The organism is Flavobacterium algoritolerans, from assembly GCF_030010385.1.
Classification (GTDB): domain Bacteria; phylum Bacteroidota; class Bacteroidia; order Flavobacteriales; family Flavobacteriaceae; genus Flavobacterium; species Flavobacterium algoritolerans.
The window spans coordinates 1038085-1095755 of record NZ_JASCRZ010000001.1; the positions used below are offsets into that span (position 1 = coordinate 1038085).

41 protein-coding genes (2 of these 41 only partly in view) are annotated in these 57671 nt (G+C 35.7%); 20 read left to right on the forward strand and 21 right to left on the reverse strand.

The genetic code is table 11. The annotated features are described in order from the left end of the window. Positions 1 to 1885: the 3' portion of a helix-turn-helix domain-containing protein gene (locus tag QLS65_RS04540; RefSeq protein ID WP_282715497.1), read on the forward strand. 383 nt of this gene lie to the left of the window's left edge; the window shows 1885 of its 2268 coding nt (coding positions 384–2268); its start codon lies off the left edge, out of view; its stop codon occupies positions 1883 to 1885. A 56-nt stretch (positions 1886 to 1941) separates the two neighbouring features. Here the strand turns inward: QLS65_RS04540 and QLS65_RS04545 are convergent, their stop codons facing one another. Further along, a complete protein-coding gene (locus QLS65_RS04545; RefSeq protein ID WP_282715499.1) occupies positions 1942 to 2889 on the reverse strand; it encodes an HU domain-containing protein in 948 nt (315 codons plus the stop codon). Positions 2890 to 3088: 199 nt separating this feature from the next. On the opposite strand from QLS65_RS04545, the gene dprA reads away from it, so the two are divergent. Further along, positions 3089 to 4189: a DNA-processing protein DprA gene (gene dprA, locus QLS65_RS04550; RefSeq protein ID WP_282715501.1), complete on the forward strand. Its 1101-nt coding sequence runs from the start codon at positions 3089 to 3091 to the stop codon at positions 4187 to 4189. 425 nt (positions 4190 to 4614) lie between these two features. Here the strand turns inward: dprA and QLS65_RS04555 are convergent, their stop codons facing one another. From QLS65_RS04555 to trpS, 3 genes are all read right to left on the reverse strand, one after another. After that, entirely contained in the window at positions 4615 to 5199 is a 585-nt protein-coding gene (locus tag QLS65_RS04555) for a hypothetical protein (protein WP_282715503.1), read from the reverse strand. A 7-nt stretch (positions 5200 to 5206) separates the two neighbouring features. Further along, positions 5207 to 6784, reverse strand: a complete 1578-nt coding sequence (locus QLS65_RS04560) for a hypothetical protein (protein WP_282715505.1) — start codon at positions 6782 to 6784, stop codon at positions 5207 to 5209. A 429-nt stretch (positions 6785 to 7213) separates the two neighbouring features. Then, entirely contained in the window at positions 7214 to 8188 is a 975-nt protein-coding gene (gene trpS, locus QLS65_RS04565; RefSeq protein WP_282715507.1) for a tryptophan--tRNA ligase, read from the reverse strand. Between the two features lie 137 nt (positions 8189 to 8325). On the opposite strand from trpS, the gene QLS65_RS04570 reads away from it, so the two are divergent. Next, positions 8326 to 9087 (forward strand): lysophospholipid acyltransferase family protein, encoded by a 762-nt coding sequence (locus QLS65_RS04570; protein WP_282713229.1) that lies wholly within the window; start codon positions 8326 to 8328, stop codon positions 9085 to 9087. Here the strand turns inward: QLS65_RS04570 and QLS65_RS04575 are convergent. The 7 genes from QLS65_RS04575 to QLS65_RS04605 form a co-directional block, all read right to left on the reverse strand. Further along, positions 9071 to 10516 (reverse strand): hypothetical protein, encoded by a 1446-nt coding sequence (locus QLS65_RS04575; protein WP_282715509.1) that lies wholly within the window; start codon positions 10514 to 10516, stop codon positions 9071 to 9073. The genes QLS65_RS04570 and QLS65_RS04575 overlap by 17 nt on opposite strands. Beyond that, the gene (locus tag QLS65_RS04580) at positions 10513 to 11055 is read right to left on the reverse strand and encodes an RNA polymerase sigma factor (RefSeq protein ID WP_099716227.1); all 543 of its coding nucleotides are present in this window, start codon (positions 11053 to 11055) and stop codon (positions 10513 to 10515) included. The genes QLS65_RS04575 and QLS65_RS04580 overlap by 4 nt, the downstream gene beginning before the upstream one ends. 14 nt (positions 11056 to 11069) lie before the next feature. Further along, positions 11070 to 11480: a lipoprotein gene (locus QLS65_RS04585; RefSeq protein ID WP_282715511.1), complete on the reverse strand. Its 411-nt coding sequence runs from the start codon at positions 11478 to 11480 to the stop codon at positions 11070 to 11072. A 135-nt stretch (positions 11481 to 11615) separates the two neighbouring features. Beyond that, positions 11616 to 12623, reverse strand: a complete 1008-nt coding sequence (recA, locus tag QLS65_RS04590; RefSeq protein ID WP_099716226.1) for a recombinase RecA — start codon at positions 12621 to 12623, stop codon at positions 11616 to 11618. Between the two features lie 199 nt (positions 12624 to 12822). Further along, positions 12823 to 13332 carry an acyl-CoA thioesterase gene (locus QLS65_RS04595; protein ID WP_099713930.1) on the reverse strand — a complete coding sequence of 170 codons (510 nt, stop codon included), beginning with the start codon at positions 13330 to 13332 and terminating at the stop codon, positions 12823 to 12825. Between the two features lie 47 nt (positions 13333 to 13379). Beyond that, positions 13380 to 13763, reverse strand: a complete 384-nt coding sequence (locus QLS65_RS04600) for a DoxX family membrane protein (RefSeq protein ID WP_099713929.1) — start codon at positions 13761 to 13763, stop codon at positions 13380 to 13382. A 4-nt stretch (positions 13764 to 13767) separates the two neighbouring features. Next, the gene (locus tag QLS65_RS04605; protein ID WP_282715513.1) at positions 13768 to 14916 is read right to left on the reverse strand and encodes a DNA polymerase III subunit; all 1149 of its coding nucleotides are present in this window, start codon (positions 14914 to 14916) and stop codon (positions 13768 to 13770) included. A 466-nt stretch (positions 14917 to 15382) separates the two neighbouring features. Between QLS65_RS04605 and QLS65_RS04610 the strand changes: the two genes are divergently transcribed. From QLS65_RS04610 to QLS65_RS04655, 10 genes are all read left to right on the forward strand, one after another. Then, complete coding sequence (locus tag QLS65_RS04610; protein ID WP_282713233.1) at positions 15383 to 15826, forward strand: hypothetical protein; 444 nt, start codon at positions 15383 to 15385, stop codon at positions 15824 to 15826. A 194-nt stretch (positions 15827 to 16020) separates the two neighbouring features. Next, positions 16021 to 17310 (forward strand): hypothetical protein, encoded by a 1290-nt coding sequence (locus QLS65_RS04615; RefSeq protein WP_282713234.1) that lies wholly within the window; start codon positions 16021 to 16023, stop codon positions 17308 to 17310. 105 nt (positions 17311 to 17415) lie between these two features. Continuing rightward, the gene (locus QLS65_RS04620; protein ID WP_282715530.1) at positions 17416 to 18867 is read left to right on the forward strand and encodes a T9SS type B sorting domain-containing protein; all 1452 of its coding nucleotides are present in this window, start codon (positions 17416 to 17418) and stop codon (positions 18865 to 18867) included. Position 18868: 1 nt separating this feature from the next. Next, positions 18869 to 21634, forward strand: a complete 2766-nt coding sequence (locus QLS65_RS04625; RefSeq protein WP_282715532.1) for a PorP/SprF family type IX secretion system membrane protein — start codon at positions 18869 to 18871, stop codon at positions 21632 to 21634. A 155-nt stretch (positions 21635 to 21789) separates the two neighbouring features. Further along, complete coding sequence (locus tag QLS65_RS04630; protein ID WP_282715534.1) at positions 21790 to 35808, forward strand: T9SS type B sorting domain-containing protein; 14019 nt, start codon at positions 21790 to 21792, stop codon at positions 35806 to 35808. A 46-nt stretch (positions 35809 to 35854) separates the two neighbouring features. Next, entirely contained in the window at positions 35855 to 36826 is a 972-nt protein-coding gene (locus QLS65_RS04635) for a PorP/SprF family type IX secretion system membrane protein (RefSeq protein WP_282715536.1), read from the forward strand. A 170-nt stretch (positions 36827 to 36996) separates the two neighbouring features. After that, a complete protein-coding gene (locus tag QLS65_RS04640; protein ID WP_282715538.1) occupies positions 36997 to 38184 on the forward strand; it encodes a phosphoglycerate kinase in 1188 nt (395 codons plus the stop codon). Positions 38185 to 38473: 289 nt separating this feature from the next. Beyond that, entirely contained in the window at positions 38474 to 40534 is a 2061-nt protein-coding gene (locus QLS65_RS04645; RefSeq protein ID WP_282715540.1) for a LysM peptidoglycan-binding domain-containing protein, read from the forward strand. A gap of 48 nt (positions 40535 to 40582) precedes the next feature. Next, entirely contained in the window at positions 40583 to 41560 is a 978-nt protein-coding gene (locus tag QLS65_RS04650; RefSeq protein WP_282715541.1) for a DUF4837 family protein, read from the forward strand. A gap of 49 nt (positions 41561 to 41609) precedes the next feature. Next, a complete protein-coding gene (locus QLS65_RS04655) occupies positions 41610 to 42053 on the forward strand; it encodes a GNAT family N-acetyltransferase (protein WP_121343162.1) in 444 nt (147 codons plus the stop codon). Here QLS65_RS04655 and QLS65_RS04660 read toward each other — a convergent pair whose 3' ends face one another. From QLS65_RS04660 to rnpA, 3 genes are all read right to left on the reverse strand, one after another. Then, a complete protein-coding gene (locus QLS65_RS04660; protein WP_282715543.1) occupies positions 42054 to 42860 on the reverse strand; it encodes an OmpA family protein in 807 nt (268 codons plus the stop codon). Continuing rightward, positions 42860 to 44494 (reverse strand): S41 family peptidase, encoded by a 1635-nt coding sequence (locus QLS65_RS04665; protein ID WP_282715545.1) that lies wholly within the window; start codon positions 44492 to 44494, stop codon positions 42860 to 42862. Before QLS65_RS04665 ends, QLS65_RS04660 begins: the two co-directional genes overlap by 1 nt. Before the next feature lie 108 nt (positions 44495 to 44602). After that, complete coding sequence (gene rnpA, locus QLS65_RS04670) at positions 44603 to 45025, reverse strand: ribonuclease P protein component (RefSeq protein ID WP_282715547.1); 423 nt, start codon at positions 45023 to 45025, stop codon at positions 44603 to 44605. A 125-nt stretch (positions 45026 to 45150) separates the two neighbouring features. On the opposite strand from rnpA, the gene QLS65_RS04675 reads away from it, so the two are divergent. The 3 genes from QLS65_RS04675 (at position 45151) to QLS65_RS04685 (ending at position 47629) form a co-directional block, all read left to right on the forward strand. Next, a complete protein-coding gene (locus QLS65_RS04675) occupies positions 45151 to 45885 on the forward strand; it encodes a lysophospholipid acyltransferase family protein (RefSeq protein ID WP_282713245.1) in 735 nt (244 codons plus the stop codon). 10 nt (positions 45886 to 45895) lie between these two features. Next, the gene (locus QLS65_RS04680; protein WP_099713914.1) at positions 45896 to 46885 is read left to right on the forward strand and encodes an acyl-ACP desaturase; all 990 of its coding nucleotides are present in this window, start codon (positions 45896 to 45898) and stop codon (positions 46883 to 46885) included. 90 nt (positions 46886 to 46975) lie between these two features. Beyond that, positions 46976 to 47629, forward strand: a complete 654-nt coding sequence (locus QLS65_RS04685) for an HD domain-containing protein (RefSeq protein WP_282715550.1) — start codon at positions 46976 to 46978, stop codon at positions 47627 to 47629. A 138-nt stretch (positions 47630 to 47767) separates the two neighbouring features. Here the strand turns inward: QLS65_RS04685 and QLS65_RS04690 are convergent, their stop codons facing one another. From QLS65_RS04690 to QLS65_RS04720, 7 genes are all read right to left on the reverse strand, one after another. Then, positions 47768 to 48166 (reverse strand): hypothetical protein, encoded by a 399-nt coding sequence (locus QLS65_RS04690; protein ID WP_099713912.1) that lies wholly within the window; start codon positions 48164 to 48166, stop codon positions 47768 to 47770. A 147-nt stretch (positions 48167 to 48313) separates the two neighbouring features. Beyond that, a complete protein-coding gene (locus QLS65_RS04695; protein WP_282715552.1) occupies positions 48314 to 49096 on the reverse strand; it encodes an enoyl-CoA hydratase/isomerase family protein in 783 nt (260 codons plus the stop codon). Between the two features lie 10 nt (positions 49097 to 49106). Then, positions 49107 to 50579, reverse strand: coding sequence for an ATP-binding protein (locus QLS65_RS04700; RefSeq protein WP_428831868.1), 1473 nt, complete (start codon positions 50577 to 50579; stop codon positions 49107 to 49109). Between the two features lies 1 nt (position 50580). Beyond that, positions 50581 to 51135 carry a CopD family protein gene (locus tag QLS65_RS04705; RefSeq protein ID WP_282715554.1) on the reverse strand — a complete coding sequence of 185 codons (555 nt, stop codon included), beginning with the start codon at positions 51133 to 51135 and terminating at the stop codon, positions 50581 to 50583. Further along, on the reverse strand, positions 51122 to 52477 hold the full coding sequence (locus QLS65_RS04710; protein ID WP_282715556.1) for an MATE family efflux transporter: 1356 nt from the start codon (positions 52475 to 52477) through the stop codon (positions 51122 to 51124). Before QLS65_RS04710 ends, QLS65_RS04705 begins: the two co-directional genes overlap by 14 nt. Then, a complete protein-coding gene (hemH, locus tag QLS65_RS04715) occupies positions 52478 to 53533 on the reverse strand; it encodes a ferrochelatase (protein ID WP_282715558.1) in 1056 nt (351 codons plus the stop codon). A gap of 99 nt (positions 53534 to 53632) precedes the next feature. Next, complete coding sequence (locus QLS65_RS04720; protein ID WP_099713906.1) at positions 53633 to 54508, reverse strand: helix-turn-helix domain-containing protein; 876 nt, start codon at positions 54506 to 54508, stop codon at positions 53633 to 53635. A gap of 228 nt (positions 54509 to 54736) precedes the next feature. On the opposite strand from QLS65_RS04720, the gene hemA reads away from it, so the two are divergent. The 4 genes in view from hemA to hemE are tightly spaced (at most 22 nt apart) and all read left to right on the forward strand, a layout consistent with a single transcriptional unit that may run on beyond the window. Next, positions 54737 to 55993: a glutamyl-tRNA reductase gene (gene hemA / locus QLS65_RS04725; protein ID WP_282713252.1), complete on the forward strand. Its 1257-nt coding sequence runs from the start codon at positions 54737 to 54739 to the stop codon at positions 55991 to 55993. Beyond that, a complete protein-coding gene (gene hemC, locus QLS65_RS04730) occupies positions 55990 to 56910 on the forward strand; it encodes a hydroxymethylbilane synthase (RefSeq protein ID WP_282713343.1) in 921 nt (306 codons plus the stop codon). The genes hemA and hemC overlap by 4 nt, the downstream gene beginning before the upstream one ends. Then, a complete protein-coding gene (locus tag QLS65_RS04735) occupies positions 56910 to 57593 on the forward strand; it encodes a uroporphyrinogen-III synthase (protein WP_282713253.1) in 684 nt (227 codons plus the stop codon). The genes hemC and QLS65_RS04735 overlap by 1 nt, the downstream gene beginning before the upstream one ends. A 22-nt stretch (positions 57594 to 57615) precedes the next feature. Then, positions 57616 to 57671: the start of a uroporphyrinogen decarboxylase gene (gene hemE / locus QLS65_RS04740; RefSeq protein ID WP_282715561.1), read on the forward strand. The gene runs 970 nt beyond the window's last position; only the first 56 of its 1026 coding nucleotides appear in the window; its start codon is at positions 57616 to 57618; the stop codon falls past the right edge of the window.

Below are 57671 nucleotides of genomic sequence, written 5' to 3' on the forward strand. Positions count from 1 at the left end.
TTTACTGGACGCTATGGATTATATGATGCAAACGGTACGTAAAAAAAACAGTGCTTTTGGTGGCGTTCAGGTCTTGTATATTGGCGATTTATTGCAATTGCCGCCGGTAATTCGGGACGAAGAATGGCGTACGCTGAAAACCTATTACAAAGGAAAATTCTTTTTCCATTCGCATGTCGTGCAGCAACATCCGCCTTTATACATTGAATTGTCCAAGATTTTTCGTCAAACTGATGATACGTTTATTTCGGTTTTGAATAATCTGCGCAACAACCAGATTTCCCAGCAAGACATTCAAACGTTAAACCAATACGTAAAACCTGATTTTGATTTAAAAGCAAACAAAGGATACATCACGTTAACCACGCACAACAACAAAGCCGATTCTATGAATGCGCAGGCTTTGGAAGATCTGGAAGGAAAGTTAGTGGTTTATAAACCTGAAATAACAGGAGATTTTCCAGATAAGATATTTCCCGTGGAACAACAATTGCAGTTGAAAGTAGGCGCGCAAATCATGTTTGTAAAAAACGATTTGTCGTTTGATAAGCACTATTTCAATGGAAAAATGGGTGTTATCAAATCGCTTTCTAGTCAGGAAATTCTGGTTCATTTTCCGGAAGAAAACAAAACCATAGAAGTCGAAAAATACGAGTGGCAAAACATCCGCTACAAAGTAGACGAAACCACCAAAGAAATTGAAGAAGAGGTTTTAGGGACTTTTGTGCATTATCCCATCAAATTGGCGTGGGCAATTACGGTTCATAAAAGCCAGGGATTGACATTTGATAAAGCTGCGCTTGATGTTTCGCAAGTTTTTCTTCCTGGGCAGGCTTATGTCGCATTATCGCGTTTACGCTCCTTAGAAGGGCTTATTTTACTTTCTCCGCTGCGCATGAACGGTATTTCAAACGATCAGGATGTGATGGATTATTCGTTAAACAAAGCTTCGGATTCGTTTTTAGAGAATGCGTTGCATTTTGAAACCAAAAATTTCATCCATAACTATCTGATAAACACGTTCGATTGGAGTGATTTGGCTCAGGAATGGCGCAATCATAAATTCAGTTACAACGAAAAATCAGAAATATCAGAGAAATCCAAACATGCCGTTTGGGCCAAAAAGCAAACGGAAGTCATCGAACAGCTTTTGGATCCATCCAAAAAATTCATCTCGCAATTGAATAAACTTTTTGGTCAGGAAACAGTCGATATGAATCATGTTTCGGAACGCATTCAAGCCGCTTTCAGTTATTTCCTAAAACCAATGGACGATTTGGTTTTTGAAATCCTTTGGAAAATAGAAGAAGTAAAACGCATCAAAAAAGTAAAAGCGTTTTACGATGAATTAATTGTTTTGGAAGAATTGCAAACCAAGGCCGTTCTGCGGTTAATGAAGGCTAAATTATTGATTGAAACCGTTGTTGCAGGAGAAACCATTTCGAAAGAGAAATTGACCTCCTCAGAAATAAAAAAATACATCAGCCGAAAAACGGAAGCCATACAAAATCAATTCAAGGAAGTAAATATCACACTGATTGAAGACGAAAAAGACGTGGAACGTTATACTTCGAAAAAATCAAAAACAGCAGCGCCTAAAAAATCAACGGTCCAGGAAACCTATGAATTATGGGTAGAAAAGAAATCAATTGAAGATATTGCGACAATCAGGGTGTTGACGAAACAAACGATTTACTCGCATTTTGTGAAGTTGATACAAACCAAAGCAGTATCCATTTCAGAAGTTTTACCGGAGGATAAAATGCAGGATTTGGCAGCTGCTTTTGCAGGATATAAAGAAGAATCACTGAATACCATGATGGAAAAACACGGTCATAAATTCTCTTGGGAAGAAGCGAGGATGTACAAAGCGAGTTTGAATTGAAGCAATAAAGCGCTAAAAATAAAAAACCCTATTCGGTAAGAATAGGGTTTTTGTTTTTATAGTGATTGAATCAATATCCAAGCCTCTGGGTTGTGCTTTTCATTAATTTCTTTTTTTGCTTTTTCTGCTTCAGCAAATGTGGCGTAACTGCCATATAAAACTGGAAAATAACCATTTTTATTAGGAGGGATTCGTTTGGCATCATATCCTAAACGATTTAAAATTCGCAACGTTTTGTCTGCATTTTTTTCTTCTCTGTAGACTCCAGCCATAATGTGATACGGCATTTTTATTTCGGCAGTCGATTTTACGGAGAGTGTAACAGCAGGAACCGGACTTTCGATGAAGAAAGTGGCTTGCTGAATTTTATTTTGAACTTGTTTTTGAACGGCAGTTTCAACAAGAATCGTTTCTGAGGCGATTTGGTTTTGATACATTGGATAACCAACGCTTCCTGCAAGTCCTAATCCTAACACAAAAATAGCAGCGTATTTTAAATATGGATTTGCTGTTCTGGTTTGTTCAGGAACCATTGTGATGGTTGCTTTTTCTTCAATTGCCTCTACTTCTTTTTCAAAGATTGCTCTTTTTACAAGTGGTGAAACAAAAGGAGCCAATCCAAAAGAACTGGTTAAATAATTCGTTTGATCATAAGGTGTGAAAACGATATTATGATCCGCGTTCAAACGAAGGTCACCTACATTTTTTATAGAAAAAAGTTGGTTTTCTTCTAATGCTTTTTTCCAATTAAAAACCTCATATTGAATTGCGCTTACCGCATATTCATATGATGTTTTCTCTGCTAAAGCGATATGATTGGCTAATAAACCATCATTGTTTTTTAGATTAGCATTGAAAGCAATCATTTTTTTGGGTGGAGAAAATGAATTTGTACTTTCGTTTAGTTTAGCCGATTGAATTTCGGTCAAAAAAGCTCCGAAACCAGGAACGGTAACACATTGATAACGGTATAAAAGCTGCGCGATGTATAGTTCGATTTTCATACTTACAAAGTTATACAACCAAAATAGTTATCAAAATTTTATTCACAATTTTTATTAACAATCCGCATAAAAATTTATACATTTCACTCTCAAATAATTAGCATGAAATAGCCATGTTTAATCGTTATACAAACATAAATAAAGATTTCTTTAAACTGGCGTATTCCATATTCCAATAAAAAACAAGTACTATCTACATATGAAAGAGCAGGATTTATTTTATTTATTGGCATTGCAAAGAATTGAAGGCGTGGGCGACATAATGGCCAAAAAACTGCTTACCCATTTTGGAACTGCAGAAGCGGTTTTTAATACAAAGGCTTCGCAACTTGCTGCTATTGATGGAGTAGGCTCTGTTTTGCTGAAAAATTTAAAGGATAAATCGGTTTTCGAAAAAGCAGCTCAAGAACTGGAGTTTATAAAAGCGAATGAAATCAATGCTGTTTATTTTCAAGACTACGACTATCCGGAACGCTTGAAACATTGTATTGACGGACCACTTTTATTATTCACCTCTGGAAATATCAATTTAAAAAACAGAAAAATAATCAGTATAGTAGGAACGCGCCAAATTACCTCGTACGGAACGGAATTTTGCAGAAAATTGATTGAAGATTTGGCTCCGCTCGATCCTATAATTGTCAGTGGTTTTGCCTATGGCGTCGATATTGTGGCGCATCAACTGGCAATGGAACATAATTTACAGACGATAGGAGTTGTAGCGCATGGTTTGAACCAAATTTACCCAAAAACCCATAAAAAATATGTGTCGAAAGTAGAACAAAACGGTGGTTTCATGACTGAGTTTTGGAGTTCTTCGAATCCCGATAAAGAAAATTTCGTTCGAAGAAACAGAATCGTTGCGGGAATGTCTGAAGCGACCATCGTAATTGAATCAGCCGATAGAGGTGGTTCATTGATAACGGCAAATATGGCAAATGATTACAATCGTGATGTTTTTGCGGTTCCGGGACGTGTTACGGATAAGTACAGCCAAGGTTGTAACAACTTGATAAAAACCCAAAAAGCAAATGTCTTGACGAGCGCTGCGGATTTGATTTATATCCTGAATTGGGATATCCAGAAAGAAACAAAATCGGTACAAAAACAATTGTTTGTAAGCTTAGATGATGAAGAACAAAAAGTATACGATTACCTTTTAAAAACCGGAAAAGAACTAATGGATATTATTGCGTTGCGCTGTGATTTTCCTATTTATAAAATCTCAGGAATACTGTTGAATATGGAATTGAAAGGTGTGATTAGGCCTTTGCCGGGGAAATTATTTGAGGCGATTTGATTTAATTCTACCAGGGTAGGAAACCCTGATAGAATTGTAATTATTTTTTACACCTCAAATCCTAATTTTTCTCTCACTCTCGATAGAAAGTTAGCTAGGATAATTTTATTTTTCCATCTGAAAAATAGGACCTACTTTATAGAAAAAACGATAGAATAAATATATGTTTTCATGATTAATAGTTTTATTCAATCTCAAAACCTGATTCGACATGAATATATTCTGTTTTTCTATGATTATTTTTAACTGAAAGAACTACATAATCATTAAAATATTCACAAAGCTTGTAATCATTTAATTTTTGTTTTTATTATAAAACTTCGAAGAGCGTATAAATTTTTTAAGGGAGGATGAGTGTTTTTTTTAAATGTTTCATTTTTTTCTATTGAATCTTTGGCTATATATAGTTTTGGTTTATTAAATCTTTATAAACAACCACTGCAGTTATAATCACCAATTTTTTCGACAAGAATCCATTTTCTTTTATCTCTTTTCATAACTACAACTATTTGCGGTTTAGAGCTATTTGCTATAACATCAATGCTATATAAAAACAGTATGTACTTTTTATTGTGATAATAAATAGGTTCTGATATAACTATTACTTTTTCTATCTTTGGATACCTTATTAAAAAATTATAATTAAAGAGTTCTATTCGATTTTCATTGATGAATTTAAATCCTGGTAAATCTTCTTCTTTCCAATACTTTTGGATAGTATCCTTAGAATAACTATGAAATAATTTATTCCAATATTTTTGTTCAAATAGAGTGCTAGTATAATCTATTTCGTTTGGATAAACAACATGCTTTTTGCCTTTTCCTCTATTAAAAATTCTTAATGTCTGTATATTATTTTCTTTGTTTCTTAAAATATAGTATTCCTTGTTAGAAATATTTTCTGATTTCAAAAATATATTTATTGGTTCATAATCGACAAGATATGGACTAGTAGCACAAGAAGAGATAAAAAATGGAAAGAGTATAATTAAGATATGTAAATTTCTCATATTTAATTTATTTACAAGGTGTTCCAATAGGAGAATTTATTCCATATTGTGATCCAATTTTTTCAGTATTAATTCTTGCAAAAATTCTTTCTCGATCTTGATAATTTTTATGATTAGAATCATTAGGGTAGTTTTTATTAAATATGTTGGTTCCTATAAGTCCACCCCAAGCCATATCAAGATATACTTGACGTGGAAAATCAGTAAGTACACCAGTATGAAACTGTTCAATGGTTGATGCTATTGCGTAAACATATTTTTCAGCAATTAACTCATGGTGAGCTTCTGGCAAGATATTAGGATTTTTTGTGATTTGCTGTTGAACATACGCATCATATATGGTTGGAAAATCATATATTCCTAAAGTTCCATACGTTTTATTTTCTTCCAATAAACTGATCAAATAAGCATGAATTATTTCATGAGACATTGTAGTCGCGACAGATAAATCTGTCGGACGAGTTGGATTGCCAAATCCATTAATATAATTCCCATTAAAAACCATATTAATATCCGTAATGGAACCATTTACTTTTGTTGTCTGTGCTAAATCATTTGGATTAGTAACTTGCCCCGTTGACATACTAATATTAAAAATTGATCCCGACGGGGTAAATCGAATTAGCATTGTTGCAATATCACCTCCTGATAAATTTTTTAATTTATCGAGAACCCCTTTCGTACATGTATCCAGCTCACTATCATCAATTTGATCCTCTATGGCTTCAGCCAAAAGCTGATTGGTTGCAGGTACTCCTTCCCAACTGCCCGTTTCAGATTCATAAGTAAAAATAAATCCTTCACCATAAGCTTTTTGTTGGTCTTGAGGCCAATCAAAAATCAAGTAAGGACGTGATTCAGGAACTGACTTTACTACAACTTCAGGTAGGCTGATTAGAATGATTTTCCAAATGTTACCTATAAACTGAAATCTAACGTGTTCGCCTTCTGGCGAGAAGTAATCGTATGTGTCGTTCGTATTGGGCGAATTCGGAAAACTGGGCCCGCCTCCTGTCCCGCCTGAGCTAGAACCACCACCGCTACCGCCACCACAATCATTTGTTGTTTTATACGCCATTTCTTCACAAGGAGAGCAGGTAGTATACACGTATTGACTGGTTTGTGTACCATTAGAATAGTATGTTACCCAATACCAATCAGTACAACCATTGGTTTTTCCCATTTTATTTTTGGTGCTTTTTAGGCTTAAAGTCCCATTTTCTGTAAGAATTCCGCTTTCAAATTGATCTGTAAGTAGTTTGTTTTGATATGGACTGTAAAACGATACAAGGCCAGAATACTGATTTTTATCTTTATTATGATCTAAAATGGAAAGAATCATTTTATTATAATCTTTATCATTAAAAGAGGTTTTATCGCTAAAAGTAACAATTCTTGATCGAATAATTTTATTTTCAATCAGGAAGAAAAGGGTCTTGATTTTGTTTGAAGTTTCTACTCCATTTAAAGATTTTACGTCAACAATTAGTACTTTTTGAGTAGATTTTAAATCATAAATTTTTAGAGTATTCATGTCAATTGCAGCGGATAATTCTTCAATTTTATTTAACTGTTTTTTAGGCATTTAATTTGAGTTCTTCCAAATAACGAGCTGTTTCATCTTTATAAATAGCATTTATTTGATCTTCTTCTCTAACTACATCTTCCTCTACTTGGCAATTGCTCAACGTTATTGCTAGAACAAAAAGAAGTAGAAATTTGCTAATGTAGCTTTTTGGTTTTTGGTTTGTTTCATAGTTTGATTCGTAAAGTTAAGACTATTTATCCCAATAGCTGTTTACAAACATAGGAAGTGTTTATTGTAATGGAAATACCCACTTTTAATGATATTTTAAAAAAAAATCCTTTCCAGTCTCTAAGCCAAAAAAGGATTGCTATAAACGCGAAATAATTTTAACATATAAGTCATGTAAGCTTTTGTAAAACAATATCACATTAAACTTATAGTAACTTTAAAAAACTTGCATGACTTATATGTTTTAAAAATGGATTGTTACACTTCAAATCCTAGTTTTTCTCTCACTCTTGCCAGAACTCCATTCGCAACAGCCGAAGCTTTTTGAGCACCAATCTTTAATAGTGCATCTACTTCAGGAAGGTTATTGATGTAGTAATTGTATTTTTCTCTTTCGGTTTTGAAAGTTTCTGTAATCAATTCAAACAACGCTTGTTTGGCGTGACCGTAACCGTAATTTCCGCCAAGGTAATTGGCTTTCATCGCTGCGATTTGTTCTTCATTTGCTAGTAAGGAATAAATAGCAAAAGCATTGCATGTATCTGGATTTTTAGGATCTTCCAGCGGTGTGCTGTCGGTTTCAATGCTCATGACTTGTTTGCGTAATGCTTTGTCGTCTAAAAAGATATTGATAATATTATTGGCTGATTTACTCATCTTTCCGCCATTGGTTCCTGGAATAAGCATGCTGTCTTCATGAATTTTGGCTTCGGGAATTACGAACGTTTCTCCCATTTGATGGTTGAAACGAGAGGCTACATCACGTGTGATTTCAAGGTGTTGCAATTGGTCTTTTCCTACGGGAACAAACTCTGCATCGTATAATAAAATATCGGCAGCCATCAGCATTGGATACGAAAATAAACCAGCGTTTACATCTTCGAGTCTGTCGGCTTTGTCTTTGAAAGAATGTGCTAATGTCAAGCGTTGAAAAGGGAAAAAACAACTCAAATACCAAGATAATTCCGCTGTTTGCGGCACATCTGATTGTCTGTAGAAAACTACTTTGTCCACATTCAAACCACACGCTAACCAAGCTGCAGCGGTACTGTAGGTATTGGTTCGTAGGGTTTCGCCGTTTTTTATTTGTGTTATCGAATGTAAATCGGCAATGAAAAGGAAGGATTCGTTTTCAGGTTTATTTGATAATGCTATTGCGGGAATGATTGCGCCAAGTAAGTTTCCTAAATGTGGTGTTCCTGTACTTTGAACGCCTGTAAGTATTTTTGCCATTATTTCTTTTTTCTTAACCGCAAAGTTCGCAAAGATTTTCGCAAAGTTTGCAACGATTGTAAAGTTTTTCTAATACTTAGTTTTCCAAAGCAAATTCTTTTATTATTATTCGCCTACGATTTCTTACTTTTGAACTTATGAGAGGATTAAAAATTGTTTTTTGGGTTTTGTGGCGCGTATGGTTTTATATTTTGATGGCCATTCCCATATTGGTGATGTTTCCTTTTCTGGTATTGTCTATTTTGACAGAAAGCGGCTATCCTTATTTTTTTAAGATGGCTCGTATTTGGGCAAAATTTATTCTTTTCGGAATGGGATTTTATTATAAAATAGATAAAAGCCAAGAAATGGAATATCAAAAAAGTTATATGATTGTTGCCAATCATACTTCCATGGCTGATATTATGCTGATGCTTGCTCTGACTAGAAATCCGTTTGTTTTTGTGGGTAAAAAAGAACTTTCAAAAATTCCTTTGTTTGGATTTTTCTATAAAAGAACCTGTATTTTGGTAGACCGAAGTTCTTCAAAAAGCAGAATGGAAGTCTTTAATCGCGCTCAAAAAAGAATCAATCAAGGATTGAGTATTTGTATTTTCCCCGAAGGCGGCGTTCCAGATGATGAATCTATTTTGTTAGATACTTTCAAAGACGGTGCTTTCCGATTGGCGATAGAACACGAAATTCCTATTGTTCCAATTACTTTTGCTGATAACAAGAAGAGATTCTCGTATACTTTTTTTAGCGGAAGCCCAGGAATTATGCGTGTAAAAATGCATTCACACATAGAAACTTTAGGAAAAACCGGCGTTGACCGAAAAGAAATTCGTGAAGAAGTACGAGAGATAATATACAATCAACTAGTAGCTTTCGATTCTGATCCAATTAAAAGCTATAACTAATACCAGAATACAATCCGATAAATAACGGTTTAAAGTCGCCCGAGTTGTTTGAAAATGTATTCAATTGATATTTTACCATTGGTTCCACATTAATTTGGAATGATTTTATAATCTGGTACTTAAATCCTAAACCCACATTAGTACTGAAATGGACTTGATTCAAGTTTTTTGCTTCGCCTAATTTCACATTGGTTTCAGATGAAACTAACGATATTTTATTTTGGCTGAGAAACAAAGTACTTACACCTCCAATAACGTTAATTCCGAATTTTTTATCCAAAACAGCATAGGAAACCTCCAAAGGGACTTCATAATAACCCATTTTTTGATTGATAGTGCCTGTATTGGTTTTTTGTAAGTTGATTTCAAATATGGATAACATACTTGAATTAGATTCATTTTTAATTTCGATTAACGCATTTGAAGTGTAATTAATATTCGCCAGATTATTATTTGCCAAACCAGTTGAATAGACTACGTTATTCGTGTTGTATCCTAACGAGAGTTTGTTAATTCCGCTTCGTAAGGCTACTTTTTTAGAAACAGCATAATTTACCCCAACACCAAAACTTAAGCTGTTATCGCCTGTTTTTTGATTTTCTGAAAATTGAGGGTCAATGGCTGAACCGCCTGAATTCGAATTCAGATATACAGCCGCAATGTTTGGCGTAATTTGCCACTTGTTTTTTTGATTGAGAACCACAGCCTCTTTTTCTTCTCCTTTTTTCTTTTTAAGAATTTCTTCTAATTCATTTGGAGTTTCAGCAGGACTTGAAGGCTCTTTTTTAGAGTCTATTGCTGCAATTTTAGCGTTTTCATTCTCTTTTAAATTGCTTTTTTCCAGTGTTTGATTTTGTTGAATGTTTTCAAACGGATTATGGGTTTTTGTATTGTTTTTTTCAGCAGTAACAACCGTAGCGTTTTGGTTGTCATTATTTGCTGATGTTTGTTTTAGCGGTGAATTATTTTTTTGGAAATAAACAACAGAACCGTTTTGATTCTTCTCTTTGTTCGAATTGATTTTAAATCTATCAGAAGATATAATTTCTTTTTCATCTGTTTTTCCTGTTTTAATTTTGTTAACTACGACCTGAGGAATTGTTTTCACTTCTAAAGGATTACGTGCTCTTTTTGTTTTATCAAGAGTAGAATCCTTTCCTTCAAACGAATTTTTTAAAACTTTCGTGTCTATGACAACACCATTTTTTATTTCAAATTTATTGTTAATAATGGTATTCAATGCAAAAAAACCTAAAAGGAAAGCGGCGGCAATCCCAGAAGATTTTATCCAAAAAGGAATTACTTTTCGGTCCTCCTCTTTTTCTTTTAAAGAGGCCTGGATATTTATCCAAACTTGTTTACTGGGCTGTGATTCAAAATCTTTGAATCGCTCTTGAAACAATCGGTCTATATTTTTTTTATCGTTCATTTTGCCAATGAATTTATTTTAGTTTTTGTATGATGATCAATTTTTTCTTTCAAAATTCCTCTTGCTCGCGCCAAATTTGATTTTGTGGTTCCGGTACTGATTTTAAGCATCTCGGAAACTTCTTTATGAGAATATCCATCAAGTACATAGAGACTAAAAACTAATCTATACTGGTCTGGTAACTCTTGAATGATTTGCATTAGATACTCGATAGAAATATTTTCGTCTTCAATTTCGACTTCTTCCTCAGGAATATTGTCGTTTATGACTTCCATATATCTAACGCCTCTGAATTTTTGAAGGGCATTGTTAATTAATATTCTCTTTGCCCATCCTTCAAAAGAACCTTTAAAATTATACTGCTCAATTTTATCAAAAATGATCAAAAACCCATCCTGTAGATTGTCTTCGGCATCTGCATAATCAGTGGAGTATTTTAAACACACCCCAAAGAATTTTTTAGAAAACAATTGGTACAATTGCTCTTGTGCCTTGGGGCAGTTTTTTTTACATTGATTAATTATTTGATCTAATACCACAGTTTTTTCGGTCATTAATTAATCACTGGAATTTCAACTTCTTCAAATATATTTTGACCATTGGCATCTTCACCTTTGTAAAATTTAAAAATATAGGAACCGGTATTGGTTACATAAAAATTGAAAGAAACCTCTGATGGTGCAGGAATTTGTTGTGTACACACTTGATTAGTATTCACTGCCGTTTGAATTCCTATGGTTCGTATATTTAAATTTTTATCATAATATATCCCTTGGAAAAAATGACATTCAGAAGGTCTTGTATACTTTAATTTTATCTCATAGGTTTGCCCTAAGGTGAAAGATTGAGGCACTGTATAACTGTCTACCGGAAGTACTTCATAGCTGTAATTGGGTTGATCATCGTCAATACTACAGCCCGTCAGGGTCAACAAAAACAGGGTGAGTAAAACAATTTTTTTCATCTTTACTAATTTAAAAGTTAATACTATTCCGTCAGTTTAAAAGTTTTTAGTGACGGTTTTCTTATTAGATGAAATTTTTTAAAAAGGTTGCGTTGTAAATTAAAAAAACCCGATATTCTCGGGTTTTTAGTTCTTTTATGCTTCAGCTAGTTCTTTTATTCTGGCTTTAATTTTTTCTTCAAGTTCATCCGCTAATTCCGGATTGTCTTTTATTAAAGACTTAACAGCATCACGGCCTTGTCCTAATTTGGTTTCACCATAACTGAACCAAGATCCCGCTTTTTTGATGATTTCAAATTCTACAGCTAAATCTAAAATTTCTCCTGTTTTTGAAATTCCTTCACCATACATGATGTCAAATTCAGCAATTTTAAAAGGCGGAGCAACTTTGTTTTTCACCACTTTTACTTTGGTTCTGTTTCCAAGGACGTTATCTCCATCTTTAATTTGTGTAGAACGACGAATGTCTAAACGAACCGAGGCGTAAAACTTCAATGCATTTCCTCCTGTTGTTGTTTCTGGATTTCCAAACATTACACCAATTTTCTCTCTTAATTGGTTAATAAAGAAAACAGTACAATTTGTTTTGCTAATGGTTCCTGTTAATTTACGCAATGCCTGAGACATCAAACGAGCGTGAAGACCCATTTTAGAATCTCCCATTTCTCCTTCAATTTCACTTTTTGGAGTCAAAGCGGCAACCGAGTCAATTACTACAATGTCAATCGCTCCTGAACGAATTAAGTTTTCAGCAATTTCTAAAGCTTGTTCTCCGTTGTCTGGTTGCGAGATGATTAAGTTTTCGATATCTACACCTAATTTCTCTGCGTAATTTCTGTCGAAAGCGTGTTCCGCATCAATAAAAGCAGCAATTCCACCCGCTTTTTGAGCTTCGGCAATAGCATGAAGTGTCAGGGTTGTTTTTCCAGAAGATTCCGGACCGTATATTTCAATGATTCTACCTCTTGGATACCCGCCAACGCCTAACGCTAAATCAATTCCTAAAGATCCTGATGAGATAGTTTCCACTTCTTCAATGGCTTTATCCCCCATTTTCATCACCGTTCCTTTTCCGTACGTTTTGTCTAGTTTGTCAAGCGTAAGTTGTAGCGCTTTTAATTTGGATTCTTTCTCTGTACTCATCTTCTCTTTTACCTTTTCTTTCATCTATTTGTATTATTTTATAACTCTAAGAAACTGACAGAATGACTAATTATCCTGAAAATTTCATTTATATGCAAAGATTTATTTTCGTAAAAATACTTCTTTTTTTAATGTAAATTTTCTCTTTCAAGAATATTTTAAATCTAAATTTCAATAAAAAATAAGTTGCTTATACGTGTTACTGAAACAATGCCTTCAATTCAGTAGCTTCATGAGGATTTAATTTTCCTGCTAAAACTAAACTGAGTTGTTTGCGTCTCAATGCAGCATCAAAACGTTGTTTTTCCAGTTCTGTTTCTGGAATTAATTGAGGTACTTCTACCGGTCTTCCGGTATCATCAACCGCCACAAAAGTATAAATTGCCTCATTGGCTTTGGTACGGTTTCCTGATTGTCTGTCTTCAACCCAAACGTCAATATAAATTTCCATTGAACTTCTAAATGATCGGGAAACTTTGGCCTCTATAATAACCACGCTTCCAAGAGGGATTGCTTTATTGAAAGCTACGTGATTTACTGATGCGGTCACGCCAATTCTTCTAGAATGTCTTCCTGCGGAGATACTGGCTGCGCGATCCATACGGGCCAATAATTCGCCTCCAAAAAGGTTGTTCAAAGGGTTGGTCTCACTTGGTAAAACCAAATCAGTTAATATAGTAAGGGATTCTGAAGGATGTTTTGGAGTCATGTTTTTTATGTAAAAGAGAATCGTTGTTTTTAAATAATAATTGGGTTTTAGTTTAACCAATAAACCGCCAATATAGCTGGTATGAAATAGATAACAATTGTTCTGGCACCATCATAATCTTTCGCCAATCGCTGTCCGAAAAGCAACATTAATAAAGTGATACAAGAGAAAACCGCTCCATAAAAACCGAATATTCTGCCATTATTTACGAATAATTCAATGCAGCCCACTACGCATAAAATACCAGAGATTAATTCTAATATTAAAATGTTAAGCAATGCTAATGGCACATGGTTTTTTAATGGTGTTTTAGAAAAATGACCTTTCAACCAGTCCACATTATCTTTCCAATAAAACAGTTTATCGTAACCGGATTGCAGGAAAGTAATGGCTAGAAAAATTAAAATTAAAATCGAAGTAATGTTGTTCATTTTTTTATTTTTTGTGAATTAAACGGGTGAGTTTTATAGATAAATCGGTTAAAATAATTTTAGCGTTTCCGTTGCGCTCAATGTGATACATGGCATCCGAAAGTTCTTTGAAAATATCATTTATGTTGTTGCCATTTACGAAAGGCGCAAAATTCTCCAGTTTGAATTTTTCCACTTTTGGCTCCATATAAACCAAGCTTTCCGTTTGGTAATTGAGCAACATGGCCTGACGGAACATATCGATACAAAAATGTAAAAACTTCTTTTGGGTTTCTCTTCCTAAACTGGCAATTTGCTCGCTCCATTGAATCAAATCCTGAATGGCAGCTGCATTTCCTTTGGCTCTAAAAGCAGCACGAACCCAATCAACAAACCACTTTTCAAAAAAAACCGATTCGCTGTCCGGTTGTAATAATTGCAGTGCTTTGTTATAATTTCCTTGTGCTTGATGTGCTATTTTTAAAGCTTCTTTAGGCTCTGTATTTTCTCTTGAAACCAAAGCTTCAGCAATTACGGTTTCATTTAATCCGTTAAAATGTAGGACTTGACATCGGGAACGAATGGTTTGGATTATATCTTCTTCGTTTTCTGAAATCAAGATAAAAACCGTTCTGTCCGTAGGTTCTTCGAGTAATTTCAATAGTTTATTGGAAGCGGCAATATTCAATTTATCAGCCATCCAAATAATCATGACTTTGTAACCGCCTTCATAAGATTTTAATGCGAGAGATTTTAAGATTTCCTGGGCATCATCAACCCTAATTTCTCCTTGTTTGTTTTTAACGCCAAGAGTTAAATACCAGTCAAACAAACTTCCGTACGGATTTTGAGTCAAAAAAGCTCTCCATTCCGTGATAAAATCAATACTTTTTGGTTTGGTTTTTACATCTTCGGTACTTACGGTTGGGTAAATAAAATGCAAATCGGGATGCGAAGTTTTCTGGAATTTGATATTGCAGGCTTCGTTTGAACCGGAGTTTTCGGCGTTTTGATTACTGCAAATAATATATTGTGCATAAGCAATTGCCATGGGTAAAGTACCACTTCCTTCAGGGCCAACAAACAGTTGTGCATGTGGAATTCTTCCCAAATCAGCACTTCTTGTCAAATGACTTTTAATGTGTTCTTGTCCTAAAATTTCTGAAAATTGCATAAAGCAAAGATAGAAGAAAATGGTTTAGTCTAAAATTTTCGGATGCAAACTTTCAGGAAAAGTAACGGTATAAATGATATTGTGTAAGCCTCTTTTTAAGATCAAAATTTAACTTTTTTTAGGGAAAAAAAGACTTAAAACAGATAAAAAAGGCGGTTATTTATGAAAATTTAACACTTTTTGATTGTCATCATGTAAGTTTAATATTAATAAACAATTTTTTTTTTGGTAAGAATTAAATTTTATTTTCAGATGCTATAGATAGTAGAACGAAACAGTGTTAAACCCAATAATATCACTTGTGTCGTGAAAAAACACAGTATTCGACGAAATGCAAATATGTTCGTTATAATACGTTTTTTTTTACATTTTGTAATCTTTTGTAGTCAAAAAAAATATTGACAAAATTGCATTTTGACTTTTATTGTATATTTTTGTTAGATAAACTAATTGGTAAATTCAAATTATGAAAGGGAAAATTATTTTTTTCAGTGTGTTTTTTTTGTTAGCAACAGGCGTGGTTTCAGCACAAGATAAAAATGCTCCTAAAAGTATTATTAGTACAAACGCGATAATAAAAAAATACCACGTTAAGGAAGAGTTGGAAGGAATGAAAAAAGGAGAATTATTAGAACTTTATATTGAACGTATAAAAGTTTTGGTAAAAACATTACCCTACATTGCCTTAGCTACAAAACCCGGAGTTACGATGAATGATCTAGGAATTCCTAATGATGCCGATAATAGAAAAATATTAGCGGGGCAAGATGAAAGTACTACAAATTTCTTGGATATAACGGTGGCTTTTCAAAGAAGAATGGTGCCTTATTCAGATACGGATAATTTAGTAAAAGCAATTTTATTTTATGAAAATACATTGAAATCATTACATGAGTTCAATGATATGTAGTATTTGTAAGGCTTAGTGTAATTCCTTTTCTAGTTTTTATTAACAAGTAATTTTATAAGAGCATTGTAGCGATAATCGAATATTGATTTAGAAAAAACTCGTTATCGATACATTCTGATATAATTCAGAAAAATCGTAATGAGTTTTTTTTTAGTACCAAAGCATTTAATATAAATTTTATATCTTTTTATCTCATGAAAACAATTACTCAAATTGTCTGGATTCTCTTTTTTGGAGTTTTCAGTGTAAATGCACAGCAAGAAAAAGGAATAACAGGTTTAAACAACTGGCTAAATAACTGGACGGAATTTAAACCCAATAAAGTTGATTATGGTCAAGCCAATCAAATATTGGCAGGAAATATTTCCGTGAACACAAAATTGTTCAAGAAAAATGTCTACATATTGCAAGGCAGTGTTTTTATTACCAATAACGCAACACTTACCATTGAACCCGGAACAGTAATAATAGGCGATTATGAATCCAGTGCTTCTCTTGTAATCACAAAAGGTGCTACGATAATAGCCGAAGGTTTAGAGACTGACCCTATCGTTTTTACTTCAAACAGAAGCTCCAGAAAAGCGGGAGATTGGGGAGGAATTGTAATACTGGGCGATGCACCTACGAATAAATTTGGGAATGCTTCCTCTGTAAATTTTGATTTGGATACTTCGTTAACATCGTATGGCGGTAGTAATGTAAGTAGCAATTCAGGTATTTTAAAATTTGTAAGAATAGAATTTGCAGGAAAAAAAATTAAAGGCTTAGGGAATTTCAATGCATTGTTACTGGCAGGTGTTGGAAACAAAACGGTTTTAGAAAACATAATGATCAGTTATGCTGCAGGTGATTCTTTTGAAATATATGGCGGTGAACTTACTTTGAATAAACTGGTTTCTTTTAAGTCAAGCAGTGATGATTTTAAATTTAACTTTGGAACGCAATGCCGAATAGATAATTCTCTTGCCATTCGATCTTCTTATTTAACCAGCAACTTAGGTTCAAGATGTATAGATGTGGCTTCTTACGACAAAAAAGAAGAGGTTGATTTCACTAAAAAACAAACCTCAGTGATTGCAACAAATCTAACGTTGATTAACAATAGCGAAAACATCAATGCTGATATTGAATCAGGTTTAGTTAAAGAAGCTGTATATGTCTCTCAGAATACTTCTCTCGACATTAAAAAAACGGTGATTTCTGGTTTTAATCCCGCAGTTTTATTGGATAATAAAATTGAAATTAATGGCGAAAATCTAAAGAAAATAAAATTCGAACAGATGTATTTCAATTTTTGTAAAGGAAATATTTTTACGGAACATAACTTGGACAATGAGGATTTAGAAAATTGGTATGGGAATAGTGCCTTTTCTAATGTGTATTCTCAAAGTGATAATAAAGAGACATTCATAGACCTTTTCAATGATAAAAAACCTGATTTTAGATTGCGAATAGCTAAAATTACAGCATCAAATGATCACTAAAAGAATCATTTAGTTGTAGCGGATTTTGATTTCAGGTGTGAAAATGTAACGATATGCAATTGTAAATTATTTTTATGAATTGGATAAATAAAGATTGGATGCGGAATGACTATTATTATAAACAAATATTATTATTTTCTTTTATTACTGGTTTTTCCTTTAACTAATAGTGTTTATGCTCAGATAGTTATAGGAACACCAACATTATCTTTTAGTCAAATTTGTGCTAATCCATCTTTTAATACTTTTAGTGTAACGTTTCCTTTTTCACCGGTTTCCGGGTTGAATGCCACCAATCAATTCATAGTGGAATTATCAGATCCAAATGGAAGTTTTGCTATTCCAACCACAGTTTTCACTTCTATTGCAGGAGCTATAACAGTCTCACCGGCAACAGTAACTTTTTCAGTGCCTGTTACCACTGCGGGAGAACAATACAGGTTAAGGGTAAAAAGTACAAGTCCATCAGCGACAAGTCCTAATTCTATCGCTTTTGCTGCTTATTATAAAGTGCAAGATACTCCGTTTTCCATCAATAATTTTATCCCAACGGCTACCTATTGTACCGGCGGAAGTTATGTTTTAAACATAGATAATCCTGGAGCGGCAACTAATGACTCTCCTTTAAAATATCCTTCGTTAACCTATAAATGGTTTAAAGAACCAAGTTTAACTCCTATTGCTACCGGAAAAAGTGTAACGGTAAATCAACCCGGAAAATACTATGTAGAGACAAATTATGGTACTTGTACCTCAAATTCATACTCTAACCGAGTTACAGTAAGTGAATCTAATTCTTCGGCTGCTACGACAATCACATCCAGCCTTGGAAATCCTTTTTGTTCGAGCGCCAGTGCAACAACTTTAATTACAGTGGCGGGTAATAGTTATCAATGGTCTAAGGATAATGTTGCTATAGCCGGAGCTACAAGCCAAACGTATGTAACCAATCAACCAGGACAATATTCAGTAACTGTAAGCTTTGGAAGTTGTGTGGCCAATGCCTCCATCAACTTACAAGGATATCAATTTGCAAGCACTATCAATGTCCCGGATACCAATACCATTGCTCCAGATGAAACGTTGGAAGTAATTGTAACAACAGCGGCTTCCAGTCCGGAATACAAATGGTATTTAAACGGAACAATTATTTCGGGCGCTACAACAAGTACGTATGATATACAAACAAAAGGGAATTATAAAGTTGTAATCACTCAAACTACAGGCTGTGTCGCATCAAAAGAATATTCTTTTGTAGTCAATTCCTCAATTGATCCCAATCCATTTCCTAATGTTGCAAACATCCCTAATTTAGTAAGCCCAAACGGTGACGGTATCAATGATACTTGGGTTATTCCGCAAGAATATGTAAGCGGAACAAATACAAAAGTACAATTGATAAGTTCCTTGGGGGAAATAGTGCTCGACACAAATGACTATCAAAATAACTGGCCCGAAAACGGAAACGATTTCAAGAATATAAACCCGATTTATTATTATATTATCACTACTCAGGATCAAAAAGTGAATAAGGGATCGATAACAATAGTGAAATAACATGAAAAATATTTTTATAGTTATAGCTCTTTTTTTCGGTACAGAACACCTGCTTTATGCTCAAGAAGATGGAGTGGTTTCATTTAATCTACCCGTCCGAAATTCGTTAAAGTTTAATAGATTCCTGATCAATCCTACCTTTAGTTTTGTTAGAGAACAAAGCACGATTGTCAGTTTTTATAACAAAAGGCAATGGGTTCAATTCGACAATGCGCCTCAGACCTATTTAGTGAGCTATTCTGGAAGATTCAGAGAAAATGAAGGGATTTCTGTTGGATTATTCCAGCAGAATTATGGTGTGCTTACCACCTTTGGGGCTGTGGCAAACTTTGCTCATAATGTCATGTTTCAAGAGGATAGTAATCTAACTTTTGGAATGAATGTAGGATTTTATAAAAGTGGCTTAGATAAAGGCAAGGTTATTACAAACTATCCTGATCCATCGTTAGAAAGTATACCTTCAAATGCTTTAATAACAGTGAATCCAGGTATCAACTATGGAACTGCCTTTCTTGATTTTGGACTTTCTATAAATAATCTGATTTTATACAATCTTAAAACTTCCAAAGTAGTCGAAGACGATCCTGAACAAAGCATTCAAGCCCACATTATGCACACAGGATATTTAGACACCTATGGTTTTTTTGACAAAAGTAAATTTTCGGCTTTGCTTAAAACTGAGGTTAAAAAAGACAAAACAGTTGTTTCGGGATTAATGATGTTTGCTATTCCAAAAGGAATTTGGGCTCAAGCGGGTTATAATAGCGTGTATGGAATTTCTGGTGGACTAGGGTTGAATATTACTCCAAAAATTTCTTTAGAATATAACTTTGAAAAAGGCATGGGGAATTTATCAAATTTTGGCTCTTCTCACGAAATTGTTTTTGCCTATAAATTTAAGAGTAGTTCATACTATTATGGCGATGATGAGGAAGAAGGGGCTATTATTTCTCCAACAGAGGTAAGAAAATCAGTTCCAGCAAAAGAATCTAGCATTTTATCTCCTGAGGATGCTCAAAAACTGAAGGAACTTAAACTTGCTTTGGCAGCTCAAAAAGAGGAAAGAAGATTACAAAAATTAAAAGAAATCGCTGATGCTGCAGCTAAAGCCAAAGCGGATTCACTTAACCAAACCAAATTGGCTGCAGATGCTAAAGCTAAAGCGGATGCCCTTGCTAAAGCTAAACTTGCTGCAGATGCCAAAGCTAAAGCAGATGCGCTAGCAAAAGCAAAAATAGCAACAGATACTAAACCTAAACCTGATGCACTTGCTCAAGCGAAACTCGCTGCTGATGCCAAAGCCAAAGCTGATGCACTAGCTCAAGCAAAACTTGCTGCTGATGCCAAAGCCAAAGCTGATGCACTCGCTCAGGCAAAAATCGCTGCTGATGCTAAAGCCAAAGCTGATGCACTTGCTCAGGCAAAACTGGATACTGATAATAAAGCCAAAGCTGACGCACTAGCTCAGGCAAAACTTGCTGCGGATGCAAAAGCTAAAGCTGATGCACTTGCTCAAGCAAAACTTGCTGCAGATAATAAAGCCAAAGCCGATGCACTAGCGCAGGCAAAACTGGATACTGATAATAAAGCCAAAGCTGATGCTCTTGCTCAAGCGAAACTCGATGCGGATGCTAAAGCTAAAGCTGATGCTCTTGCTCAAGCGAAACTCGATGCAGATAATAAAGCTAAAGCCGATGCACTAGCGCAGGCAAAACTTGCTGCTGATGCTAAAGCCAAAGCTGATGCACTTGCTCAAGCGAAACTAGATGCAGATAATAAAGCTAAAGCTGATGCCCTTGCACAGGCAAAACTTGCTGCAGATGATAAAGTCAAAGCAGACGCTCTTGCTCAAGCGAAACTCGATGCGGAGAATAAAGCTAAATTAGCAGCAACACCAAAGGATGCCACTACAAAATCGATGGATGATTTAAGCAAATTAGTAGAAGAATCTAAAAACACACAGCAACAATTATTAATGCGATTAGGTGAAACGGTTGCCAATAAAGAAAAAGACCTGAAAGAATTAAAAGAAGAGAATGATTTAAGTGAGAAAGGTATTTTCAAAGAGCCGAAGCCTTTCAAAAGCGTGTCTGCGGAGAATAATGCATTAGAAGCTTTAAAATTAGAATTAGTTGAGGTGAATAAAACTCAAACCGTAAAAATTAGAGAGTTAGAGAATTTATACAAAGAAAGACTGAAAAAAGTGCCGAATAAAGATGATGAAACGAATCAATATTATTTGAAAGCCATAGAAACATTAAAACAAGAACAATTAAAAGTATTGCAGTCAAATACGAATCTGATTGCATCATTAGAAAAAATTAAAACAGATACTGAAATTGAGAAAAAAAGAAGAATTAAACGCGCTGGTTTTGAGAATGATCAAAGTAGGTATTTGAAAGATAAAGCGACATTAAGCTTAATAAAAGAGAAGACTGCTTTCAGTTCGGTTCCTTTAAAAGCAGAAGATTTTGACTCAGGTGATGAGCAGTCTACTATGCAAATTCTGAAAAATATTAAAAATGTGGAAAGTGGTTATTATTTAGTGGTTGCAGTACACGATAATGTTGCTAAAAGAGATGAATTTTTAACAAAAGCAGTTGCTGCAGGACAAACAAACATAGATTTCTTCTACGATATTAATACCAGTAAATATTTCATTTACTATAACAAATTTGATAACATAGAAGAAGCCAAAAAAGCATTAGAGTCAAAAGGCAGTAAACCTTATAACGGCAAAATGTCTCTTGCTAAAATTGAAAATTAATTAATAAAATCAGTTATGGAAAAACAGTAATAATTTGTTCTAAATATTAAATTCAGTTTTGCACATTTTTGGATTAATTCCCAAGGCCCCTAAGAGTTAATCCGGAAAAATAAAAACCATCAGGCAATGTTGCCTGGTACAATAATTTTACCCCAATGAAATTAAAAAACTACCTACTAATTGCTGCATTATTTGTGGCAAATAATTATATTGTATTAAGGCAATCTGCCCTTTCTTTTGCGTCTCTATTTTTCACTCATACGATTAAATCAGAAAGGATTTCATTATTGAATGTGTTAAAAAAGTCTGTTCTTTTAAAAACAGGTTTTGTACTGTTAATGCTATTGCTGAGTGAGACATCCTATACTCAAACCTACAAGACATTTGCTATACGAAAAAAGATAGATATCAGAGGAAGTATGGTTGTGGCGGGAAATAATATTTTGGGCCAAGACAATCTTCCTTTTAATGATAATACAAAATCCAATCGGGATATATCGATGAAGTATATTGATATTGATTCTGATGCCAGTACTTTCAGTTCCAGTAGTGCAGACCTTTCAGTTCCTACACAAATAAACGGGACGTTAAGCACCTGTTATAGGGTCTCCTATGCTGCTTTGTATTGGGGAGCAATGCTTCAAAGCGGTAGTAGGACAGACATCAATAAGGTAAAGCTAAAATTGCCGGGGGCTTCCACATATAGCGATATTAATGGGACACTCATTTATGATACCAACAGTTCTCCCATAATTCCAGATGCGAATAAACCTTATGCCTGTTATGCTGATGTGACCAGTTTATTGAGTGGTTTGTCAAGTGCAGGGGGAACGTATACGGTGGCTAATGTAATTGCCAGTGAGGGTTCTAATGGCTCCACCGGATTATCAGCCGGATGGACTCTTTTTGTGGTTTATGAAGACCCAAGCCTTCACATGAAATCATTTAATGTTTTTGATGGATTTAGCCATATTTATGATTCACATTTTGAAAAAATTCCGGTTACAGGTTTTATAACTCCTCCATCAGGTCCTGTAGATTTACAGTTTGCTTATGCTGCTTTGGATGGAGATAAACCTAAAGGGGGAACAAAACTGGAGTTTGGCACTAAGGAAGTTACGACTCCCTTAAGATCTGCAAATAAGTTTTTTAGCTCTACGATTGAAAATACCAATGGAGTTCAAACGCCAAGAAATCCTTTTGGATCCAATACCTTGGGATATGATACCGGTGTATTGGAAGTGGTAGGAGCAAATCCGGAGTATATAAAAAACAACCAAACATCAACCGATTTTACATTGCAAGTGGCCAAAGGCCAAGCGGATCCGGTATTTCTATTTTTCTCTGCTTATGCTGTAGATATCATTGCGCCAAAAATAGACCTGACTAAACTGGTAAAGAACACTTCGGGAGTTGACATTGGTGGAACCAATGTTACTTTAGGACAGTCTTTAACGTATGAAATTAGTTATCAAAATGTTGGTAATGATAATGTGAATAATTTTACAATAAAAGATGTACTGCCGGAGAATATAGTCTTTAATCCTCTTACCAATATCGATTATACTAATTCAGGAGGAGCTACATTACAATCCTATGATCCAGCTACAAGGACCATTATTTTTACAATCCCAAACAGTTCCGTATTAGTCAATGGAGCCCTTTATACCATACGCTTAAACATACAGGTCGTCCCCAATTGTAACATGTTGAGTGATGCTTGTTCGAATGTGATCATGAACCAGGCGTTTGCAACTTATAGCGGTATTATTAATACCAATACATTTGAAGAAGAGGGGAGTTTTGCCTCAACCGCTTGTAAATTAGGTTCGCCTGAATCGACTAATTTTTTAGTAGATATTTCCAATTGTACCTTTGAAAGAACCGAAGTCTTGTGTGGAGCCAGTGTTGTATTATCCGCCTCAGATGGATATGCCAGCTATTCTTGGTCAACAAGTCCAACAGGAACACCGGTTATTGGAACCGCTCAAACCTATACAGCCACTCAAACCGGGGTTTATTATGTAAAAAACACTCCTTCGGGTACCTGTTTGCCAATTAATGAAAAGATTACCGTTGTTCCTTATGGTAATACCATTACGAATCCAGTTATCCCTTTTGCAGATTTATTGCCTATTTGTCCGAACAACGGAAAAGTACTGCCTAATATTTTTCTGTGTGGTGCCAATGCTACCCGTGCAATTACTACCGGGATTAGTGATGCGGCATCGATTGTTTGGCAAAAATTAAACGAGGCAAGCTGTCCAGCCGTTACTGTTGATAATTGTGCGAATGAAAGTTCAGCATGTACCTGGAACCAAGTTGGTACGGGTCCGGATTATACGGCAAATACTGCCGGACAATATAGGGTTACCATAAACTATGTAGGAGGCTGTTACAGTGTTTTTTATTTTAATGTGTATCAAAACCTTTTAAGCCCAACAGTTACCACCAGAGATATTATCTGTAGCACCCTTGGAGAAATAACCGTTGGAGGTGTTCCTGCAGGATATGAATATAGTTTGAATGCTGCCGGTCCTTACCAAACATCAAACGTGTTTTCTATTGCTACGCCTAATTCCTATACGGTATATATTAAACAAGTTGGGGTAGTTACCAATCCATGTATTTTTACTGTTCCTGATATTCTTATCCGAAATAGAGTTTTTACGGTTTCAAAATTTGTCAGTCAACCACTTTGTAACGGAGATAAAGGAGCGATAAAATTGGCGGCTAATGACGCACGTCCACAATATTATTTTAGCATTCACCAAGGGGGAACATTGGTCAACAGTGTAGGTCCAATAATGGCTAGTGAATATGAATTTTCGGGTTTAAATCCGGGAATCTATACCGTGAGGGTTCGGACTGAAGATGGTTGTGATTATTCGGAAAATATTGAAATAATAGAACCACCTTTATTAACAGCAACTTCGGCACTGACTAAACCATTGACTTGTACAGATGGGCAAATTACAGTATATCCTGTTGGAGGAACGCCACCATATACATATTATGTAAATAGCACAACCGATTTCCAAAATACGCCACAAATTACGGTTACAAATCCATTGCCGCCGGGAGGTGTTTATACTATAGACGTTTTTGACAGTAAAAACTGCAAGACCACAACTACAATTACGGTAGCTGCTATTCCGCCGCCAGTTTATACGGTTAGTCAAACTAATATTCTATGTTACAATGACACTACTGGAGAAATTAAATTTAATGTTACAAATGCCAATGGGTATACTTTAACTTATAGTATTGATAATGGCGTTACCTATGTGGCAAATCCAACTTTTTCTAACCTTAGTGCAGGAACTTATTCGGCAATTCTTAAATATTCATTGTTGGGTGCAGACTGTTTTTCTACAGCTGAAGTGATCACAATAACACAACCAACAACAGCTTTAACGGCTTCTGCGGGAGTTTCTGAATTAGCCGGTTGCGGACCTTTGGGGGAAGGGAAAATAAGAATCACTAACCCACAAGGAGGGACACCTTTTCCAGCACCAAATTATTATTTATATAGTTTTGACAATCAGGCTACTTGGATAACCACTAATGAAGCGTACTTGGCTCCGGGAACGTACACGGTGTATATAAAAGATGCTAATGGTTGTATTTATGCCATGCCAAATATCATCATTGACCCAAAACCGGTTGAACCAACTATTGAGGTTGAAGATGCTGTTTTCAATTGTGATGGTACTGCAACCAGTACCGTGACTGTAACAAATAATGGTGGAGCTAATTATAGTTATCAATACCTTTTGGACGGTACTCTGAATGCGAACATACCGTCAAATGTTTTTACAAATGTGCCTTCCGGAACGCATACAGTAAGTGTTTCCTATACATTATTAAGCGTTCCAACTTATAGTAATTTATTGAAAGAAGATTTTGGATCTGGAGCACCAACTACAACTTCGGGGATTGCTAGTGCTTATTGTTTTAATGATCAACATGTGTTAGCACCTTATGCTTGTGGTACTAGATCAGTCGAAGACAACCAATATTCTGTAGCTAGCTTTTTTTGGAGATCTGATGACCCAACAAGTAATAATACTGGGGCTTGGTATCACTTTAAAGATCATACAAGTAATGGAACGAATGTAAATGGAAGGTATTTATTGGTTAATATCGGCTCTGCTGCCGGACCTTATGGGGTTCTATACAGTAAACCTATTGTTGATATTATTCCAAATCAAGACGTAAAAGTTGATTTGTATCTTGCTAACTTAATAAGGACTTCTAGAACTGGAGCTAAACCGGATTTCATTATAGAGTTAGTCGATGGTTCAGGAGCAGTAGTAGCTTCACAAGCAACTGGTGAAATTGCTAATAATGAGATTTGGAATCTAAAATCGTTGTCTCTAAATCCGGGTAATAATACTAATTTGACATTTAAAATACGTTCTGGAAGTATACTATATTCCGGGAATGATGCTTTAATTGATGATATCACGGTATATCAATTACCAAAATCATGTATTACTACCAAAGATTTTACAGTAATTATTCCTACTGATGAAGCTTTTACTGCTTCTATTACAGGATTCAAGAATGTAACTTGTGCTGGTGCTAATAATGGTGAAATCACAATCGCTGCCCAAAATTTTGATACTACAAAAGGGTTTCAATATTCTATTAATAATGGCGTGACTTGGTTTACCCAAATGACCTCTCCTTATACAATCACAGGATTAGCAGATGCCACGTATAATTTACAAATTCGTTATGATGCTACCTCAACAGGAACGTGTGTAAAACCATTTACACAAATTATAACTGCGCCAACGGCATTAATCACTACAGCAACTGTAACTAAAGTTGCAACCTGTATTTCGGGTGCAACCATTACGGCCAGTTCTACAGGAGGAACTTTAGCATATAGATATGAATTATGGGATGCAACAGGAACGACGAATGTTCAACCATCTCAGAATACCGGTATTTTTACAAATCTTGCACCGGGAACCTACATTGTTCGTGGGTATGACGCTAATAATTGTACCGATGATGCTGATGCACTTGTTGTTTTGGCACCGCCAACTTTAACCGCATCACTGGACGCAAGCTCTGATTTATGTTTTGATAGTTTAAATCAGGCTTCATTAGTAGTAAATACTTTAGGAGGAACTGCACCATATACGTATAGTTTAGATGGTGCTCCGGCTCAAAACAGCAATACATTCAATACTGTAAGTGCAGGGAATCATTCGGTCTTGGTAACAGACAGTTTTGGTTGTACTGCGCCGGCTATTACTGTTAGTATTGCACCTCAGCTGACTACTGTAGCGACTACTACCAAGACATTAGACTGCACAGGTAATCCAAATGCTGTAATATCAGGAACCATTTCTGGAGGGAATGCTCCATTTGTAATAACGGTACTTTCAGGAACTGGACCAGGAACAATAGCCCAACCAACAGCAACTACTTTTACATACACAACAGCAGTTGCAAGCACGTATCAATTTCAAATACAAGATGCCCAAGGATGTATTACTACCGCTACTGCAGCGGTAAATTCTTTAACTCCGATAACAGCCACAACTACAAATAGTAACCCTTCTTGTAATGGTGCATTTGATGGTTCAGTACAAATAGTTCCATCAGGAGGAGTAGGTCCTTATACATACAGCAGCGATGGAATTACGTATGTTTCTAGTTCATTATTCTCAGGTTTAGGCAACGGAACACATACTTTTTATATCAAAGACAGTAAAGAATGTTTTATTACAAAAACGGTTACTTTAACAGAACCTACTGCTTTAGTAACGTCAGCAAGTGCAACCGCATTTAGTTGTAGTGTCACTAATACGAAACAATCAGCAACAATAACCATAGCGGTTCCTACTACAGGAACAGCTCCATATCAATACAGTTTTAATGGTGGTGGTTATACCAATGTCAATATCTTAACGATAAATGATAACGGAACAGATCAAGTAATTTCGTATTCCGTAAAAGATGCAAAAGTGTGTGTATACTCAAACACGATTACAGTTTTAAAATTAAATCCACCAACTGATTTAAGTTTTGCGGCTGCACCAATAACATGTACCGCGCCAACAACGACTGTTACAGTTACAGCCACAAATGGAGTAGGAATATTGACTTACGCCATTACTTCGCCGGCAGCTTCAGTAGCTTCGAATACGACCGGTGTTTTTGCTGGATTATTGCCGGGAACTTATATTTTTAAAGTTACCGATGCCAATGGATGTTATTTCTCAGAATCCTATGTTGTAAATTCAGTTACGCCAATAACTGTTATTGGAAGTAAATTGAGCGATGTGTTGTGTAATGCAGGAAATACAGGATCAGTTCGATATACTATTTCTGGATTTTCAGGAACGTATAGTTATAGTATTAATGGAGGTTCAATTATTACGGGACAAACGGCAACAACGATTAATTTGACCAATCAATTTGCAGGAACATATGCAATTTTGATAACCGATGAGGTTACGGGTTGTACGTCGAATGCTTCTGTTACAATACTAGAACCGACAGTTCTAACCATACCTTCAACAAGTGCCACTAATGTGCATTGTAACAATGACAATTCACAAATTACGGTAATGGTCTCTGGAGGTACCGCTAATTATTTATACGCAGCAGTAATTGCGGGCTCTACGGCTCCAATAGCTTCAGTGTACAACAGCAGTAATATCATAACTGTTGACACGAACTCAGCGACAAATTTAAGCTGGGATGTTTATGTAAAAGATGCTAAAGGCTGTATCGTAATCACTACAGTAGATGTGATTACAGATGATTTACCAATTGTTACGGCCACTGTAAACAATCAGTGTACAAGTTCAGGAAGTAATTTTACAATTACTGCTTCGGGAACTGGATTGGCGCCTTTAATGTATAGTATCAATGGAACTACTTTCCAAACAGGTTCAACGTTTACAGTTGCCCCAGGTTCATATACGGTTACTGTTAAAGATAAAAATGGCTGTACCGCTCAAGCAGCTGCGCCTACTGTTGTTTATCCGGCTATGATTGTAACGGCTGTTTTAACCAAAGACAACACTTGTTTTCCTGCGCCTACGGATGCTAGTATGACTATTTCGGTAACTGGAGGAGAAGCTCCATTTGGATATCGTGTAAAAGTTGGAGCGGGTTCTTATATTGGTTCGCCAATTCCTTTTGGAGGAACCTCGTTTACATTTAACACATCAACCGCAAATACATATCAATTTGAAATTACGGATGTTAATGGATGTACCAAAGAAAGTAATGTAATTTCAACAACAGCAATTGTACCTGTAACGGCTTCTTTTGTAAAAGTAGACCCAACATGTAATGGGTTTTCAGATGGTTCTATTCGATTAACTGCCCTAACCGGTGAAGCGCCTTTTACGTATAGTATTGATGGAGGAGCTACTTTTGTTGCTACTAATGTGTTCGGAGGACTAGCTTCGGGAAGTTATCCTTATGTTGTCAGAGATAAAAAAGGTTGCGATGCGACAGGAACAATTATAATTGATAATCCTCCTCCAATAGATGCTTCGATTGCAATAACAGATATATTTTGTAACGCAAATACGCCGGGTAGTTTGTTTGCAACAATTAATTCAGGTGGGATCGCTCCATTTACATATACTTTGTATAGCAATACTTTTACACAATTAGCAACATCTGGAACAACAGCAGCAACAAGTTATAATTTCACTGGATTAACTTTTGGGGATTACTATATTACAATAGTCGATGCTAAAGGATGCGAATATAAAAGCCCGAAACAAAGAATTAAAACACCACCATTTCTTAGCCTTGCTGCGCCTGTTATTGTAGGGAGTGATTGTGTTAATGGCGCAACGGTGCAACTGGAAGTTCTTTCTGGAGGAGTTGCTCCTTATAAATTTTCGATTTTTGGACAACCCGCAACAACATCACCAGCTGTAAATACTCCTCCGTATCAATGGACGTTTACTAATTTATTACAAGGAACCACTTATTATTTTCAAGTTGAAGATGCTAATCTTTGTACATCAGTATTAGAAGTTATTATACCGCCAATATCGACTATTGCAGTAAATGTAGATAGTATAAAAAATGTTACTTGTAAAGGTTCCAATAATGGTATTTTAGATTTCACAGTTAGTAGTTTTGATACTTCAGTAACAACTATAAATTACGAAATATTAGACGCATTGACTAATGCTCCAGTTTCCCCAGTTATTAGCGGTACTATAACAGGGACTGCGGGAGGACCAATATCAGGAACTATTACTTCGTTACCACCAGGGGATTATTTGTTGAAAGTAACAGAATCCACCGGTACACTTTGTTCTGCAATTATACCATTTAGCATAACTCAGCCTCTTCAAGTACTTGCTTCAAGTATTACAGCTCAAGTGAATGCCAATTGTGATTTGGGTTCTCAAATAACGCTAACTACAACAGGAGGAACCGGACCTTATGAATATGCCGCCGGTGCGCCTGGGTTTACACCAATAGCAGGTGATTTTGGAACAAGTAATGTGCTAATTTTAAATTATGTTGCTCCCGGAAATTGGGATATAGTAGTAAGGGATGCCAATGATTGTAGGATTATAATTCCTGTAACAATCTCTAAAGATGATGATCCAACCATAAATGTACCAGCTGCTATTTGTTATGACGGGAATCCGTTTACAATTACTATTTCAGGAACTGTTGATCTGGATTTAGCCGGTACAGAAATGTATAGCGTAAACGGTAGCGCTTTCCAGGCAAGTCCTAGTTTTACTTTTAATGCATCTGGAACCTATAATTTAGTAATTAAAGATGGAAATGGTTGTACGGCTACAGTACCGTATGAAGTAAAAGACCAATTGGAGTTAAGTGCAACTCTTACCAAAGAATTGGATTGTACAGCAACACCAAATGCACAAATTACTTTGACTACAACAGGTGGATATACAACGCCGTCTGCAAATTATACTTATGAAGTTTCTACAAATGGCGGTGGAACATGGACAGCTATGGCTACCAATGTATATCCTGCAGTAATAGCGGGAACGTATGATTTCAGAGTTACTGATGCGAATAATTCAATAATTTGTCAAACAACTACAACTTTTATTTTAGATCCAATACCAACTACAGTATTTAATACTACAGTAACTAATGTAAGTTGTAACGGTGGGAATGACGGATCGATTACGGTGAATGTAACTTCTGGAGTTGGGCCTTTTGAATACCAATTGGGTGCAGGAATCTTTCAATCTTCTAATTCATTTACAGGTTTAACAGCTGGTACAGCTTATGTTATTACCGTCCGTAATGCTAAGAATTGTACGCTGGCTTCATTGCCAATCACCATTACAGAGCCAGACGATTTAACGGCAACTTCATCTATTACTACAGCATTAGTATGCGGTGCGGGGAATGCAGCACAACCAGCAACAGTGACTGTAAGTGGAATTGATGGTACTGCTCCGTATACTTATAGTTTTGATGGAGGTGCAAATTATACAGCAACACCTATCTATCAATCATATACTGGAATCACATTTGATGTTTATGTAAAAGATGCCAACGGTTGTATTTTTATTTTAGATAATGGTGTTGATATTCCGGCTTTGGATACTCCAAGAGATTTAAATTTTGCAGCACCTGCTGTTACTTGTTCTGTACTAACAACTACGGTAACAGTAACAGTTCCTGTGGGACAAGGAGGTATAGCACCTTTTACATATAATAACCTAACATCAGGGACATCAAGTGGTACTGGAGTATTTGCGGGACTTTTACCGGGAACCTATTTATTCCAAGTAACGGATGCTAATTTCTGTACCTACCAAGAGTCACACACTGTTAATCCGGTAACGAATATCACTGTTTCGGGTCAATTAATTAGTGATGTGACTTGTAATCCGGGAGCCAATGGAGAAGTATTGTTTACAGTAGGAAACTTTGCAGGAATGTACAGTTATTCATTAGACGTAGGAACGACAGTTATTACCGGACAAACAAATCCAACGATAACAGTATCAGGATTAAGTGCTGCAAGTACACAAACGATCATCGTAACTGATGAAACAACAGGATGTACGGCTACAACTTTTATTGATGTTTCGCAACCTGCTCCATTAGCTTTGACAGCAAACCCATTTATTAATGCCAATTGTAATTTTGGCGCTCAAGTAAGTGTGACTGCTTCAGGAGGTGTTGCTCCATACAGTTATTCGTATGTAATAAGCGGAGATCCGGCTGGAACTTATTCTGCTTCGGCTTCAGCTGTTTTAAACCCGGTTACAGCAACATCATGGGATGTGTATGTGAAAGACGCTAATAATTGTGTAATTACAACGCCATTAACAATCGCTATTGCAACTGATCCACTTCCAACAGGAATAACGGTTTCTGGTTTAAGTCAATGTCCAAGTGCAACAGGCGATTATACTTTTACCGTAAATGTAGCAACAGGAGTGGGTCCGTATGAATATAGTATTGGAAGCGGATTCCAAACAAATCCAACATTTACCGTGAATGCATCAGGAACGTATGATGTAATTGTAAAAGATGCTAATGGCTGTTCGACAACAGCGAAAGGTTTAGTTGTTATTTTACCTGCTTTACAATTACAAGCTACTATTACGGCTTTACCAACTTGTATTGATGGCGATGGAACACTAACGCTTTTAGCTACTGGAGGTTCGGGTAATTATGAATACAGTATAGACTCAGGAACATATCAAGCTTCCGCAAATTTCACTAACATTTTTGCAGGAACACATACAGTAACCGTTAGAGATATTTCAACAAATTGTACCAAGTCTATTTCGGTAATTTTGGCAGCGGCAACTCCAATCACTGGTTTTGCACTTTCAAAAACGGATGTGACTTGCAACGGAGGAAACGATGGAAGTATAACTGCTACTATGACTACTCCTGCGGTAGGAGTAAATGACAATCCAATATACAGGTATAGTATAGATGGAGGCGCTACCACTCAAACTTCAACTGTTTTTAGTGGTTTGATTGCCGGAACATATACAATTGATGTGACTTCAGGAAGAGGTTGTGAGGCCACTCAAACCATAACTGTTGACGAGCCGGCTATTATAACAGTTCCTGCTCCAACGGTTTCTCAATATGGTTGTAATACAGGCTCAAATGCAACTAATTATGCTACGATTACTGTAACCGGGGTAACTGGAGGTTCTGGGACTTACGCCAATTATGAATTTATAAAAGGCGGAACAGTAGTTCAGTTTGGTGCGAACAATGCGTACACCGAATCTGATTTATTGGGCGGTAGTTACACCGTAAATGTTTACGATAATAAGGGTTGTATTGGCACTGCGCCATCTGTAATAACGATTGCGCCATTTATTGCTTTAGACAAAGCGAATGTAGCGGTTAACAATGCAATTACTTGTACCAATTTAGAAGACATTACGGTTTCGGTAAGCAGCATCGGAGGAACACCAACGAATCTGCAATATACTGTAGCTGATTCTAATGCGACAACAGGAGTAATTGGAGCTAATTATAATTTCACCAATGCGACTGGAATATTCACAGGACTAAATATTGGTAATTACTTAATTACAGTTGAAAATTTAGATACAGGATGTAGCATACAAAGTGTGCATTATGTAAATGATCCAAATACTTTCGAACTTACAATAGACACTATTGTTGATGTAACTTGTTTTAATGGAAATAACGGTAGTGTTAATGTCACTTTTGTTGACAGAGTAATTACAGCCACTGATTTGGATCAATCTGGGCCTTTCAATTATACCATACTTGATGCGCTTGGTAATTCGGTTACTTCAGGTACAGCTGCAACTGCAGGACCAATCACCATTAATACTTTGGCATCTGGCACGTACACTATTACTGCTACATTAGCGAATAGTCCGTTTTGTACAGTCAGTAAAAACTTTACCATTACGCAACCTACAGCAGCTTTGGCTATAGCCGAAACCCATACTGCAATAACATGTGTTACAGGTAATAATGACGGAAGTATTTCTGCATCAGCTGTTGGGGGGTGGCTGGGAGGTTATGAGTTTGAATTAACAGGACCAATGACTGTAGCGTATTCTTCTCAAAGTAATTTTACCAATTTAACAGCAGGAACTTATACAGTAAATGTCAGAGATAGTAAAGGATGTGTGGCTACAACAACTGTAATACTAGTGGTTCCAACACCAATTACCGTAACCGCAAGTTCAGATATTACAATGCTAAATTGTAAAGGAGATAAAAATGCTACGATTACTGTTGATTTGCCTACAGGCGGTCAAGGATCTAATTATTTATACACCTTGAACACGACATCTGTTACTCCGCCAACGGCATCAGGACCACAAATTTCTCCTGTGTTTAGTAGCTTAGGAGCAGGAACGTACACGATTACGGTAACAGATGGATACAGTTGTTCAGCAACTTCGGGTGCAATTGTTATCACTGAGCCAACAGAGGTGAAATCTAATTTGGTAGTGGCAACAACACAAACGTGTTTAACACAAACAACGCTTACCTTGAGTGCAACGGGTGGAACAGGACTTTACACCTATAGCGACTCTGCGGCGTTTACTGCAATTTTAGGTTCGTTTGTGTCATCGGTAACCTTTCCGGTACCAGTAGGAACGTATGTTTATTATGTTAGGGATGCCAATGGTTGTGTTGCTACTGTTTCTAATCAAATCAAGATTGATCCATTGCCAGCATTAATAATCAATTTAGATAAGACAAATGCAGTTATTAATTGTGCAGGAGACAATACAGGTGTTATTGTTGCAACTGCGCAAGGAGGACTTGGGAATTATATCTATACGCTACAGGATGCATCTGGAAATAACCTTACTGCTGTTCAGGCCAGTCCAGGTGTTTTCACAGAACTTTTTGCTGGAAATTATCAAGTAAAAGTAGATAGTGGTGATTGTACAACAACGTCATCAATTATTACGATTACCCAGCCGTTGGCACCATTAGCAGCACCTTTCACAGTTAGTGATGTAACCTGTAATGGAGCAAATAACGGATCAATTGAAATCAATGCTTCTGGAGGAACCGGTATTATCAAATATGCTATATCTCCAAATTTAAACCAGTTTGTTGACGATACTATTTTTGATAAACTGGCGCCAGGCACTTATGATGTAATTGTCCAAGATGTATTGGGATGTTATATAAAAATTAATTTCACTATAAATGAGCCAGACCTAATAAGTGTGGTAACTGATCCATCGTCTATAATTCCGGAAGTTTGTGAAGGGGATAAAGACGGAGCTTTCAGCATTACAATTTCAGGTGGAACGACTCCATATAGTGTAAGTTTAGACAATCCAAGCGGAACTTATACAACGGGTACAGCTACTCAGACCGACTTTGATTTTACAGGATTAACAGGAGGTGCTCATACCGTTTATATTCGTGACAACTTAGGTTGTAATACAGAATGGACGGAAGTATTGCCGGAATCAATACGAATAAATCCAATTGCTGTCATTGATTACAGTTGTGTAAATAATGCTGCAAGTAATACGGTTACCGTAACTGTAGATGCGAGTATAACAGACCTGACGGATGTAGATTATTCACTGGATGGAGCATCTTATCAAACGAGCAATGTATTTACAAATGTGGCTCCAGGAACAGGTCATTATGTTGATGTAAGACATACAAATGGATGTATCCAAAGAACAGCCAGCTTTGATATTGTACAAGTTGATCCATTGGCATTAGTTTTAAACGATGGAGGATTAAACGAAATTGTTGCGGTAGCTACTGGAGGAGTAGGAGGATACCAATATACTTTCAATGGTCAGTCTAATGGCGGATTGAATACATTTATTATAAGAGAATCCGGAGATTATACAGTTGAGGTAACAGATTCAAATGGGTGTGTGGTTTCAGCTACCCGATATTTTGAATACATTGATGTCTGTATCCCGAATTACTTTACGCCAAACGGTGACGGAGTGATGGATGGATGGGCTCCCGGATGTACAATCAATTATAAAGACTTGACATTCGATATTTTTGACAGATACGGTCGAAAAATAGCAACCTATCGCCTTGGCCAATATTGGGATGGTAAATACAATGGTAATGAACTTCCTTCTGGAGATTACTGGTATGTTTTAAAATTGAATGATTTGAAAGATGCTCGAGAGTTTGTAGGTCATTTTACCCTTTACAGATAATAAATAAACACTGATGATCAAGTTGTCCCAAATTAAAATGATCCAAATGAAAAAAATAATAGTACTCCTTCTCTTGACTGTAACTTCGGGCTATAGTCAGGAGTTAAATTTGCCTGTTTTTACACAATATTTAGCAGACAATCATTTTGTAATATCACCAACATTCGCAGGTATTGGTGATAACCTGAAAATTAGAGCCAATGGACTTACGCAATGGGTTGGCATAAAAGACGCTCCGGATAATCAGTCTGTTTATGCTGATTTTAGAATTGCGGATCAATCAGGTGTAGGGATATCGTTGTACAATGACAGCAATGGAAACACCAGACAAACTGGGCTTAAACTGTCCTTTGCACATCACTTAATACTAGACTATTATTCAAAACAATACTTGTCTTTTGGGATGTCATATAACATTAATAACTTTAAAATAGACATTAATAATTTCAATACAACATACGAAGCTCCTGTTTTGGATCCAAGCATCACGGACAACCGATTTGTATCCAATAACAACTTTGATATTGGTGCATTGTATAGAAATAAATCATTTTATTTGAGTCTTAATGCCAGTAATATTTTAAATAAAAATGCCGATAAGTTTTCAGGAGTTGAGCCAGTATTACTAAGGAATTATCAGGTTTACTCCGGATATGTTTTTAAAAGTCCAACGAATAACAGGATTGAATATGAGCCATCCGTTTTCTATCAATATTTTGCCAGTGACCAACGTTCCAGTACGGATGTGAATATAAAATACAGACAATTCAACAAGTATGAGGATTATTATTGGGCTGGAATTTCCTACCGTTTTTTGAATGATCAGTTTTTCAAACCGTTAAATTTAGTGCCAATGGTTGGTTTCAAGAAGTCTAATTTTTATTTTGGATATTCTTATCAACTTACCCTGAATCAGTTGATGGCATACAACTCAGGAACCCATGTTGTTACAATTGGACTTGATTTTCTGGCAGGAATCAGCAACTGTCCTTGTACGCAAAGTCCGGTTCACGATTGATTATTCTTATTTATTTTCTTCGTTTTTGATATAAAAAATTGCATTAACTATTAATTTACAACGATTTCGTTGGTAAAAGCTATATTTTTCTAAGTTTTTCAAATTTAATAATAATTTAAAAGTTCTATATTTGTTATTCTTTCAAAAAAAACAAACTAAAAATATACTTAATGAAAACTTTAAACGATTTTGATTTTGCAACTAAAAAAGCAATAATACGTGTTGATTTTAATGTGCCTTTGGACGAAAATTTCAATGTAACAGATGCAACCCGTATCGAAGCGGCAAAACCTACAATTGATGCTATTCTTGCTCAAGGCGGAAGCGTAATTTTGATGTCACATTTAGGCAGACCAAAAGGTGTTGAAGAAAAATATTCATTGAAACATATCCTGAAAACAACTTCAGAAGTACTTGGAGTACCTGTTCAGTTTGCTTCAAACTGTATTGGTGAGGAAGCTAAAACTGCTGCAGAAAAATTACAAGCTGGAGAAGTTTTATTATTAGAAAATTTACGTTTTCATGACCAAGAAGAAGCTGGTGATGTTGCTTTCGCAAAAGAATTAGCGTCACTTGGAGATATTTATGTAAACGACGCTTTTGGAACTGCACACAGAGCACACGCTTCGACTACAATTATAGCTCAGTTTTTCCCAACGGAGAAATGTTTCGGATTATTATTGGCTAAAGAAATTGAAAGCTTGAACAAAGTTTTGAAAAACAGCGAAAAACCGGTAACAGCAGTTCTTGGTGGATCTAAAGTTTCTTCTAAAATTACGGTTATCGAGAATATTTTGGACAAAGTGGATCACATGATTATTGGTGGTGGAATGACATTTACTTTTGTGAAAGCATTAGGAGGTAAAATTGGAGATTCTATTTGTGAAGATGACAAACAAGAATTGGCATTGGAAATATTAAGATTGGCTAAGGAAAAAGGAGTTCAAATTCACATTCCAGTTGATGTTGTAGCAGCAAATGATTTCTCTAATACTGCCGATACTCAAATAGTTGATGTAAAAGAAATTCCTGATGGATGGCAAGGACTTGATGCAGGACCAAAATCTTTGGAAAACTTCAAAAAAGTAATTATGGATTCTAAAACGATCCTTTGGAACGGACCATTAGGTGTTTTTGAAATGGAAAGTTTTGCTAATGGAACGATTGCTTTAGGGAACTTTATTGCTGAATCTACTGCAAATGGAGCGTTCTCACTTGTAGGTGGAGGAGATTCTGTAGCAGCAGTAAAACAATTTGGACTAGAAGACAAAATGAGTTACGTATCAACGGGTGGAGGTGCTATGCTTGAAATGCTTGAAGGTAGAACATTGCCAGGAATAGCAGCTATTCTTGACTAATACAAAGAAATAAAAACCGTTAGAATTGAATGATTTCAAATTAATAAACGGTATCAGAATTCAATGAAAACCTTAGCGGTAAATAATATCGCTAAGGTTTTTTTGCATTAAATTTCAAGAATTGATTTTTTAAAGGGTTTTTTGCCTCTAAAACTGGTCAAAATTCTTTACAAATGAACGAAAGATTGCATTTTTAACAATATTTATAGAATTTTTTAGTTTAAACCTGTTAAGTTTGTAAAAACAAGCTTTGTAATCATTTGAAATATAGGTCTTTGATCGTAAAAATATGAATATAAAAAATACCACCTTATCGTTTTTTCTATTAGCATCCGTGCATTTATTTTCGCAAGAAACAGTTGTAAATAAAGACGTTGTAAAAGTAGAAACAAAATTATCCTATTTAGATTCCATCAAGAAAACCTTCATAAAAGATGACTTAGCATCTTGTGTTGACAGTTTGTGGATGAAAGAATTGACAAACCTCGATTTATACAACAACTTATCCGAGGATATTAAGAACATTAATATTGACCAAATAGTCGATTATGAATTGCCTACAGCCCTTTTGAAAGAAAGACTGGCGGCAATGGATGCCAAATCACCTTTCAATATTGAGTACAATCAAGGTCTGGAAAATATCATTAAATCATTCCTGAAGAACAGAAAAAAATCTTTTGAGCGATTGATGGGCACATCAGAATATTATTTTCCGCTTTTTGAAGAAGCTTTGGCGAAACAAAATGTTCCTTTGGAGATAAAATATTTGGCGATTGTAGAATCGGCTTTGAATCCAAAAGCAGTTTCTAAAATGGGTGCTACAGGACTTTGGCAGTTTATGTATCAAACCGGAAAACAATATGGTTTGAAAATTGATTCCTATGTTGATGAACGCAGCGATCCCTTGAAAGCCAGTGAAGCCGCAGCGCAATACATGACAAATATGTATAAAATATTTGGCGATTGGGATTTGGTTTTGGCCTCTTATAATTCTGGTCCGGGGAATGTTGCAAAAGCCATTAGACGTTCCGGAGGACAGCAAAACTATTGGAACATCAGAAAAAATCTTCCTAAAGAAACACAAGGATATGTACCTGCTTTTCTTGCTACAATGTACATTTATGAATACCATAAACAACACGGAATTGTTCCTAACAGAGCTACAGTAAAACATTTTGCCACGGATACGATTATGATCAAGAAGCAAATGACGTTCAAGCAAATCTCAGATTTATTAGATGTTCCGGTGGCGCAATTGCAGGTTTTGAATCCTTCATACAAGCTAAATGTGATTCCGTTTTATCATGATCAAAACCATTATTTGAGATTACCACAAGAAAAAATAGCCGTTTTTGCGTCTAATGAAGCTCAGATTTATGCCTACACTCAATATGAATCAGACAAACGTGAAAAGCCATTTCAGATTGAAAAAGCAATGGCTGTAAAGGATACTGCGAATTACACGATACAGAAGATTGCACTGCCCAAAACAACCTATTATAAAGTAAGACGCGGAGATAATCTGAGTATGATTGCCAGTAAATACGACGTTGACGTTGCTGACATAAAAAAATGGAATAAACTTAAAAGTAATGCTTTGGCTTATGGAAAAAGTTTAAAAATAGTGATTGGTGCTGATTTGACAACTCTAAAGAAGGAACCTAAAACGGAATTGGTTTCATCAGAGAAAATTTCGAGCAATGAAAGAATAGTTGCTTCTGAAATGAAAGTCAATAAGGAAGAAAAAACTAAAAAAACTCCCCAACCAGAAACAGTAGTATCGAATGCATCTGCATTTTATGTGGTTCAAAAAGGAGATAATTTAGGAAGTATTGCCAAGAAATATGATGTTACTGTTGCCGAAATCCAAGAATGGAATCACCTTTCCAGTGATAATGTGCAATTAGGAGCTTCATTGCAGGTTGCAAAAAAAGTGTCAGACAGTAAAGAAGAATTAGTTTCAGGTCCCGAACGAAAAGACATTGAGTATGTTGTTTTGCAAGGAGATAATTTAGGGAATATCGCTAAAAAATTCGGTGCTTCATTAGCGGATTTAAAACAATGGAATAATTTACCGGATAATACGATTGGCATCGGCGCTACTTTAATTGTTGCCAAAGATGAAATAGTTATCAATACTAATAAAGCAACAGTAAGTTCATTCAAGAAAAAAACGAATATTGCCGATTCCTCTAAGAAAGAAGCGATTGATTATTATGTGAAAAAAGGAGATTCGTTATATAGCATTTCTAAAAAATATCCAGGAGTAACCATTTCTGACATAAAAAAATGGAACGGTATTCGCAGTGAAGAACTCAAGCCCGGAATGAAGTTAAAAATAAACGGATAATACGATAAACTTCTATAAATTTGGGTTTTATTTTATAATTGAATAGCAATGAATAAAGCCCATTTTTTACTTCTTCTGATTTCTTTGATGTTGTTTTCCTGTAAAAAGGAAAATGAATCTTTGCCGCGAAAAACATCGGGGAAAATCAATACTATTTCAGTTATTATTGACGATCAGTTATGGAATGGTGATGTAGGGGACAGCATTCGAAACAAGTTTGCATCTCCAGTAATTGGACTGCCACAGGAAGAACCGCTGTTCAACATCAATCAATATCCGGTTAAGCTTTTGGAAGGTTTCATGACGGATACCAGGGCGATTATAGTGGTGAAAAAAGGAGAAGTAAATAAATTTGAGATTGCTAAAGATCAATATGCATCTCCTCAGAATGTATTTCATATTTCCGGCAAAACAAGTGCGGATATTATAGTAGGCATTGAAAAAAATGCACCCAAAATGATTCAGCTGATCAAGGAGGCAGAAATAGCCGAAAGCCAGAGAATCAATGGTCAATCCCATATTGACCCAAAAGTAATTTCGAATAAATTCCACATCACATTACAGGCTCCTTCCGGTTACGCATACGTGCTTCACAAAAGCAATTTTATGTGGTTAAAAAAGGAAATCATTGGAGGAAACACGAGTCTTTTAATTTATCAGGTTCCTTTAAGCACCATAAAAAAAGAGGCGGATTTAATCACGAGTATTATTAAAATGCGAGATTCCATCGGGAAATTATACATCAGTGGAACCGAGCCCAACACTATTATGATTACTGAAGAGGCTTACGCGCCGTATCTTTCCAAGATTACTCTTGATGATAAGGAAACCTATGAAACTAAGGGAACTTGGGAGTTAAATAATGATTTCATGTCGGGTCCATTTATCAATTATGCCATTGTCGATAAGGAATACAATCGGATTCTGGTTTTAGAAGGTTTTTGCTATGCGCCGTCTAAAGAAAAACGCGATCTCATGCATGAATTGGAATCTATCATAAAATCAGTAGATGTATTGAAAAGATAATCTTATTTTCTTTTATTTGTACGATACAAAAAACATAAAAACAGGCACGATGTTACAATGGAAAATTAAGGCGTTTGACGCACTAACTGTTCACGAACTATATGATTTATTACAATTAAGAAGTGAGATCTTTGTAGTGGAGCAAAATTGCGTTTATCTTGATCTTGACGGGAAAGATAAAGTAGCATTACATCTTATTGGCGAATTTGAAGGTAAAATTGTCGCACATTCCAGACTTTTCAAGCCGGGAATCAGTTTTGATAATGCCTCAATTGGTCGAGTAACTGTTGATGCTAATTATCGTGACAGAAAATGGGGACATGACTTAATGCGAGAATCAATTGCCGGAATCGCTTTGCATTTTGGCGAAAGCAAAATCACTATTGGAGCGCAGTTGTATCTAAAAAAATTCTACGAAAACCACGGATTTGTACAAACTAGCGAAATGTATCTGGAAGATGATATTCCGCATATTGAGATGAAAAGAGAATAATTAAATTTTCACAATAAGGAATTCGACTCTTCGGTCTAACGCTTCTCCTAAACCCGTAGGAAATTTGTTTCCACATCCTATGTATTTCATTCTAAGGCTGTTTATACCTTTAGACATGAGGTACTTGTATACGCTTTTGGCCCGATTCAAAGAAAGTTTTCTTTCGTGACTGTCTTTGTCTATGGCGTCATCGTAATAGTTTGGCGTGCAACATACATGTCCTTTAATTTCGAATTGTAGGTTTTTTTGTTTTTGTAAAGTTTTTGAAATTTTGTCTAATTCCAATTTAGATTGTGCGGTCAATTTGCTGCTTCCCAAAGGAAATAGAATATTGTCTAAGTAGACTCGGTCACCCACTTTGTGATTGTCCTGAAAGGAGTTATAAATTCCTTTTCCAAAGCTGTTTTTCCGTACAATGAGTAAATCTACACGTCTGTTTTTGGAACGGGTTTCATTTAAATTTTCAAAAGCATCAGTTGTTAAAATGACCCGGCCTTTACCCTCGATAATAACAATTTTGTTTTTATTAAAACCATTTGAAGTCAGGATATCTTGAACGGTTTTTACTCTATTGTCAGATAATTTATAGTTGTAATCATTATCGCCTCTATCGTCACAATAGCCATAAATCTGTATGGATTCGACTTTTGTAGTATCTACTGTTTTTATAAAATTGACTATAATTTGTACTTGGCGGTTATCAAGATTGTATTTGTCAAATTCAAAATATACGGTTTCTGAGGTTTTAATTTGAGCGGATAAATAACTGAAAAAAAGCAAAAAAAGTAGACTAAATAAGTTCTTCATTATATTTTTAAAATAGTCTTATACTCTGAGTTGTTGTTTAAAATGCTCACTGCTTTCTTAATTTCTGAATTGTTTTTGACGTAATATTGATACAATCCTTCTTGATATTGATAGCGTTTAATGATTTCATTTAAAAGTAGAATTTTAATCTCTTTTTGGTTTTTATCCAATAAGGCATTCTCACTTTTTTGAAGTGCAGTAAGCAGTTGTTGGTATTCTGTAAGGATGGATTCCTCTATTTTTTCTTTTTTGGCTACAGCCAAAGTGTTTTTCAAAGCGAGTTCTGTTTCAGTGTCAAAAGAGAATTTTTGTACTTTTAAAAACTGTTTGAAATCCAAGAAATCAGCATCGGTAATAGTAGGAATGCGGTTTCCTAAATCCGGGTTTTTATAATAATAATTAGTTACGTAATTAAAAATCCCGTCATTTTTTATCAAGGCATCCGTTATTGGGCTTGATTTTGCTTCTTCCAGTTCCACATCGGGCTGAATACCGCCACCATCATAAACAGTTCTCCCTTTTCGGGTTTTAAAAGCATTGTAGTTTTTCTCTTCGGTCTTTATGGCTTTGCCATTTGTGTCTTTTCGGGTATAATCCAAAGCTTGAATGCATCTTCCTGACGGCGTGTAATAGCGTGAAATGGTTACTTTTAGTTGTGTTCCGAAGGTTAAATCCACCGGTCTTTGAACTAATCCTTTCCCAAAACTACGGCTTCCTACCACCACAGCACGATCTAAATCCTGCAAGGCGCCAGCCACAATTTCTGATGCCGAAGCACTTCTGCCGTTCACAATAATAATCAAAGGAATTTCAGTGTCTACAGGATCTTTGGTTGTTTTATAGGTGCTATTGTGTTTCTCTATTTTTGATTTTGTAGTAACAATAATCTCGTTTTTTGGAACAAATAAATTACAGATATTCACCGCTTCATTCAAAAGTCCTCCCGGATTATCTCTCAAATCCAGTATAATTCGTTCTGCACCGTCTTTTTTTAATTGTTCCAATGCTTCTTTGGTTTCGAATGACGCTTTTTTATTAAAATGTGACAATACAATATATCCGGTTTTGTCGTCTATTTTTGCAAAAAAGGGAACCGATTTGATTTCGACTTCGTCAAGGACAATTTGGGTGGTGCTCATTTTTCCTTGTCGGATGTATTTGATGTCGATTTTTGTATTTTTCGCACCTTTAAAAAGCTGTGAAGCATCTTCTTTGAAATCAGATAATAATACATCACCTATTTGAGTAATTTCGTCACCCGCTTTAAGACCCGCTTTATCCGCAGGGAAGTTTTTATACGCTTCCTTGACTATTAATTTATCTTCTTTCCGAGTCAATAAAGCACCTATTCCGGTATATTCTCCAGTGTTATTTATCTTGAAGCGCACCACATCCTGTTCGTTGAAATAAACGGTGTATGGGTCTAAATTAGCTAACATTCCTTTGATGGCTTTGTCCATTAAGTCACCAGGATTCGTTTCATCAACATAATTTCGGTTCAATTCCTTGAAAAGAGTCGTGAATATCTCGATTTGCTTGGCGATTTCAAAAAAATCGTCTTTGAAACTAGCACCAATAAACAGAAATGCCGAAGCGACAACAGGGATTATGAATTTTTTTTTGAAGAAGTTCATAGATTTAATTAACTAAATTTGAGGCCACTAAAATAAGAATAAATCACCAAATAATTAGGTAGGACTAAATCTAAACGCAACTTTGTTTAATTAGAATATATCAAATGTTTAAATTTCAGAAATAGAATCGCTTTCTGACTCTGGTTTTTTAATATTTTGAGCAATAAACTTCTCAAACAATTGAATGGTTTTGGTATTAATTTCCTCGTACGTCAATCGGTCCTTCGTTTGATAAAAAAACATAAAGGAATACGGTTGGTCCAGATTGTCGATTAATAGGTGTTTGTTCAGGCGATAGGTTTCACGCAGTACTCGTTTGAAATAATTACGGTCTACGGCTTTCTTAAAATTCTTTTTTGAAACTGAAACGCCCATTTTTATTTTTTCTCCCGACACTTCGGGATTGCCAAAAGAACCAGCTTTATACACCAATCGCAACGGATATTTGGATACTGATTTCCCTTCGGTAAACAATAATCCAATGGTTATTTTACTTTTTAGCTTTTCGTTTTTTGGGTAAGTGAAGTTCATTTTAATAGAAAAAAGACATAGATTTTAACATGCAAAGTTACGATTAAACGTTGAGCCTGTATATTGTTTCGGATTTAAATACCGCTAAAAATATATTTCTTACTTTTGTAGCAAATTTTTAAAGCATGCAAAAACTAATTTCGTATCCCATTTCCGTAATTTATTATTTATGTTTCGGTCTAACATTGGTTATTTTTCATCCAATTCAGTGGGTTTGCTTCAATGTTTTTGGTTATCAAGCCCATAAAAAAAGTGTCGACTATTTGAATTTTTTCTTACTGAGATGCACGAATCTTTTGGGAACAACGTACAAATTTGAAAACATAGAAAGCATTCCAAAAAATGTTCCTCTGATTTTTGTGTCTAATCATCAAAGTATGTATGATATTATTGCTATGATTTGGTTTTTCCGCCGATTTCATTGTAAATTTGTCAGTAAGAAAGAATTAGGAAAAGGCATCCCAAGTGTATCGTTTAATTTACGTCATGGAGGCTCTGTTCTTATCGATCGTAAAGACCCCAAACAAGCCATTCCAGCCATCAAAGGATTGTCTGAATATATTGAAAAAAACAACCGTTCCGCAGTTATTTTTCCGGAAGGAACACGAAGCAAGACGGGTAAACCAAAAGAGTTTGCACAAAGCGGGTTGAAAATTTTATGTAAGTATGCGCCCTCGGCATACGTAGTTCCAGTAAGCATAAACAATTCTTGGAAAATAGTTAAATACGGGTTTTTCCCTTTAGGTTTAGGAAATCGCCTTACCTTTGTAGTTCATAAACCATTGGCGGTTAAAGATTATGCTTTTGCTGACTTAATCGCACAAACAGAAAAAGCAGTTGTTCAAGGAATAAAAATTTAATTTATATATAATGTCAATAAAAAACATTCGATTAGAAGTAATGCAGTTTTTGGAAAAAAACGTAGACAGCTTTGTCGATCAGTATCTAATTCCAGTGGAAAAAATATGGCAACCAACAGATTTTTTGCCTAATTCCCAAAGCGATACTTTTTTTGATGAGGTGAAAGAATTACGTGAAATTGCAAAAGAATTACCTTATGATTTCTGGGTGACTTTAGTAGGTGATACCATTACTGAGGAAGCTTTACCAACTTACGAATCCTGGTTAATGGATGTAGATGGAATTGATAATGTAGAGCGTAACGGTTGGTCTAAATGGATCAGACAATGGACTGGGGAGGAAAATCGTCATGGTGATTTACTGAACAAATATTTGTATTTATCAGGTCGTGTGAACATGCGCGAAGTAGAAATGACAACGCAACACTTGATCAACGATGGTTTTGATATTGGAACCGGAAGAGATCCATACAAAAATTTTGTGTACACCAGTTTTCAAGAATTAGCGACTTACGTTTCTCATAACAGAGTAGCTCAAATGGCTAAGAAATATGGGGACAACAAATTGTCTAAAATGTGTAAAATGATTGCTGGTGACGAGATGCGTCATCATCATGCGTACAGCGAATTTGTAAACCGTATTTTTCAAGTTGATCCAAGTGAAATGATGCTTGCGTTTCAATACATGATGAAAGCAAAAATCGTTATGCCTGCGCATTTCTTGAGAGAATCCGGTGAAAAAATCAGTACTGCTTTCGAACAGTTTTCTGATTCGGCACAACGTATTGGGGTTTATACCGCAGCAGATTATGTGGATATCATGCAAAAATTAATTGACAAATGGGAAATTGACAAAATTTCCGGTTTGACCGATGAAGCAGAAAAAGCCCGTGATTACTTGATGAAATTACCAGCAAGAATGGCAAAAATATCAGAAAGATTAGTAATTCCACAAGAATCACACATCTTTAAATGGGTGGAGCCAGCTTTAGTACGATAGATTTTTGAGTTCTAAATAAAGAATAAAAATGTTGAATTTTGAAGTTGGAGAACTTTGAATTTCAACATTTTTTTTAAAATAAAATAAACAATGATAAACCCTGATTTAATAAGCAAAACGATTCTTTTTGTAAAAGAAAAACTAGAAAATGCCGAAGGCGGACACGACTGGTTCCATATCGAAAGAGTGTTTAAAAATGCTGTTCTGATTTCAAAAAATGAAGTTTGTGATGCAACTGTTGTAAAACTTGGAGCTTTGCTTCATGATGTTGCCGACAGTAAGTTTCATGATGGTGATGAAACCGTTGGACCAAGAGTAGCGCGTGAATTTTTAGAATCAGAAAATGTTGACGAAGAAATCATCGCTCATGTGGTAAATATCATTGAAAACATCTCATACAAAGGTGGTAATTTCGAAAAGAAATTCTCATCCATAGAATTGGATGTAGTTCAGGATGCAGATCGTTTAGACGCGATTGGCGCCATTGGAATTGCCAGAACGTTCAATTATGGCGGATTTAAAAATAGAGCGCTTTATGACCCTAAAATCGCTCCAAATTCCAGTATGACAAAGGAAGAATATAAGAAGAATGATTCTCCAACGCTCAATCATTTTTACGAAAAGTTATTGCTTTTGAAAGACAAGATGAATACCGAGGCCGGAAAACAAATTGCGCAAGAAAGGCACCGTTACATGGAAGGATTTCTGGCACAGTTTTATGCGGAATGTGAAGGGGAAAAGTAAGTAAGAGTGTTCAGTTTTTAGTATTCAGTTTGTTGACGTTGAAATTGTACCGCTGTACTCCAAAAAAAATCGATTTCAGTCTTGTTTTACACATAAACCATGAACTGATCACTAAATTCTGTTCACTGACCACTAATTTTAAATTCCTTTTTCTTTCATTTCCAAAATCACATCTGAAGCGTTTTTAAAAGTGGGTGCTTGCTCAATAATACTTCCCACTCTTTTTTTATTCAGTTTAAAGGTGATGTCATTTTCCGTTGTAAACAACAAAGCGGTCAAAAACGGGTTGTTCATATACGGAGCCAATATAATAAAGGCTTCGTCAAGCGAATGGAAACTTTCTATTTCTTCGGTTTTATACCGCGCCGTAACCGAAAGACTGAATACGTCATTCTCCAGTAAAACGGGACGCACATAAATATTTTTCAGTTCCGTATCACCAATGGTTTTAGCAAGCGTTAGTTTGGCGTACGTATGGTTTTCGATACTTTCTTTTACCTTTTCCCAGAAAAGTACAAATACAGGTTGGAAGGACATAAGTTTGATTTTAGATGGTGTTATATTCCGAAACGGGTCTGTAAAATTAAGTGTTGTAAGCCAAACAATCTCTTTTTGAGGAAAGATTATTTTAAAGGATTAGCACTTGTAAACTAAAAAGAGAACCAATGTGGCTCTCTTTTGTTATTATTTCCCGGTAAACACTGCTTTTCTTTTCTCTAAAAAGGCGGTTGTACCTTCCTTAAAATCTTTTGTTCCAAAGCATTTTCCAAAGGCTTTTATTTCGGCTTCATAGCCATTTTTTCCTTCTTTGAAATTAGCATTGACTGCTTTTATGGCTTTGCCAATGGCGTAAGGAGAATTCTTGATTATTTTGTTTGCAAGGTTCAGGCAGTAGTCTAAAAGTTCAGCTTCAGGAACAACATGATTTACTAATCCAGTTCTATACGCATCTTGTGCAGTTACCATTCCTGCGGTCATAATCATTTCCATCGCACGTCCTTTTCCTATTAATTGTGGCAAACGTTGTGTTCCTCCGTAACCCGGAATTACACCCAGTGAAACTTCAGGCAATCCCATTTTTGCATTTTCCGAAGCGATTCTAAAATGACACGCCATCGCCAGTTCTAACCCGCCACCCAATGCAAAACCATTGACCGCTGCAATTACCGGAGTTTTTAAATTCTCTATAAAATCAAATAATTTCTCTTGTCCTTCTGCCGCCAATTGCGTTCCTTCTTCAATCGAAAAATTAGCAAATTCAGAAATATCAGCTCCGGCCACAAACGCTTTTTCACCACTTCCAGTTAGAATAATAGCACGAATTTCATCATTTTTCCCTAATGTTTTGAAGGCTTTGTTCAAATCAGAAATGGTTGCAACATTCAAAGCGTTTAGTTTTGTAGGACGATTAATAGTAATCGTTGCGATGTTGTTTTCAGTTGCAATTAAAATGTTTTCGTAATTCATAATTGTAATTTTAAGAGTTAATTATTGGGAGTGAGACAATAAAAGTAGTTCCTTTTCCAAATTCAGTTTCAAAGGTAATCGTTCCTTTATAATTTTCGATAATGTTTTTTATAATACCGAGACCAAGACCCATTCCGCTGCTTTTGGTGGTGAATTTTGGTTCGAATATACGGTCGATGTCCTTGGGCTGAATGCCAATTCCGTTATCGGCAACGGTAATTAAAACGTTGTTTAGTTCTTTTTTTACCGATACGACAATAGACTTATTTTCCTGCTGTTCCGGAATGGACTGAATGGCATTCTTTGCTAAATTTGTGATGATTCGAATGAGTTGTGTTCGGTCAATTTTCGAAATAATTTCGGGAGAATCACTTTGGAATTCAATGTATTCTTCGTTGAAAATATCCATGGCAAGTTCTACTACTTCCACCACGTTTAAGGTTTCATTTTGCTGTGCCGGCATCGATGCAAAATTCGAAAAAGCCGAAGCCACCGCGCTCATTGTATCAATTTGCTGGATTAAAGTTTCGGAGTAGTCATTCATTTTCTGCTTTACATTGGGATCAGTCGGGTCAAATTTTCGCTGAAAGCTCTGCACTGTTAGTCGCATTGGCGTAAGCGGATTCTTGATTTCATGAGCCACCTGTTTCGCCATTTCGCGCCAAGCTTCTTCACGTTCGCTTTGCGCTAGTTTGATGGCACTTTTCTCTAGTTCATCCACCATTCCGTTGTACGCTTTTATCAAAAGATTAATCTCTTTGCTACTGGCTTCCAAAACAATTTTCTCATTTTTTTGATTCAAACTCGTTTCGCTTAACTTATCTGAGATTGTTTTCAACGATTTAGTGATGTACGAAGAAAGGAAATAGGCCAATGCAAACGCAACGATAAGCATAAAGGAATACACTTGTCCCAGGCGAATTAGAAAGCTTTTTAATTCATTTTCATAGTAACCGTCGTCTTCAACGTATGGAAGATTTAAGATTCCCAACGGTTTGAATTTATCGTCTTTGATTTGACTGAAAGCAGAACGATTCTTGTTGCCGTCAATAGTTTTAATGTCCACGTATCTTTTTTCAATCGAAGAGCGAACCAGTTTTAAAATGTATTTAGGAATTGGCGGAGCGACTTTATCTACAGAAAATGATTCTTTGGAGGATTTTAGCAATTTTCCGTCTAAACTGTAAATGTTAATTTCAATACTGTGAATTTGTGCCAGTTCGTGAATTTTATCTTTAAAAATCAAACCTAAATTCTCCGTTGTCAAAGGATATGTAGTAGTCGAAAGCACATAATTTATATGTTCTTTTATTGCATCTTCTTTCCGTTCTAAGCGCTCTTGGTGGTATTCTTTGGCTTCGTTTTTAAACTGAATAATAGAAATAGAAGCTAACAAAACGGACGCCATGATTATCAATACAATCATCGAAAGGAAAATCCTGATTCGTAACGAAAGCATTGATATTTTGAAGCTTTTAAACATATTAAGATTGATTTCTTTCTCTTATTTTTTTATAAAATTTAAACCCAAGCATGATTAAAACAGAAAACAAAATTATTCCTATTACGCCATAAATCCAGTTGAAAGCATTTTTTAAAATAACTAAAAAAACGACTGCAAAAAGGATTATTGTTGCACCTTCGTTCCATAAGCGCATGAAATTAGAGGTGTAGTTGACTTGATTATGTTGCAATTGCTTGAATATTTGATGGCATTTTACATGGTATAAATACAACACAAATACAAAGCCAAGTTTTACATGCATCCAAGGCATTTTTAACCAAGCTTGTCCTAAATCTGTAAAAAAAAGCATCCAAAAAGCAAAAATACTTGCTAAAATAGCCGAAGGCCAGGTGATAATGTACCACATGCGGTAGGTCATTATTTTAAATTGTTTTTGTAAAATTTCTTTTTCAGGCGAGGGTTTATCTGCCGCTTCTATTTGGTAAACAAATAGTCGAACAATATTAAATAGACCTACAAACCATGTGATTACAAAGATGAGGTGCAGCGATTTAAGGTAATTATAGTATTCCATCGTTAGTTTGAATCAGTTTTGTGTTCATTTCTTTTTTTAGAAAATAGCCAGTTAGTAGCGTTGATAAAATATCAGCAATCGGGAATGCAATCCACACTCCAAAAATACCTAAAAAATTTGGTAGAATCAGCACTAACGGAATCAGGAAAAACCCTTGTTTGCTTAAGGTCAAAAGCAATGCTTTTTTTGCCTTTCCCGCCGCTTGAAAATAAGCCGCACCAATAAGTTGTACCGCTATGATTGGCGAAGCCGCAAAAACCCAGCGCAACGCTTCCGGAGTTTGGGTAATCACGAGTGGATCTGTAGTAAAAATAGCGACTATAGGTTTGGCAAAAATTAGGATAACCACAAAAATAACGGTGGCTAAAAAAGCAGCGTATTTTATTGAAAGCAGCACACTTTCTTTGACTCTTTCATAATTTCCCGCACCGTAATTAAAACCGGCGATGGGCAGAAATCCTTGTGTAATTCCCAGAATTGGAAATAAGGCAAACATCAACATTCGGCTTATAATTCCATAAATAGCAACGGAATGTTCGCCGCCATAAGTATATAATGTATGATTCAGGATTATGGCTAAAATACTCACGACTCCTTGTCTCGAGAAAGTCACAAAACTCAATTCGGTTATTTCCTTTACAATAGGAATATTGAATTTGAAATGTCTGGCTTTTAGTTGTAGTTCACTTTTAAAATAAAAAAACCAAAACACAAATAGAAAGCACGTGAAATAGGATATGGCTGTAGCCAAAGCAGCACCAAACATTCCTAAATTCAGGTATTTTATAAAAATAATGTCTAGTAAAATGTTTATAAATGCAGGGATTATCATGGCGACCATTGCAAACTTTGCTTTGCCTTCGGCCCGAATCACGTTGTTCCCCATCATGCAAAGTGCCAAGAACGGAACGCTTATAATTATAGGTATAAAAAATTCTTTGGCGGGTTCCATTATGGCTCCTTTCGCGCCAAAAAGCATCAGCATTTCGTCGCTGAAAAAAAGACCAAATAGCACAAAAACAGATGCTAATAAAAAAGTCATCATAATTTGATTGCCAAAAGTATGCAATGCTTTTTCCTTGTGATTGGCACCTAATGCTCTGGAAAGTACAGAGCCTCCGCCCACACCAATCGCCATTCCCAAAGAAGAAATCAAAAACGTGATAGGCAAAACTACGGTTACCGCCGCAATGGCCAAAGAACCAATCCATTGCCCAACAAAAATGGTGTCAATTAAAATATTAACCGACATGAATAAAATTCCAATAGAAGAGGGAACGGCTTGTTTTATCAAGAGTTTTTTGATGTCCTGAGTTCCTAACTCATCGGCGGTAACAGCCATTTAAGCGTTAATTTTTTCAGAGTCAACTTTAACGGATGAAGAAGCGTTGGACCAATTTGAAATCCAATTGCTTACTGTTTTGCACCAATCGTCGCTGTCGTTCAAACATGGAATGGCTAAAAATTCTTCACCACCATGAGCTTTGAATTCATGATTGGCTTCCATGGCAATTTCTTCTAAAGTCTCCAAGCAATCGGATACGAACGCAGGTGTTACAACGGCAAGTTTTTTAATTCCTTTTTCGGGCATTTTGTTTACTTCAACATCCGTGTACGGTGTCAACCATTTGTCCCCCGCTAAGCGCGATTGAAAGGTCTGGCTGTATTTTCCTTCTGGGATTCCCAATAATTTTACCACTTGTTTTGTGGTTTCGTAACATTGGTGACGGTAGCAAAATTCATGTGCCGGCGAAGGCGTGTTGCAACAAGAACCGTCTATTTTACAATGTGATTTGGTGATGTCTGTCTTGCGAATGTGACGCTCTGGAATTCCGTGATACGAGAATAATAAATGATCGTAATCAAAACCCTCTAAATGGCCTTTGATAGAATCGGCTAAGTTTTTTATATAATCAGGTTTGTTATAAAATGCAGGAACAATGGTAAATTTCATTTCCGGAAAGTGCTTTTTACGCAATTCTTCGGCTAGTTCTAATATTGTAGTTGTAGATGCCATCGCATGTTGTGGATACAATGGAAAAAGCAGCACTTCATTCACGCCTTTATCATGCAATTCTTGTAAACCGGACAATAAAGACGGATTTCCATAACGCATCGCTAGGGAAACCGGAATATCAACTAATTGCTTTACTTTGGCGTGCATTCTTTTGGAAATAACGACAAGCGGAGAACCTTCGTCCCACCATATTTTTGCGTAAGCAGCAGCTGATTTTTTAGGTCTTGTTTGTAAAATTATCCCACGAACTAATAATGCTCGCAACAAAAACGGAACGTCAATTACGTATTTGTCCATTAAAAATTCATCTAAATATGGTTTTACATCTTTTGGAGTTGGACTTTCCGGAGAACCTAAATTAACTAATAATACACCTTTCATGTTATCTTTTTTTGTTGGCACAAAAGTAAATAAACTTACTTTTTTATAAATTGCGATTAACTATTTTTTATTTATTGTTTAATATAAGAAATCAATTGGTTACTGCATATTTGGGTTGATTGACATTAAATATTTCTTTGGCGTGGTGGCAAATTTCTTTTTGAATGCCGCTATGAAATGACTTCCGGTGCTGTATCCAATTTTCAATCCTACTTCGTTTACATTATAAGAGCCGCTGTCCAGTAATTTTCGGGCAAAATCCATTTTGTAGTCAAATAGAAATCCATAAACCGTATCGCCATAAATTTGTTTGAAACCCATTTTTAGTTTCTTTAAATTCAAGCCTATTTCATCGGCTAATTCCTGTAATCCTGGCGGTTCGGCCATGTTTGCAATGATGATTTCTTTGGCTTTTCTAATCTTCATTACATTGTCCTCATCAATTAAAAACGGACATTGTTCTGCATTAGGATCTTCGGTTCTATTGAAATACAAGCTCAATAGTTCGTATCCCTTACCTTTATAATACAGGTTTTTTATCGACGGATGCAAGCTGTAATGGAACAGTTGCGACAAAACAATTGCCATCGATGGACTGATATTTCCTTCGTTATAATATTTTTTGTCCTTATTGTCGGCACTCAAAAAAGTAATATAATCTGCTTCTGTAGAAAACAAAGCATGAAATTTTTTGATGGAAATAATCACGGATATCACCCAAGAATTTGGAGCTAATTCCAGATTCAAAGGCAGTTCTTTTTGTGGATTGTACAAAAGCAATGATTTTTCTTCTTTCAGTTCCAAAGCATAGTTGCCTTGGTTGAAAATGAATTTGGCTTTTCCTTTGATTCCAAAGTGAAACTGAATCAGTCCGCTATCTACTTCGCGTTGTGCATTAAAGGCATCAACACTGTCATTTTGAAAGCGAATGAGCGTAAAATCATCCTCAATTTTTATAATTTCCTGAGAACCCATAGCGATATTTTTTTAATATGAAAATGATATTTATCAGACTCTTTTATTTAGAACAGCTCTAAATAGGATGATTCAAACAACTTGATTTCACTACAAAAATAGAATTTTTTACAATAAAATAAGCAATTGGAACTAAAAAATCACTTAGCGATACAAAAAGAACTTCTAGCGTTACTTTTATAAATACTATAGTGATAATTTTGTTCCACTTTCTGGAAAAGTGCAAATATGGAAAACAATAACACATCAAAGCATCACTATTTTTACGCAGTTGGATTAAGCTATAAAAAAGCAGATGCTGAGATTAGAGGTAAGTTTAGTTTAGACGCTGCTGCAAAAACGCGTTTGCTGGAACAAGCTAAGAATGAAGGAATAGAGAGTTTAATAGTCACTTCTACCTGCAACCGTACTGAAATTTACGGTTATGCGGAACATCCGTTTCAATTAATAAAATTAATTTGTGAGAATAGTCAAGGCTCTGTTGAATCATTTCAAAAGGTAGGTTTTGTTTATAAAAATCAAGAAGCAATTAGTCACTTGTTTCGCGTAGGAACGGGTTTAGACAGTCAAATTCTGGGTGATTTCGAAATTATAGCACAAATAAGAAATTCTTTTTCACAATCAAAATCATTGGGTTTAGCCAATGCTTTTATGGAACGATTGGTGAATGCCGTAATCCAAGCCAGTAAAAAAATAAAAACCGATACAGAGATTAGCTCAGGCGCTACTTCAGTTTCTTTTGCGGCAGTTCGTTACATTATCAACAATGTGCAAGACATTGGAAACAAAAATATCCTCTTGTTTGGTACTGGAAAAATTGGTAGAAATACCTGTGAAAATTTAGTAAAGCATACTAAAAACGAACATATTACCTTAATCAACAGAACCAAAGAGAAGGCAGAAAAGTTAGCCGGAAAATTGAACCTAATCGTAAAAGATTACTCTGAACTGCATTTGGAGCTGCAAAAAGCAGATGTTGTTGTGGTAGCAACCGGCGCGCAAAATCCTACTATTGACAAAGCAATTCTGAATTTGAAAAAACCAATGTTGATTTTGGATTTATCGATTCCGAAAAACGTGCATGAAGATGTAGAAGAAATTGAAGGCGTTACGCTGATTCACATGGATTATTTGTCGCAACTTACGGACGAAACTTTAGAAAACAGAAAAAAACACATTCCTGCTGCTGAAGCCATCATCGAAGAAATTAAAGAAGAATTTATTACTTGGACCAAAGGCAGAAAATTTGCACCAACAATCAATGCTTTAAAAGCAAAATTGAATGCGATAAAAACATCTGAATTGGATTTTCAAAGCAAGAAAATTTCAAATTTCAATGAAGAGCAAGCCGAAATAATCAGCAACAGAATTATCCAAAAAATAACGACTCACTTTGCCAATCATTTGAAAGACGACGATACTATGGTAGACGAAAGTATAGAATGGATTGAGAAAGTTTTCAAAATAGGAGCTATTACAAAATAATGAGCAAAACGATACGCATAGGAACCCGCGATAGCGAACTCGCGCTTTGGCAAGCCCACACCGTCGAAAAAAAACTAAATGATTTAGGCCATAAAACCGAAATTATAGCGGTAAAATCACAAGGAGATATCATTCTCGACAAACCACTTTACGAATTAGGAATCACAGGAATTTTTACTAAAACGCTCGATATTGCCATGATTAATGGTCAGGTCGATATTGCGGTTCATTCCATGAAAGATGTTCCTACAGCTTTGCCTATCGGAATTGTTCAGGCAGCTGTTCTGGAAAGAGCCAATACGTTGGATATTTTGGTACACAAAGGCAACCTTGATTTTCTTAATGGAGCAGGTACAATTGCCACAGGAAGTTTGCGTCGTCAGGCACAATGGCTCAATAAATATCCCAATCACAACGTAGTTGATTTGCGTGGAAATGTCAATACAAGAATGCAGAAATTGCATGAAAGCGATTGGAACGGAGCTGTTTTTGCGGCAGCAGGATTGGAGAGAATCAACTTGAAACCTTCCAATTATATTGATTTGGATTGGATGATTCCGGCGCCGGCTCAAGGTGCTATGGTAGTTGTTGCAATGGCAAATGATGAATTTTGCAGACAAGCGCTAAACGAACTTAACGATATTGATACCGAAGTTTGTACACATATTGAAAGACAGTTTTTAAAAACACTCGAGGGCGGTTGTACGGCACCAATAGGCGCTTTAGCAGTTTTTGTGGAAGATGATATTTTGTTTAAAGGGGTTTTGTTTTCTATCGATGGAAAGCAAAAAATCGAAATAGAAAAAACCGTTCCGATGCAAGAATGGAAGAAATTAGGCTTTTATTGTGCCAAAGAAATTTCAGAAAATGGCGGAGCAGAATTGATGACAGCAATTAAAATTAATTTGAAGAAGTAATGAGCCAAACAAGCATTTTATCCACTAGAACATTGTCGGCAGAACAGAGGCAAGTATTTCTTGACGCTAATTTTGATCTTTTAGAACAAGATTTCATCGAAATTAAAAACAATCTTTTTGAACTGAAGACCATCAACAACAACTTAATTTTTAGCAGCCAAAATGCTGTTTTAAGTTTGATTGAACAAAACGGTTGGGAAGTTTTAAAGACGAAACCTGTTTTTTGTGTTGGTATTAAAACCAAGGAATTACTCGAATCGCATGGCTTTACAGTAGACGTTTATTTGGATTACGCCTCTGAATTAGCCGAAATAATCACTTTAATTTACAATAAGGAAAGCTATACTTTTTTGAGCGGAAATTTGCGTAAAGAAACGTTGCCTGAAGCATTAAAAAGCGCAGGAATAACTTTTAATGAAATCGAAGTGTATCAAACAACACTTGCGCCTTTTAAAATATCAGACCAAGAAAATTTTGACGGAATTCTATTTTTTAGCCCATCTGGCGTTGAAAGTTATTTGACAAATAATAAAATCAAGAATGAAGTTTGTTTTTGCATAGGCACTACTACAGCATCAGCATTAGAAACAAAGAAAATTAAAAACATAGTAATTGCCGAAATACCAACTATCGAAGAGGTGATTGAGGAAGTTATTGAATATTATAAAACGGAAAGCATCTAGCAATCTGCTAAAATTTAAATATATGATTAAGAACGACCTATTTTTAAGAGCACTAAAAGGAGAAACAGTACAACGTCC

What these genes read in the sequence shown, in the direction of transcription:
- QLS65_RS04660 (WP_282715543.1), bottom strand. Translation starts at nt 42,860, where the DNA reads ATGAAGAACTTATTTAGTCTACTTTTTTTGCTTTTTTTCAGTTATTTA.
- QLS65_RS04570 (WP_282713229.1), top strand. Translation starts at nt 8,326, where the DNA reads ATGAGAGGATTAAAAATTGTTTTTTGGGTTTTGTGGCGCGTATGGTTT.
- QLS65_RS04615 (WP_282713234.1), top strand. Translation starts at nt 16,021, where the DNA reads ATGAAAACAATTACTCAAATTGTCTGGATTCTCTTTTTTGGAGTTTTC.
- dprA (WP_282715501.1), top strand. Translation starts at nt 3,089, where the DNA reads ATGAAAGAGCAGGATTTATTTTATTTATTGGCATTGCAAAGAATTGAA.
- QLS65_RS04690 (WP_099713912.1), bottom strand. Translation starts at nt 48,166, where the DNA reads ATGTCCTTCCAACCTGTATTTGTACTTTTCTGGGAAAAGGTAAAAGAA.
- QLS65_RS04700 (WP_428831868.1), bottom strand. Translation starts at nt 50,579, where the DNA reads ATGTTTAAAAGCTTCAAAATATCAATGCTTTCGTTACGAATCAGGATT.
- trpS (WP_282715507.1), bottom strand. Translation starts at nt 8,188, where the DNA reads ATGGCAAAAATACTTACAGGCGTTCAAAGTACAGGAACACCACATTTA.
- hemA (WP_282713252.1), top strand. Translation starts at nt 54,737, where the DNA reads ATGGAAAACAATAACACATCAAAGCATCACTATTTTTACGCAGTTGGA.
- QLS65_RS04575 (WP_282715509.1), bottom strand. Translation starts at nt 10,516, where the DNA reads ATGAACGATAAAAAAAATATAGACCGATTGTTTCAAGAGCGATTCAAA.
- QLS65_RS04675 (WP_282713245.1), top strand. Translation starts at nt 45,151, where the DNA reads ATGCAAAAACTAATTTCGTATCCCATTTCCGTAATTTATTATTTATGT.
- QLS65_RS04595 (WP_099713930.1), bottom strand. Translation starts at nt 13,332, where the DNA reads ATGACTCCAAAACATCCTTCAGAATCCCTTACTATATTAACTGATTTG.
- QLS65_RS04630 (WP_282715534.1), top strand. Translation starts at nt 21,790, where the DNA reads ATGAAATTAAAAAACTACCTACTAATTGCTGCATTATTTGTGGCAAAT.
- hemH (WP_282715558.1), bottom strand. Translation starts at nt 53,533, where the DNA reads ATGAAAGGTGTATTATTAGTTAATTTAGGTTCTCCGGAAAGTCCAACT.
- QLS65_RS04625 (WP_282715532.1), top strand. Translation starts at nt 18,869, where the DNA reads ATGAAAAATATTTTTATAGTTATAGCTCTTTTTTTCGGTACAGAACAC.
- QLS65_RS04635 (WP_282715536.1), top strand. Translation starts at nt 35,855, where the DNA reads ATGAAAAAAATAATAGTACTCCTTCTCTTGACTGTAACTTCGGGCTAT.
- recA (WP_099716226.1), bottom strand. Translation starts at nt 12,623, where the DNA reads ATGAGTACAGAGAAAGAATCCAAATTAAAAGCGCTACAACTTACGCTT.
- QLS65_RS04695 (WP_282715552.1), bottom strand. Translation starts at nt 49,096, where the DNA reads ATGAATTACGAAAACATTTTAATTGCAACTGAAAACAACATCGCAACG.
- QLS65_RS04655 (WP_121343162.1), top strand. Translation starts at nt 41,610, where the DNA reads ATGTTACAATGGAAAATTAAGGCGTTTGACGCACTAACTGTTCACGAA.
- QLS65_RS04600 (WP_099713929.1), bottom strand. Translation starts at nt 13,763, where the DNA reads ATGAACAACATTACTTCGATTTTAATTTTAATTTTTCTAGCCATTACT.
- QLS65_RS04650 (WP_282715541.1), top strand. Translation starts at nt 40,583, where the DNA reads ATGAATAAAGCCCATTTTTTACTTCTTCTGATTTCTTTGATGTTGTTT.
- QLS65_RS04710 (WP_282715556.1), bottom strand. Translation starts at nt 52,477, where the DNA reads ATGGCTGTTACCGCCGATGAGTTAGGAACTCAGGACATCAAAAAACTC.
- QLS65_RS04645 (WP_282715540.1), top strand. Translation starts at nt 38,474, where the DNA reads ATGAATATAAAAAATACCACCTTATCGTTTTTTCTATTAGCATCCGTG.
- QLS65_RS04545 (WP_282715499.1), bottom strand. Translation starts at nt 2,889, where the DNA reads ATGAAAATCGAACTATACATCGCGCAGCTTTTATACCGTTATCAATGT.
- QLS65_RS04605 (WP_282715513.1), bottom strand. Translation starts at nt 14,916, where the DNA reads ATGCAATTTTCAGAAATTTTAGGACAAGAACACATTAAAAGTCATTTG.
- QLS65_RS04685 (WP_282715550.1), top strand. Translation starts at nt 46,976, where the DNA reads ATGATAAACCCTGATTTAATAAGCAAAACGATTCTTTTTGTAAAAGAA.
- QLS65_RS04735 (WP_282713253.1), top strand. Translation starts at nt 56,910, where the DNA reads ATGAGCCAAACAAGCATTTTATCCACTAGAACATTGTCGGCAGAACAG.
- QLS65_RS04720 (WP_099713906.1), bottom strand. Translation starts at nt 54,508, where the DNA reads ATGGGTTCTCAGGAAATTATAAAAATTGAGGATGATTTTACGCTCATT.
- QLS65_RS04680 (WP_099713914.1), top strand. Translation starts at nt 45,896, where the DNA reads ATGTCAATAAAAAACATTCGATTAGAAGTAATGCAGTTTTTGGAAAAA.
- QLS65_RS04555 (WP_282715503.1), bottom strand. Translation starts at nt 5,199, where the DNA reads ATGAGAAATTTACATATCTTAATTATACTCTTTCCATTTTTTATCTCT.
- QLS65_RS04585 (WP_282715511.1), bottom strand. Translation starts at nt 11,480, where the DNA reads ATGAAAAAAATTGTTTTACTCACCCTGTTTTTGTTGACCCTGACGGGC.
- QLS65_RS04610 (WP_282713233.1), top strand. Translation starts at nt 15,383, where the DNA reads ATGAAAGGGAAAATTATTTTTTTCAGTGTGTTTTTTTTGTTAGCAACA.
- QLS65_RS04705 (WP_282715554.1), bottom strand. Translation starts at nt 51,135, where the DNA reads ATGGAATACTATAATTACCTTAAATCGCTGCACCTCATCTTTGTAATC.
- rnpA (WP_282715547.1), bottom strand. Translation starts at nt 45,025, where the DNA reads ATGAACTTCACTTACCCAAAAAACGAAAAGCTAAAAAGTAAAATAACC.
- QLS65_RS04665 (WP_282715545.1), bottom strand. Translation starts at nt 44,494, where the DNA reads ATGAACTTCTTCAAAAAAAAATTCATAATCCCTGTTGTCGCTTCGGCA.
- QLS65_RS04640 (WP_282715538.1), top strand. Translation starts at nt 36,997, where the DNA reads ATGAAAACTTTAAACGATTTTGATTTTGCAACTAAAAAAGCAATAATA.
- QLS65_RS04620 (WP_282715530.1), top strand. Translation starts at nt 17,416, where the DNA reads ATGACTATTATTATAAACAAATATTATTATTTTCTTTTATTACTGGTT.
- QLS65_RS04560 (WP_282715505.1), bottom strand. Translation starts at nt 6,784, where the DNA reads ATGCCTAAAAAACAGTTAAATAAAATTGAAGAATTATCCGCTGCAATT.